The organism is Acidipropionibacterium jensenii DSM 20535, assembly GCF_000425285.1.
In the GTDB taxonomy this organism is placed as follows: Bacteria; Actinomycetota; Actinomycetes; order Propionibacteriales; family Propionibacteriaceae; genus Acidipropionibacterium; species Acidipropionibacterium jensenii.
The window spans coordinates 2094-57610 of the sequence record NZ_KE384345.1; the positions used below are offsets into that span (position 1 = coordinate 2094).

Below are 55517 nucleotides of genomic sequence, written 5' to 3' on the forward strand. Positions count from 1 at the left end.
CCACGTCGGCACCCGAGGGGCCTCCGTCAACGGCTGGACACCGGTCAACTACCAGGGCACCAACGCCTGGATCTCCAGCGACTACCTGTCGCGGACCAAACCCGCCACCAGCACCGGCAGCAACGGCTCCTCAGGCAGTGGCTCCTCGGGGTCGAGCACCCCGACCTCCTCCTGGGCCGCACTCACCGCCAACGGCTCCTCCGGCCTGTCCGGTCTGCGCCCCAGCGCCAAGGGAATCGTCAACCGGACCATCACGGCATTCCCGCAGATCAGGACGATCTACGGAATTCGCGCCGACTCGATGGCCGACCACCCCAGTGGCCACGCGGTTGACCTGATGCTCCCCCGCGGCAGCAGGGACGCCGCCCTGGGTCAGCAGATCGCGGCCTACTTCCGCGCCCACGCCCAGGAGCTAGGGGTGCAGTACATCATGTACAATAAGCAGATCTGGAACATCTCGCGCGACTCGGAGGGCTGGCGTGCGGTCGCCGACCGGGGCTCGGAGACCGCCAACCACATGGATCACGTGCACATCACCACCATCTGGGACTGAGCCGGTCGGTCTGGCGCGGGCCCCTCAGACCCGGAGTACCGTGCGGTGGCACGATGTCGGCCCCACCGGTAGCATGGTCGGGCCCGGTGCTGGCCCCGTCCCGATCGTCCAGCGGCCTAGGACATCGCCCTTTCAAGGCGGTAACGCGGGTTCGAATCCCGTTCGGGATACCAGAGCGAACGGCCTAGTCAGATGAACAATCGGCTAGGCCGTTCGTCACGTTCAGACAGCGGCGTGCAACGCTCGTGCAACGCTCAGGATCGCCGTATGCCCCGGCGCCGTCTCGTCGGCCTCATCGCCGCGGCCCTCATGGCCTCCATCCGATCGGCCACCTGGTCGAGGTCGGCATCGAACAGGTCGGAGTAGACATCGAGCGTCATTGCCGCGGACTTGTGGCCCAGCATGCCCTGAATGACCTTGACGTCAGCTCCGGCCGCCACCGCGAGGCTGGCCGCTGTGTGCCTCAGCTCGTGCGGGGTCAGCCCCTCGACGCCGGCAGCCTTCGCGGCCGCGTCGAACCATGACCCGCGGGCCGACGCGTTGCGCAGCGGCCCGCCGCGCTCCCCGGGGAACAACAGGTCCTCGGGCTTCTTGCCGGCCGTCCTGTCCCTCATCGCCCGGTCGAGGAACGACGGGTAGGCCACGGTGCGGCTCGTGCGGCCCTTCGGCAGCCCCCAGGCCATGCCCATCGAGACGTTCGTCACCGACTCATCAACGCGGAGCCTGCGCCGGCCCAGATCGATGTCCTCCACCTTGAGGGCCGCGAACTCGCCCCATCGCAGACCGCAGTAGGCCAGCACGTGGATGACATCCCCCCAGGGGCCGGCTGCCCGGGCCAAGTCCTCCACCTGGCCCACGCTGAGATAGCGACGCCTCCTCGGTTCGGCACGCGGATAGGAGACACCCTTCGCCGGGTTGACGACAAGACGATTCGCGATGACGGCATGGCCGAGGATCCCAGACAGGACATTCCCGATCTTGTGGACGGTGGCCGGCGCGAGCTCGTATCCGGAGATCCACTCCTGGATCGCCTCGGTGGTGACGTCGCCCAGGGCAACACTCCCCCACCGCGGAGCGATGTGGACTTTGACGATGTTCTCGTTGCGCTCGCGCGTCTTCTGCGACCAGTCGGGGTGAGCGTCGATCCATGCGGCCGCCTCCGCGGCGACGGTGCCGCGGGTCCGCTTCGGGTCGATCCAGACGCCGGTGACCTGGTCGGCGGTCTGCTGGTCGATCCAGCGTTGCGCGTCGATCTTCCGGGGGAAGTTCTGGTAGTGGGCGTGACGCTCGCGATCGAAATATCGGGCCTGCCATGTGACCGTGCCCGACTTCAGAGTCCGCTTGTAGATGCTGGCCATCACTCACCGTGGTTCATCTCACGTAGCAGTCTGAGGTACGCCTCCCGCGCGTCCGGATCGATCATCCCGGGGCTGTAGTCCCCCTGATCGATCCGCTCCGACGAGTCCTCGAGTTGGTGCATGAGTTCCATCAGTCGCTCTGCGGTGTTGCCTCGGGCGTGGACGTTGAGCTCCCTAACCACGGAACCATCGTGATCGGCAAGCACCCGTACGTCGTAGGTATCGAGCACCCACGCCAGCGCCCAGACTTCGACCCATCGCAATGGGCGCGAACCAGCCTCGACCTTCGCGACTGTCGTCTGCCGCCACGGGTCGGGCAAGAGCTCGCTGACCTGCTCGGCGACTTCGCGCTGAGACAGTCCGAGTCGCTCGCGTTGGGCACGGAGTTGCTGCCCGGTGGTGCTTGCCAGCTCTCCGAGGAGCTCTCTGTAGCGGTCCGGATCGCCCTTGTCATTCCCCATGGGCATACTTTAACGCCATCATCGGTTGCAACCCAGAAAACCCTGGCATAGTATGCAATCAACCCACACGGGAATATACCGATCCGATGAAAGGTTCACTCATGAACAAGGCGAGCAAGTCTCGAGGAGCCGCCAGCCGGGAAGCTACCGGGCTGCCCAACCACGAGGTTCTGAACACCGCCCAGGTGTCAGAGATGACTGGCGTCTCCCAGGTGACCCTCCGGAACTGGAGGCATCAGAGCACCGCCACGGGCAAGGGCGTCGGCCCGAAGTCCTTCAAGATGGCCGGCGTCGTCCGCTACCGCCGGTCCGATGTTGAGCAGTGGATCGATGACACCTACAACGCCACGGTGCGCGGCGAGGGTGTCGTGGTGTCCCGATGAACGCGATCCCGACCGCCGCGAATGGCGGCCTGCTGGCCTACCTGCTCGCCGCCCTGGTGCTCGTCGCCATGGCCGCGCTCAGCCGTCCCCGCTGCTCTGTCGCCCTCGACACCCCCGGCCCCCACAAGAACAACCCCGGCAACGTCTCGATCTTGGCGGAGAGCGACGTCACCGGGGCCAACCCAACCCCCAACAAGGAGAAGGACATGACCGAGACTACCCGCCTGTACCGCCTGGAGGTGGCCTACCCGGCCGCCGCGCTGACCACTGACGGGGCGCTTGACCCCGACTGGGTGCCCGACACGTTCACCCCGACCGAGCAGGTGCCGGCCTTCTACTGGCCGAAGACGGACCGGATCTACAAGTCACGATCCGCCGCGACCGACCGGGCCGCACTGCTCCGCCGCTACGGCTGCACCGTCACCATCCTGGAAGCCACCCCCGCGTGGGAGAACATCCCGACCGCGAACGCCCGCCGACACCGCGAGCGCACCGCGGCCACGATCCGCCACAGCATCGACAGCGTGTTCACCGACCGCGACCAGCTCGGGGAGGCCCAGGCATGAAGTGGAACGGTAAGGGCAAGACGATTGAGTACCTGCCCAACGATGTGATGGCGAGGATAAAGGCCCAGCGTCCCCGGTGGGCCGGCCGACTCCGGGCCTTCTACCAGAAGAACCCGAACGACCCCACGGCCTCAATGCACTGGATCCGAGAGTTCCCCATCACGTCGGGGCACAAGGACACTGAGGTTGACCTGGTGCGCTGGGGGGACTTCACCTGTGACGGGGCCGTCACCGAAGACTCCTTCGAGACCATCGAGCTGGTGGGCGTGGACGGCGGGACGTGCTTCTTCACCCGGGCCGAGCTTCCCGCGCTGATCGCCGCGCTCCAAGAGATCGCGGCCGACCTTGACGCCGACCACCTGCCCGAGCACTCCGACGAGGAGGCCAGCCATGCCTGACCGTGTCCTCACCGAGGCTGAGCATCAGCTGATCTGCAACGTCCTCGACAACGAGGTGCACCGACTCCAAGCCCTGGAGGCCGACGGGCTGCAACCGTCCACGCCGTCCGCCCAGCTGGAGCGACTCACCGACATGGTGTTCGCCGCCGACTCGATCATCCTGGAGGCCCACCATGGCTGACGGTCTGAAACTGCTTGGGATCGTCTCCCCGGAGAACTGGACTGTCGCCGTGATCGACGGGCAGCCCGAGGAGGTCGTGAACCTGGCCGGCATGGCGCAGATGGTCCGCTCTGCACCGATCGGGCAGCGCCGGGCACTACGCCGCCTCCGCCGCCTCCTGAACGACGACCACTACAGCCGCCTCCTGGCGGAGCTGGAGCGCACGAAGTGACCGCCACTGAGCACCACAGGGCCCCTGCCGACGATCCGCCGGCAGGGGCCACTGGCCGGCTACCGCCCAACGACCACGATGCTGAGCGAGCCGTCCTCGGAGCCGTCATGCAAGGGGTCGACCCGGCCGAGCTGAGTCTTCAAGCTGACCAGTTCGACGATCCAGACCACGAGGCAATCTGGGCCGCTGCCTGCCGGCTCCGGCTCGCAGACAAGCCAGTGACCGTGGTCACCATCGGCGACGCACTAGCCGCAGACAATGTGCACCTGAACGTCAAGGGCGGACGCCCCTACCTGGCCGGACTGTGGGAAGCCGGTCTCCCAGTCGACGCCCAGGCGCACGCCGACATCGTCCGGCGTCATGCACTGGATCGCGAGACCCTCAAGCTCAGCCGGCTCATCGCCCAGGACATCAGCGAGGGCCACGACCCAGGCCGTCACGTATCCGCCCTCGTCGAGATCCGCGAGGGCGGCAGCCCTGTCCACAACCGCGCCATCGCCGGAGGAGAGTTCATATTCACCGCCTCCGAAACACCGTCGGCATGGTGGGGCCGAGGGACGGAAGTACTTGGTGCCACCGGTGAGTCCCTGGTGATCGCGGGCCCCCAGGGCACAGGCAAGTCCACTATCGGCCAGCAGCTCGCACTCGGCCGAGTCGGCCTGACCGACTACTCCGAACTACTCGGGTACCCCATAGCGCCAGACCCTCGCGGCGTCCTCTACCTGGCGTGTGATCGCTCGATACAGGTCGCCCGCTCCATGCTCCGCATGGTTCCCAAGTCAGCCAGAGACATCGTCAACCGGCGCATGGATGTATGGCGGGGGCCGCTACCCAAGTCGCTGAACGATGACCCGCTGGCCCTCGTCAAGCTCGGCCGGACATTCCACCGGGGGACCATCGTGGTGGACTCCCTCAAGGACACCACCCGTGCCCTGAAAGAGGACGACGGTGGATCCGCCTACAACATCGCCAGACAGCACGCCCTCGCTGAAGGCTTCGAGATCATCGAGCTGCACCACACGAAGAAGCGCCCGACGGACGTCAGGGGCAGGCCATCGGTGGATGACGTGTACGGATCCACCTGGATCACCTCAGGCGCAGGTTCAGTGCTGCTGCTGGACGGCCAGCCCGGTGACCCAGTCGTGAAGCTCTTCCACGTCAAGCAGCCCATGGATGACGTCGGGCCCCTCACCATCGAGCATGACAACCGGACCGGGCGGACCCACGTACGGTTCGGCGTCGACCTGGTGCAGGCGGCACGCGGACGAAACGGGATCACCAACGCTGACGCTGCCCGGCTGCTCTTCGAGTCAGACTCTGCCAACGACCGGAAGAAGGCAGAACGGCGCCTCACCGTCCTGGTGAACAAGGGTCTGCTCGACAAGATCCCCGGCGACAGCGCCACTCAGACAGCCTCGCTGTGGGTCGCGAAGGACCTTCCCGGACACCTTCCCGCGGGGGGTCAGAACGGGAAGGCATCCCGGCACCTTCCCGACCTTCCCGGCAAACACCTGCAAGTTGTACCTGACAAGGGGAAATGACCTTCCCGGCAAGCTTCCCTACCTTCCCGGACGCCTACCTTCCCGTTTCCTCCCCCCCCTATAGGGGGAGGGAAGGGGGTAGGTCGGGCACCCCAACCAACCACCAAGAGGACACATCATGACCAGCTTCGCCCCCGCCACCTACCCGATGCACGGAGTGTTCCGCCAGCAGGACGGCCACTCCTACGAGCTACTCCTCGCCGGATACGAGACCGACGACGACGGATCCACCGAACCCGTGTTCATGGGAGACCGCGAGGAGACCGGATCCCTGCTCAACCTCGGAGACATCGGCAACGACCTGGCAGCCATCCGGCCCGGCTTCCCCCCGAACGCATCATGAGGCTCCGACGCTGCAACCAGTGCGGCAAGCCGACTGCACCCCGCATCAACCGCTGCCCCGACTGCGGAGGCGAGATCCGCGTCACCATCACCGAACCCGGACACGGATACATCGACTACGTGATCCGGCAACCGAGACCAGCGAACGGATCGTCAACCGATCGTCAACGAATCGTTCGACGATGACCGCCGCCCGTTTTTTTGGGAGGCCGGCCGGCTCAGACACCGCCGATGGCCCCCCCTGGTCTTTTTTTCCTCGAATCGATCGTCTCGACGTGGGGGGCCGGTCGTGGCTGACGATCAGCCGGTGAGGCGGCGGAGGGGCCGGCCTTCGACCACCGCGGCCACGGTGGAGGAGGTCGAGTGGCTGTTGTCGTTCGGGGAGTCCTTGGCGGGGGTCTGCTCGGCGTTGCGGCTGTCTGAGCACGGGCTGTATGTGGCGTTGCAGCGTGGTGGCCGGCTGGACCTGTGGCGGCGGTTGAGGCCGGTTGACCATCTCGATGGGGAGGCGGACCCGTGGCTTCGGTGATGCTGTTCGGGGTGCCGATCGATGCCCAGGAGCTCGCCGACGTGATGGATGCCGAGGGTCTGCGCCGGCAGTTGAGTGGGCGGGGCCGGGAGACCGGCCGGCTGGATCTGATCGCCCGTCGGGCCCGGGAGTTCGCCGTTTTCGGCGAATCTGATCCTGGCCGCTGGTCTGGGGGTGCCTGGGTGACGTTGACTGAGTGGGCAGGCAGTTGCGGGGTGCCTGTGCGGACGGCCCGGGACTGGGCTGCCGCGTCGAAGATCCGGGCCCGGAGGTCGGGCCGGACGTGGCTTGTGGTGGCGGACGAGGTGCCGCCGACGAGAAGGAGACGCTGATGGATGAGACGGCAGAGCTGGGGGCGGCCGAGCAGCTGCTCTCTGCGGTGCGGGACCTGGCCGCGAGTACCGGCGAGGCTGGAATCAGCCGCGCGGAGCGTGTGACCCGGTCGCGGCGGGCTGCTGAGGCTCTGCGGGACGTGCCCCAGGTGCTGAACGGGCTGGACCCGTACGCCGACGGGCAGCACAGCCGGGTGCGCGACCTGGTGCTGACCGCCGAGGGGCCGGTGGCGTTCAACCCGGACGGTCCCGGAGTCGATCATCAGGGCCGGAACATGCCGCAGGCGTTCGGCGGTGAGGCTGCGGTCCGTGCGGCCCAGGACAGGCTTCGGGTGGCCTCCCAGCTGGCCGACGTGCGAGCGCGGGCCGCCGGGCTCGGCTTCGCCGACGTTGGCGAGGTGTTCGTGGCGCCGCCGGCCGCGGAGCTGCCTGGTCTGGCCGCATGGCTGGACGGGTACGCCCAGCCGGTGACCGCCTCGTCGGCTGCGAAGCTGATGACGCCGGTCGCCTGGGACGCGTTCCCGGCCGGGGTGATCAACCCGGGCACCTCGAACCCGGCCGATGCTGGAACCGACCTCTCGCAGCTGGAGGGCGACGAGAAGCGGTACACGCTGGCCGGCTGGTCCACCAGCCGGTCCGCCCAGGTCGTGAACTGGGGGGTGAACGCCCTGGCCGAGCTGGACCGGCTCGGTACGGCGGTGGCTGACGTGGCACTGGAGGCCGAGCTGATCCGTCAGCTGGCCGATGGTGCGCCGGCTGCCGCCAACCTGGAGGCTGCGGAGGTCGCGTGCGGGCAGGCATGGCCGTCGGGTGCGGACCTGATTCTGTGCCATGCGGCCGACCGGCCGAAGATCGTCCGCTCCTATGCGGCCGCCCAGCTGGGGCCGGCCGATCGCCCCCTGGTGCTGGCCACCGGCGGGGTCCGCGAGCCGGGAACCGCCTACGTGGTCGCGATGGGCGGGGTGTGGCTGGAGGCCTCCCCGATCGAGGCGTTCTCCATGATCGATCCGAAGGTACTTGGGACCCAGCTCGGATGGCTGCGCTACGGGCAGGTGACCCGTCGGGCCGCCGGCGTCGTTCAGAAAGTGGAGGTGGCGGCATGAGCAGGAATCGTTGGGATGATGTGGTGCCGAGGCCGGCACGTCGGGCCCATGTGGCTCCCGGGGGGCATCGCTGGGACGACCTGACCGCACCGGTGATGTCGGCGATCCCGCCAGCGGCCAGGAGCAAGCGGGCGGTGATCCGGCTGGGGCCGGCGGCCCCGGTCGTGGATCTGGACCCGGAGATTGTCGGACGGGCTATGAGCCTGCCTCGTGATCGTCGGAACATGCTCAGGGCCGAGATTCAGCGTCGGGCGTCGGCGGGTGCGCAGAATCGCCGTCAGGTGGACTCTGACGGTTGGGTCGGCCTATTCCTCCTGGAGCAGGAGAAGCGATGAGCGGCTCTGAGAACCCCGGGGGCGGCCGGGAGGACGGCGGAACGGTGAACGGCCCTCAGATCGACGCTGGCGAGCCCTCGGAGGCACTGGAGCCCGGCTCGTTCGAGTACTACCGGGCCGAGCACCCCGAGGCCGGCCCGCGGCTGTGGCGGTTCCTCGCTGACGCGTACCGGGACAATGGCGGTCGTTCGGAGATGAGCCTGGATGAGGTGCAGGCCGCCTCCCCTGGTGGTGAGGTCAACCGGGCCCGCCGGCTGATCGCCGCCGAGCTGGGCCGGACGTTCCAGTTCGAGGAACGATGAACAACTGAATCCTCCGGTGGGGGGTCCGGCCTGACGGCTAACCCTTTCGAGACCCCCTGACCGGTTCCGCGCCGCGGAGTGGGCGGCGCAGCGGAGTGCCCCCGTCCTGGTGCTGGAGCGGGGGCACTCCCACGCCCAGGGGGGGTGGCTCACGATGGGCCACCTGGGCACGGTCGTTACGACCGTGGTTGGCCGACCAGCTGCGCTGCCATTACGGCAGTGGAGGGCAACTGTTCGGTTCATCCGAACGGCTGCCCGGGGGTGGGCATCTGGTGCCACCCCCTGGTGGAAGCTTTTCCCGGCGCCGGGAAGTTCTTCCCCGATCGGGGAAGAACTGTGTGTGCCGGGTGGCATCCTGGTGGTGCAGTCACACGGCTGCTCTGGCAGGGGTGTTCCGACCCTCTTCCAGTGGCCTCCGTCGCTTGGAAACCGGCGGGGGCCACACCTCTGTTCCGTGCAACTCTCGTGCAACTCCCAGCCCCGGAAACCGGGGTGCATGGACGACACGGACAACGCCACAAACCCGCCTATAGAGCCGTTCGGCCCTCTGGCTTCGGGTGTCCCATCGCCCTTTCAAGGCGGTAACGCGGGTTCGAATCCCGTTCGGGATACCAACGATCAGCCCCGTCGGACGTCGTCCGGCGGGGCTGACGGCCATCACCCCTCGTCAGCGCCACGGCCGTCGCATGGCCCCTCGACCGCCCGCCGACACCGCAGATTTCACATCACCGGCGATCCTTGCTATATTTCTCGAGCTGCCTGATGCAGGCAGCGGTCAGGATTCTCGGGGCAACCCGAAGATCAAGGCCCCGTAGCGCAGTTGGTTAGCGCGCCGCCCTGTCACGGCGGAGGTCGTGGGTTCAAGTCCCATCGGGGTCGCTCACGCGGCGTTCACGGCGTCGCGTTCGTGCTGTGGAGCGTAAGTTCCCAGACACGAGCCTTTGGCCGGGTAGCTCAGTCGGCAGCAGCGTTCGCCTGAAAAGTGAAAGGTCACCGGTTCGATCCCGGTCCCGGCCACACAGATGAGAAGGCCCCTCCACGGAGGGGCCTTCTCGTACCTCCGGCAGGTCACCGGACCGGATCCCTGCGTCCCCGCATCGGGGGTCCCTCTCCCCCCTCAGACCGCCGAATGTCACAGCTTGGTCACGACTCACATCCGGCCGTCGAGCGCTGACAAGGGGTGTAACACGGTGGAAACGCCTTCGTCGCCGATACGACGACAGGGGGCGGATAGCGTCTCGGGCAAGTAGTGATCAGCTCCCTCGAGAGGAACCCACATGCACCGCATTTCTTCGGGTCGTACTGCATCGTCAGAGGTGCCCGGCACCGCGTCGACCGTGATCTCGCGTCGGCGTCGTGTGGCCGCCAAGGCTGTCGCCGCATCCCTGTCCGTGATGGTGCTGGCGGCCTGCTCGTCCGGCTCGGGCGGAACCTCCTCGTCCTCCGCGGGCGGCAACGGTGCCTCCGGCGACCTCAAGATCGGCGCGATCTACCCGCAGACCGGGTCGCTGGCCCTGCTGGGACCCGCCGCCATCGCGGGCGCCAAGTTGGCCACCGCCGACATCAATGCCGCCAAGCCCACCTTCAAGACCAGCCTGACCGTCAAGGACTCCGGCGACACCACCACCGACATCGCCTCCTCCTCGGCCAAGTCCCTGCTGGCCTCGGGCACCTCGGCGATCCTCGCCCCGGAGTCCTCGGCCGTCGTCAAGACGGTGTTCAGCCAGATCACCAACGCCAAGGTGCCGTTCATCACCCCGGCCGCCACCGATCCGGGCATGACCAACCCGAACAAGAGCAACGGCATGTTCTTCCGCACCGTCCCCAGCGACCTCCTGCAGGGCCAGGCCCTGGCCCAGAAGATCGTCTCCGACGGCAAGAAGAACGTCGCGATCCTCTACATGAACGAGGCCTACGGCACCGGGCTCAACAACCAGATCGTCAACACCCTGAAGGCCAACAACGTCAAGGTCGGCGCTGATGTGTCCTTCACCCCGAACTCGACGAACTTCAACGCCGAGGTCGGCAAGGTGCTCGCCGCCAAGCCCGACGCCCTGGTGGTGATCTCCTTCGACGAGATCAAGTCGATCTCCGCCGCCCTGCAGCAGAACAAGTTCGACTTCAAGAACTTCTACGGCACTGACGGTAACAACGGCATCCTCGGCAAGGGCGATCCCGACATCACCGGCGCCCAGTTCTCGACCCCCGGTGTCAACCCGGCCTCGGGCCTCAAGGACAAGCTCAACACGGAGAACGGCAAGCCGCTGAACTCCTTCTCCTACGCTGCCGAGTCCTACGACGCGACGATCCTCATCGCGCTGGCCGCGGCCGAGGGCAAGAGCACCGCTCCCCAGACGATCGCCGACAACCTCATCAAGGTCTCCGACGGTGGCACCAAGTGCACGACCTTCAAGGCCTGCTACGACCTCATCCAGAAGGGCACCGACATCGACTACGACGGTCAGTCCGGCCCGATCGCCTGGAACAAGGCGGGCGACGTCACCAAGGCCAGCATCTCCTTCTACAAGACTGTCGGCCCGAACAACAAGACCGACTGGGTGAGCCAGCAGACCTCCTCGCTGTGATCCACGAGGTGGGCTGACGCCCAGGACATCAGGAAGGGCCCGGTTCTGTCGAACCGGGCCCTTCCTCGTAGCTTCTGGCCTGGTCGACTTCCAGGGGGGTACGCCGTCCGACGCATACGATCGGCTGGTGACAGATCTCCTCGCCGAGTACGACGCCCATCTCGGCAGCGAACCGCCGACCGGCGTGACGCTGCGCCGACTGACTGTGCCTGAGGAGATGCGCGCGGCCCTCGACGTGCAGGACGCCGTTTTCGGCGGCACCCCGCGCGCTCAACGGATGCTGCGCGAGATCCTGACCCGCCAGTCAAACGGGGAGAACGTCGAGTTGTGGGCGGCGGAGACCAACGGTCGCATCGTCAGCGCCGGTCGGATAGACCCGATCTCCGGCACCCCTTTCGCCGGGATCTGGGGCGGCGCAACGCTGCCCGCCTACCGGGGTCGCGGCATCTACCGTGCGCTCACCGCCGCTCGAGTCCGGTCCGCGATGTCGCACGGCGCGCGGTGGATCCATTCGGACTCCACCGAGTTCTCCCGCCCCATCCTCGAACGCGCGGGCCTGATGAGGATCACCGGGACCGTGCCGTGGACCTGGCAACGCCCGGCACGGTAGAGGATCCCCTCGCACGCGGTCAGGTCATGAGCGGGTCGACCAGTCCGTCGTGGCAGGTGGCTTGTCCGTGCCCACTCAGAGCTCATCCCCGGTCCCCCACCCCGAGTCGGGGTGGGGGACCGGGGATGAGCCGAGGAGAGCCGCTCAGCCCGCCTTGTGGTCGGCGGCGAGGGTACCGAGGTACAGCTGGATGACCTTCGGATCGTTGAGCAGGTCACGTCCGGTACCCATGTACGCATCCTTGCCCTGGTCGAGCACATAGCCGCGATCGCAGATCTGCAGGCACCGGGAGGCGTTCTGCTCCACGATCATGATGGACACCCCGGCCGCATTGATCCGTGCGACGTTGACGAAGGTCTCGTCCTGCCGGACCGGGGACAGTCCCGCGCTCGGCTCGTCGAGCAGCAGCACCTTCGGGTCCATCATGAGGGCCCGCGACATCGCCACCATCTGACGCTCGCCGCCCGACAGCGAACCGGCCCGCTGCTTGAGCCGCTTCTTGAGCTCGGGGAAGAGGTCCACCACGAAGGCCAGCCTCTTGGTGTACAGCTTGGGCTTCTGGTAGCAGCCCATCTGCAGGTTCTCCTCGATGGTGAGCGCCTGGAAGACGTTCTCGGTCTGAGGGACGAACCCGACTCCGTGGGTGACCAGCCGGTTGGCCGACAGGTTCGTGATCTTGGTGCCGTCCAGCACCACCGATCCCGAGTACACCCGCACCAGCCCGAAGACGGCCTTCAGCAGGGTGGACTTGCCGGCCCCGTTGGGGCCGATGATGCCCACCAGCTCGCCGTCCTCGACGTAGGTGTTGGTCCCGTTGAGGATGTTGACTCCAGGCAGGTACCCGGCGACCAGATCCTTGGTCTCAAGAACGTGGCTCATGCCTTGTCCTTCCCTTTGTCATCGGTTGCCACGGCGTCGGCGGCATCGTCCACCACGGCCTGGGAGTCGCCGCTCTCGCCCAGTTCCTGAGCCGCCTCGACGGCCTCCTGCTGGGCGTCCAGCACCTCCTCGTCGCGCTGGATGTCGATATCGGAGACGTCGACCTTCCTCTTGCGCGAGGACCGGATGCCGTTGATGACGTCGCCGAGATCCCGGTCCTTGTTGGAGCCGAGGTAGGCGTCGACCACCGCGGGATCCTCCATCACGACATCGGGAGTGCCCTCGGCCACCACCCTGCCCTCGGCCATCACGATCACCCAGTCGGCGATGGTGTGCACCATGTGCATGTCGTGCTCGACGAACAGCACGGTGACGCCGCTGTCCTTGAGCCCGACGATGTGGCCGAGCAGGGACTGCTTGAGGGCCGGGTTGACGCCGGCCATCGGCTCGTCGAGCATCACCAGCTGCGGGTTGCACATCAGGGCGCGCGCCATCTCCAACAGCTTGCGCTGGCCACCGGACATCGATCCGGCGAAGTCGTCCTTCTTGGCCAGCAGCCCGAAGCGGTCCAACAGCTCCAGGGCGCGCTTCTCGTTGGCCTTCTCCTGGCTCCGCCAGATGAAGGGGAACAGCGCGGCCCAGAAGTGCTCGCCGGTCTGGTGGCGGGCGCCCAGCTTCATCGACTCCAGGACGGTCATCCGCCCCAGCACCTTGGTGAGCTGGAAGGTTCTCACCTCCCCCAGCCGGGAGACCTTGTGGGCCGGGACGCCGGCCAGGTCGGTCCCGTCGAACTCCCACGCACCGGTGTTCGGGTTGTCGAACCCGGTGAGCAGGTTGAACAGGGTCGTCTTGCCGGCACCGTTGGGCCCGATGAGGGCGGTGATCGCCCCTCGCGGGATCTCGACGTGCTCGACGTCGACGGCCTTGAGGCCGCCGAACTCGCGGGTCACATTGCTGGCGACCAGGATCGGGTGAACCTTGTGGCAACCGGGTGCGGCCTTCTCGGCAGCAATCGCCTCCGTGCCGGAGTCTGGTGCAGTCTGTGAGGTCTCAGCCATTGAAGTAGGTCTCCGCCTTGTTGCCGAATATGCCCTGCGGCCGGAAGATCACCAGCGCCATCAGTCCGAGGCCGACCAGGATGAACCGGATCTGGCCGCCCTGGATGCCGCTGATCGGAAGGATGTTCGAGGTGGTGAGCAGGCTCACCACTCCGTCGGTGACGATGAGGGTGAACCAGAAGATCATCGAACCGATGATCGGCCCGAAGACCGTGGCCGCACCGCCCAGGAAGAGGATCGTCCACAGGAAGAAGGTGGTCTGGGTGCCGCCGATGTCGGGGTTCAGGCCCTTCGGCATGATGTACAGCATGCCGGCCACACCGGCCAGCACGCCGCCCAGGACCAGGGCCTGCATCTTGTAGCTGAAGACGTTCTTGCCCAGCGCCCGCACCGCGTCCTCATCCTCACGGATGCCGCGGACGACTCGTCCCCACGGGCTGCGCATCAGGGCCCAGACGAGCACCGCAGCCACGATCACCACCGCCCAGCAGACGATGAGGTTGAACAGGTCGTCGCGCGAGTAGGACAACGGACCGAAGGTGTAGAACCCTCCGGAGGCCGGCGCCGGTATCGGATTGAGCGCGGCCCACGCGTTGCCGTAGTCGAAGCTGGTGAGTCCGCCCTGGCCGCCGGTCAGCGGGGTCAGTTCCGGGGTGATCGCGACGTATCGCACGATCTCGGCCGCCGCGATGGTGACCATCGACAGGTAGTCGGCCCTCAGCCGCAGGGTCGGTATGCCGAGCAGCAGGGCGAAGACGACCGCGCCGAGGACCCCGAACAGCAGGCACAGCGGCAGAGGCATGTTGAGGGTGCGGGCGCCGATCGCGAAGAAGTAGGCGCCGACGGCCATGAAGGCCGACTGGCCGAAGTTCATCAGGCCGGTGTACCCGAAGTGCACCGCCAGGCCGATGGTGGCCAGGGCGTAGGCCGCGGTGTCCGGGGCGAACAGCTGCGAGAGAGCCTGGGAGATGAAGCTGAAATCCATGAGAGTTCCCTTCTCAGCCGATCCGCTGTTTCCTGCCGAGCAGACCCTGGGGCCTGACCAGCAGAACAACAATCATGATGAGCATGGCGACGACATACTTGAGTGAGGTCGGGACCCACATCGTCGAGACGTCCATCGCGAGTCCGATGATGATGGCGCCGACCAGGGCCCCCCAGGTCGTTCCCAGGCCACCGAGGGTGACCGAGGCGAAGAGCAGCAGGAGGATCAGCGCGCCGGCGTTCCACTGGAGCGTCTGGTAGTAGCCGATGAGGGCTCCGGCCACACCGGCCAGGGCACCGCCGCCCACCCACACGATGCGGATGATGAGTTCCACGTTGATACCGGTGGCCGCGGCCAGGGCCTTGTTGTCGGCCACCGCGCGGGTCGCCTTCCCGATCCTGGTGAAGGAGAAGAACAGCGCCACCAGCACCAGCAGGACGATCGCGATGATCGATCCGACGACGTCCCAGTACCGCAGGTTCACCGGCCCGAAGGAGACCACCGGGTCGTTGTCGGCGGGGATGGACAGCCGGTCGGGGCCCCAGATGAAGGCGAAGATGTAGCGCAGCGCCAGGGACAGCCCGATGCTGACGATCATGATCTGCATCATGCCGAGCCGCCGCTTGCGCAGCGGTCGCCACAGCGAGATGTCCTGGAGGTAGCCGAAGCAGCCGCCGAGGATCAGGGCGCCGAGGATGGCGATCCACCCGTTGAGCCCCCACTGTCCGGCGATCATGTAGGCCATGAAGGCGCCGAAGGTGACGAGCTCGCCATGGGCGAAGTTGTTCAGTCGGGTGGTGCTGTAGATCAGCGACAGCCCGATCGAGGCCAGCCCCAGCAACAGGCCGAAGGTGAGGCCGGTGGCGATCTTGGGGGTCAGCTGGTCGATGAAGCTGGTGCCGCCCGAGGACCCTCCGGAGGATCCGGACCCGGAGCCGCCGACTGTCGCGCCGGGGGTCGACGCCGAGGAGGGCGCCGTGGCCAGCGGGGTCGGAGTCAACGCGGTGCGCACTCCGGAGGCCGACAGCGAGATCGCTGTGAACTGTGGCGAGATGTTGCCGGTGGTGGCGCGCACCGTCGGATTGGCCGCCGGGCCGACTCCCTTCGGCAGGGTGGCGACGTCGAAGTAGACGCCGTACCTGCCCGAGGCGGTGAGGTCGACGGTGGCCTTGCCCTGGGCATCGGTGGTGCCCTTGATGAGCTTGCCGGCGGCGTCGGCGACGGTGAGGCCGACCTTGGCGACCGGCTTTCCGGAGTCGTCAGCGACCGTCACGATGAGCTGAACGCCCGCCGCGTGGGCTCCTGGCGCGTTCTGAGCCTGAAGGGTTCCGAACAGTGCCAGGAAGGCCAGGAGAGCTAACCCCAGACGCCACAGGCGTCCTCCGTAGCTGGTCCGAATGATCGCCGGATGTGCTGGTCTCACGCGTTTTCCTCCCGTGTCCCCGGCCCTCTGAGGGGTGCCGGGTGAGCCTCGTCTCCTGCCCGGACGCAGTGCCTGGGCAGTGGCTCAACCTGTGGGAACTGTAGAAGCGGTTCACCGGCCTACCGCCCGACGACCTCAAGAAGTAACAGATCATCGCGAATCTGTAACATTGCGAAATCGCGCCTGCACAGCAGTGGCGGAGGCCGCGGACGCAGTGCCGCGAACCCCCGCCACGCGGGTCTCTCACAGACGTGTTGTTACTTCACCGAACCGCTCATCAGACCGGCCACGAAGTACTTTCCGAGGACGATGTAGACGATCAGGGTGGGCAGTGAGGCCACCAGCACTCCCGCCATGATCTGCGGGTAGTTCGGGTTCTGCCCGGAGGCCAGGGCATTGAGGCCGAAGGTCACCGGGCCGTTGTTCTGGTTGGTGAGGAACAGTGCGAACAGGAAGTCGTTCCAAGCACTGGTGAACTGCCAGATGAGGGTCACCACGAATCCGGGAGGGGACACCGGCAGGACCACCCGTGTGTAGGTGGACCAGGTGGTGGCGCCGTCGACCCGGGCCGCCTCGATCATCTCGTTGGGTACCGAGGTGGCGTAGTAGTTCCGGAAGATCAGGGTGCAGATCGGGATGCCGTAGACGATGTGGCACAGGATCAGGGTCGGGACCCCTGCGAACCAGGGCGCACTGTCCTGGATGTTCAGCATCATCCCGGACAGCGGGATCATGATCGCCTGGTAAGGGATGAACATCCCGAACAGGAAGAGCACGAAGATGACGTGGGAGCCGGGGAAGTGCCACTTGGCGAAGATGTAGCCGTTGAGCGATCCGAGCACCGAGGAGAGCACGGCCGCCAGGATCGCCATCACCAGGGACCGGCCGACCGCCGGGGCCAGGGTGTTCCAGGCCGCCACCCAGCCCTCCACCGACCAGGTGGTGGGGATCTGCCAGGCGGTCGACTGGTCATAGTCGCCCTGGCGCTTGAAACTGGTCACCAGCAGCACATAGGCCGGCATCAGCACGATGATGGAGAAGACGAACAGCAGGGCGTACTGAACGGTCCCGAAGGCCTTCTGCCCCCTGGTGCTTCTGCGGTGGCGGTGCGGAACGGCTGCGAGCCGGTCGGCCTCAAGAGTCGCCGAGGACATCAGCGGGCCCCCTTCTCGGTGCGGTTGGTGTAGATGAGGTACGGAATGACCGCGACCGCCACGATGAGCAGCAGCAGGGTGGCGTTGACGGCGGCCGCTGTGGGGTCGTTGAGCTGGAACATCTGGGTCCACATCAGGGTGGCGGGCACCTCGGCGGTGTAGGAGCTCTGCCCGGCGATCGAGTAGATGAGGTCGAACATCTTCATCGACATGTGTCCGACGATGATGAGGGCGCTCAACGCGATCGGCGACAGCTGGGGGAACAGCACGTGCCGGTACAGCTTGAACTCGGTGGCGCCGTCCACCCGGGCGGCCTCCCGCTGGTCCTCGGAGATGCCGCGGAAACCGGCCAGGAAGAGCGCCATGATGTACCCCGACAGCTGCCAGATGGCGGGAATGGCCATCGCGGCCATGTTGAATCTGCCCGCCGAGTACCAACTCGACTGGAGACCGTCCAGGCCCATCATCTGGAACAGCTGGTTCAGACCCACCGCATCGGAGCCCTGGGCCGGCGAGAGCAGCCAGCGCCAGACCACACCGGCGGCGATGAAGGAGATCGCCATCGGGAACAGCAGGACCGAGCGGAAGACTCCCTCGGCGCGCACCCCCCGCTCCAGCAGCAGGGCCCACAGCAGCCCGAAGAACATCGTGCCGGCGATGAACACCACGGTCAGCACGAGCAGATTCCACAGCGCGTGCTGGTAGCGCGGATCACCGATCAGCGTCGAGTAGTTCTGGAACCCTCCCGGGGCCTTGAGCCGTCCCGATCTCGTCCGCACCGTGGCGAAGGATGCCACGATGTTCTTCCCGATGAAGCCGTAGACGAAGATCCCGATGAGGATGATCGACGGCAGCACGAACAGGAAGCTCGGCAACCAGCGTCGCAATTTCACCATGTCTTCTGCACCTCTGTGTCTGCACCTGCGTGTGTGCACCAGCGGTGCACCTGAGCTGAGCCGGCCGGGGGCGGCCAGCAGGTGGGCCCGGCCGCCTTGGCCGGGCCCACCGATACCGCTAACTCACTGCGCGTACTTGCCGTGCGAGGCCACCAGGGCGCTCACCAGGTTCGCGGAGTTCTTGTCCTGGTAGTACTTGCTCATCGCGGTGTTGATCTCCGAGCTCCAGGCCAGCGAGACTGCGGCACCGTGTGCGATCGAGGAGACGATCTTGGTGTCGGGGGACTTGAAGTCCTTCATCGCGGACTGCTGGTAGGGGCTGAAGCCCTCGGGCGAGATGTCGGTGCGGGGAGGGATGGACCCCTTGACCTTGTTGAAGGTGGTCTGGGCGTCCTTGGAACCGACGAACCGCAGCCAGTCCTTGGTGCCCTCGGGGTTCTTGGTGCCGGTCGGCAGGGTGAACGAGTCGGCCAGGAAGTCGAAGATGTTCTCCTTGCCGGGCATCGGGAAGGCATCCCAGTCGGTCTTGTAGGTCTTGTTGCGCATCTCGAACTGCGCGACCGCCCAGTCGCCCATCACGTTGTAGGCGGCCTTGCCGTTGGCCACCATGTCGGTGGCGTTGGGCCAGTCGTCTCCGTCGGAGGCGGTGTTGGCGAAGCTGAGAGCCTTCTTGTACTGCTCGATGGAGGCCTTGACGCCGTCGGAGTCCCACTTGCCGTCCTTGGTGAACAGCTTGTTGTACTCATCGGCTCCCAGGTTGGAGGCCAGGATCGACTCGAAGAGCTCGGTCTGGGTCCAGGTGCCGCCGATCGACAGCGGGGTGGAGACGCCGGAGGCCTTGACCTTGGCCATGTCGGCCAACCACTCGTCGACGCTCTTCGGGGTGCTGGTGACGCCGGCCTTCTTCAGCACGGCGGTGTTCGACCACACCACATTGGCGCGGTGGACGTTGACCGGCACCGAGTAGATGTGGCCGTCGACGGTGAGTCGGTCGAGCAGGGTCTTGGGGAAGACCGACTCGCCGCCGACCTCCTTGATGATGCTGTCGACGGGCTCGACCTGGTCGTTGTCGATGTAGTCCATCAGCTCGGCACCGGCGTGACCCTGGAAGGATCCGGGCGGGTTGCCGTTCTTCAGGTCGGAGGCCAGCTTGGCCTTCGCGTTGGAACCAGATCCACCGGCCACCGCCAGGTTCTGGAAGGTGTCGTTGGGGTACTTCTCCTTGAACATCTTCTCGAGGGCGTCCAGGCCCTTCTTCTCGGAGCCGTCCGCCCACCACGTGAAGACGCCGACCGTGCCTCCGGCGCCACCCGCCTTGGGGGTCGAGGCCGAGGTCTCATCGGAACCAGCCTTCGTGCTGCTCGATGATCCGCACGCCACGGTGCCGGACAGCACCAGAAGCGACGCAGTCGCGAGCGCCGCCAGTCTCTTGCCACGCATCAGAAATAACCTCCCGGTCACATCGAGACATCCATGTCTCGTTCCGGACTGCCTTGTCCGGCCACGCCGATTCTGACAGACCCCAGACAGCTCGGCAACCAAAATGGTGACGTTATCATGACATCGTGACCGCCCCGTGATCTTTGGCACCCCGGGGGCCCGGAGAACCGGTGCGACGCGGAGCCGACGACTACTGGTAGGCCTGCACCCAGCGGCGCATCTCGGCGAAGACGCCGGCGCGCACCGAGGGGGCCGACAGCACCAGGTCGTGGAGCCCGCCGGTGACCCTCACCAGGGTGAGATGACGGCCCAGGTGCACCGAGGCGGCCGCCAGCCGGGAGACGTCCAGCACCGTGTCGGCGCCGCGCATCGTCTCGCTCCAGGTGGCCGACAGGTCGCTGCGGGCCGACAGCAGGGTGAGGATCGGCACCTCGATGCCCAGCCCCTGCTCGACCATCGCATGGCCGGCCAGGACGGCATTGAGCCATCCGGCGCGCACCACGAAGGCGTCACCGTGGGACTTTTGGAAGGGGATGGCCCACTCCCCGCCGAACTCCCGGCGCACCGACCGCGAGTAGTTGTCGTGGCTGGGCAGCGGCAGCACAGTCGTCGCGGAGGCCTGGCTGACGGCCCGGGTGACCGGGCCGGCCATCAGTCGGGTCATCGTCGAGCCCTGCAGGTCGATCCACGGCGAGTTGAGGATGATGCCGCTCGCCCGGTGGGGATGACGGGCCATCCACAGCGGGAGGATCAGGCCGCCGGTGGAGTGGCCCATCAGGGTCACCTCGTCGTGGTCGGCGCCGATCAACGACATCGCGGCGTTGATCTCCTGGTCGTAGTCGGCCAGATCGGGGATCCAGCCCGCCATCTGACCGTCGACCAGGTTGCGGCCGTAGCGCCGCAGCTCCAGTGCGTGGAAGTCCATCCCCCAGGACTCCACCTCGTCGGAGAGGTGCGCCTGGTAGAAGCAGTCCGACCAGCCGTGCAGGTACAGCAGGGCCCGTCGTCGTCTGGGCGGATGGGGGCGGATCAGGCTTGCGGTCAGCAGTCCCTCGGGATCACCGGGAACCTTCGCTGCGCGTGGCAGAGCGATGCGTGCCCACTCGAAGCCGGGCACCACCGGATCTGCGATCCACCTCATCGGGACTCGGGGGACCCCTGTGACCAGATCACCGGAGGGTGACCGGAGTCACTGATCGTCCTCGCCGTAGTGGGAGTACTTCTCAGCCAGATCGGCGTACTTGTCGGAGAGCTCGTCTTCCTTGCCCGGGTCCTCACGCTCACGGACCTTGTCGCCCCTCAGCTCGCGCTCCAAGGACTCAAGATCCATATCAACCGAACGATACTTCAGATCTCGAGCAACCTTGGTCTGCTTCGCCTTTGCACGGCCGCGCCCCATATGGGTCGACCCCCTCGCCTCGTTGGCCGCGGCATTGCCGCGCGCATGTCATCTACTGTCGTGACAGACAGGCTACCCGAGCCAGCGCGAGGACACCAAAGCACCCGGTCTCACAGACTCCGGTAGTCCCCCACAAGCTGAACGGCGCCGGCGTCATCGTGGCCGCGGGAGGACATCGAGCCGCACTGCCAGGCCGTCAACCCTCGTCCGGCCAGGAACGTCACCGCGGTCTCGACCCGGTCGGCGGGAAGCACCACGATCATCCCGACGCCCATGTTGAGAGTCTCCTCGATGTCGGGTCGGGAGATCCGGCCGACCTCCTGGACGAGCCGGAAGATCGGCGCCGGCGCCCAGGTCGAACGGTCCACGGTGGCCTCGAGCCCGTCGGGGATCACCCGGGCCAGGTTGTTGGCCAGCCCTCCCCCGGTGATGTGGCTCATCGCGTGCACCTCGACCGCTCCGATCAGCGCCAGCAGGTCTGCGGCGTAGACGGTGGTCGGGGTGAGCAGCTCCTCGCCCAGCGACCTGCCCAGATCGGGCACCACCTTCTCCAGTTTCCAGCCGGCCTGGCCGAGCAGCACGCTGCGAACCAAGGAGTAGCCGTTGGAGTGCAGTCCCGAGGAGGCCACCGCGAGCAGGGCGTCCCCCTCGACGATCCGGTCGGGACCGAGCACGGCGTCCTTCTCGACGGCCCCGGTGGTGGCCCCTGCGACGTCGTACTCGTCGGCGGCCAGCAGCCCCGGGTGCTCGGCGGTCTCCCCGCCCAGCAGCGCGCAGCCGGCCTTCTCACAGGCCTGGGCGATGCCCTTGACGACATTGGCGATCCGTTCGGGACGGACCCGCCCACAGGCGATGTAGTCGGTGACGAACCACGGTTCGGCGCCCACCACCACGAGATCGTCGACGAGCATCCCGACCAGGTCGAAGCCGATCGTGTCGTGGACGTCCATCGCCTGGGCGATGGCCACCTTGGTGCCCACCCCGTCGGTCGAGGTGGCCAGCAGCGGATGGCGGAAGTGGGCCAGGGCGGAGGCGTCGAAGAACCCGGCGAAGCCGCCGAGGCCGCCGATCACCTCGGGGCGGGCGGTCTGGGCGACGTGGGCCTTCATGAGTTCGACGGCCCGCTCCCCCGCCTCGATGTCGACCCCGGCACGGGCGTATGCCGAGGGCGTACCGGAACCGGCCTGTGCTGATTCGGGAGATGTCGGCCCGGGAGATGAGGGCTGGGTGGATGACGACTGGGAGGGTGGGGTCATGACGGGTCCTCCTGAGGAGCTTCGGGAAGCGTGGCCTGGTGGTCACGTCCGGTGGCCGAGGGCGAGTCGGCGAGCAGGTGGTCGGCCTCGGGAGGCACCTGCACGGGGTAGACGCCGTCGAAGCAGGCCCGGCACAGATCGTCCTTGGGCACGTGGGTGGCCTGGATGAGTCCCTCGAGGCTGACATAGGCCAGCGAGTCGGCGCCGATGGAGGCGGCGATCTCCTCGACCGACAGGCCGGCGGCGATCAACTGGGCCCTGGTCGCGAAGTCGATACCGTAGAAGCAGGGCCACTTGACCGGCGGTGAGGAGATCCTCACATGGACCTCCTTGGCGCCGGCCTGACGCAGCATGGCGACAAGCTGGCGCTGGGTGTTGCCGCGCACGATCGAGTCGTCGACGACGACCAGTCGCTTGCCCTCGATGACGTCCCTCAGCGGATTGAGCTTGAGCCGGATGCCGAGGTTGCGCAGCGTCTGGGAGGGCTGGATGAAGGTGCGTCCGACGTAGGAGTTCTTGACCAGTCCCATGCCGTACTTGATGCCGGACTCGTCGGCGTAACCGATCGCCGCCGGGGTCCCGGACTCGGGGACCGGGATCACCAGATCGGCGTCGACGGGGGCCTGCTGGGCGAGGATCTTGCCGACCTTGACCCGGACATTGTGAATCCGCCGGTTGGCGATGATGGTGTCGGGACGGGCCAGGTAGACGTACTCGAAGATGCAGCCCTTGGGACGGGCGGTGGCGAACCGTGCGCTACGCAGCCCGGCGGCGCTGATGGTGATGAGTTCGCCCGGCTCGACCTCGCGGACGAAGGTGCCCCCGACGATGTCGATGGCCGCCGTCTCGGAGGCCACCACCCAGCCGGTCTCCAGTCGTCCGAGCACCAGCGGACGGATCCCCTGGGGGTCCCGGGCGGCGCACAGCATGGTGTCGTCCATGAAGACGATGCTGAAGGCGCCCTTGAGGATCGGCAGCACCTTCATCGCGATCTCGTCGATCGGACCCTCGTAGGTGGCCATCAGGGCGCTCATCAGGGCGGTGTCGGAGGTGGAGTCCATCCGTTCCTTGTGCGGGACCGAGGCCTCGGGGTCGCGAGCCCGGATCAGCTCCTCCAGCTCCTCGGAGTTGGTGAGGTTGCCGTTGTGCGCCAGGGCCAGTCCACCGCCCCCGGGCCGGGAGCGGAAGGTCGGCTGAGCGTTGTCCCAGACACTGGACCCGGTCGTGGAGTATCGGGTGTGGCCGATCGCCAGACTGCCCTTGAGGGTGTCGAGGGTGGGTCCGTCGAAGACCTGGGAGACCAGTCCCATGTCCTTGAAGACCATCGTGCGCCGGCCGTCGGAGACGGCCATCCCGGCCGACTCCTGACCGCGGTGCTGGAGGGCGTACATCCCGAAGTAGACGAGGGTGGCGACCTCCTCGCCGGGGGCGTACACCCCGATGACGCCACAGGCGTCCTGGGGTCCATGGTCCTGGGGGTCGAGATCTGCAGTGAGATGTCCGTCAGCGCGGGTCACAGGTACAAGCTATCTCAGCCGGAGCACCCGGTCAGTCGGTGACCACCGTCGGCCGGCCCGGGTGCTTCCTCGGATCGTGGACGCGGGGCGCGGGGGTGACCCGCCGGGCGACCAGCCAGCCCAACAGGCAGGCGATGGCTCCGGCGCAGACGGTCACCGCGTAGGCGGGGGTGTGTCCACCCCAGTCGGCCAGCTGTCCGGCGATCGAGGCGCCCAGCGAGTAGCCCAGGCTGGTGGTGGCGGCCAGCACGGTCATCGCCGCGCCGATCCGGGAGGGCCGGGCAGCCCTCTCGGCCACCGAGTAGAGAGTGATGAGGTAGGGGGCCACCGCCAGTCCCAGAACCAGCAGCTCCGGGAGCAGGCCGCCCAGGGTGTTGACCGCCAGTAGCGGCAGGGTGAGGACCGCCAGGGCGGTGGCGAAGACCCGCCAGCGTCCGACCAGTCCCACCCGGTGGGCGAGCCTGGGCAGCAGCAGCCCGGCCGTCGCACTGCCGATCGACAGCACGGCGTGCAGCAGACCGGCCAGGCCGGGCCGGCCGGCCGCGGTGGCCAGGGTGGTGGTGCCGGTCTGCACCGACCCGAAGATCACGCCGATCATCAGCAGCCCGAGGGTGGCGGCCAGCACACCGGGGGTGAACAGCCTCTCCCGGGTCGGGCCCGAGGAGCTCCCGGCCGCCGCCGAGCGGGCTGAAGCAGCTCTCGCGGTGGCCTTGACGAGTCTCACGGTGGGGTGGACGGCGAACCAGGTGCCGAAGACCAGCAGCATGACTCCCGCCACGACGATCGCCCAGACCGGTCCGAGGGCCACCGCCAGCACTCCGGTGAGGGCCGGCCCGAGGGCGAAGGAGGCCTCGTCACCCGATCCCTCCCAGGCGAAGGAGGTCTCCAGGATGCCGGCCCGCTGAGCCGGCCGAGCGGCGGCGATCTGACGCCACCGGACACGGGCCATCGTGCCGATCTGGGGCATGAAGAAGCCGGCCACCGCGCCGATGGCGGCTACCACCGGCCAGGGTGCGCCGATCACCGCCACCACCGCCTCGACGATCAGCGCAATCCCACCGGCCATCGCCTGCAGAATCATCAACCCCCGCTGGCCGCGACGGTCGGTGAGCCCGCCGAACAGGGGCGAGCCGATGGCATTGGCCAGGGCGACCGCCCCGGCCGCGATGCCGCCGGGTCCCATCCGGCCGGCCACCATCGGGCTGGAGACCAGCAGCATGGTGCCGAGCTGGCTCATCGCCAGGGGCAGACGGGCGGCGAATCCGACGGCCACGAAGGTGGCGCCGGAGTACGAGAACAGGGTGCGGTAGCGGATCGCTGCCATGGAACTCCTCAGGGTGCGCTGCAGTTCACGTCCCCCCACCCTTCTGAGACGCGGTACCACCCCTGCCTGACGGCGTGACACCTACAGTACGCCGGCCCGCCGCCTCCGGCCTCCCCCAGCTCCCCGCGCGGCCCCGGAGTGCCCCAACCAATTACGTGCGGAACATGTACGGGCTCGCAGCTCCCCGCGCGGCCCCGGAGTGCCCTCAGACGCGTCTCTTGCGGGGACACCCCCGGCCAGCAGCCTTCCGGTCGGGGATGTCAGGAGCGTCCCGGAAGGTCCGCCAGACCGGTCAGCAGCAGCACCTCGGTGAGGATCGCCCGGCGGAAGTCGCCCAGGTGCAGGGACTCGTCGATGCCGTGCATCCGCGAGTCCGGGTCGGTCACCGCGGTGACCAGCACGGTGGCCTCCGGGAAGGTCTGCTGGAGATCGGTGATGAGCGGGATCGCCCCTCCGCAGCCCATCTCGACCGGCTCGTGACCCCACGCGATCCGGAAGGCCTCCTCGGCCACCTGGCCGGCGGGTCCGCTGATGCCGATGAGTCCGGGAGCACCGATCTGTCCGGCGCTGATGCTCACGTGTGCGCCGAAGCCGACGTGGCTCTCCAGGTGACGGGTGAGGGCCTCCAGGGCCCTGCCGGCGTCATCCCCGGGGGCGACCCGCAGGCTGACCTTGGCCCGGGCCGCGGCGGGCAGGATGTTCACCGCCTGGGCCACCGGGGTGGCGTCGATGGCCAGCACCGAGATCGAGGGTCTGGTCCACATCCGCTCGACGAGGGATCCGGTCCCGGTCCACTCGACCCCGTCGAGAATGGCGGTCTCGGCGCGCAGCCGGTCCTCCGGGTACTCCAGGTCCGGGGCCGGGTAGGACCCGAGGCCCTCCACCGCGACGTCCCCGTTCTCGTCGTGGAGGGTGGCCAGCAGTCGGCACAGGGTGGTGAGGGCGTCGGGCACCACCCCGCCGAACTGTCCGGAGTGCAGCGGGTGGTCGAGGGTGCGCACCTCCACGGTGCAGTCGGCGACCCCGCGCAGGCTGGTGGTCAGCGAGGGGACGCCCTGCTCCCAGTTCACCGCGTCGGCGATGACGATGACGTCGGCGGCAAGCTCGCTGCGGTGCGCCGCGATGATGGCGGCCATCGACGGGGAGCCGATCTCCTCCTCCCCCTCGATGAGCAGGGTGATCCCCACCGGCGGGCGGTCGCCCAGGGCGCGGATCGCCGCCAGATGAGCGGCGACCCCGCCCTTGTCGTCGGCGGTGCCGCGACCGTAGAGCCGGTCTCCCCTTCGGGTTGCGGTGAACGGCTCGGATCCCCAGGCCGACAGGTCCCCGGTGGGCTGGACGTCGCCGTGGGAGTAGAGCAGCACGGTGGGCGCACCCTCGGGGGCCGGCCAGTGGGCGATGACGACGGGCAGCCCCTGCCCCTCGGTGACCACGGCGACGTCGGCGGCCCCTGCCCGGGAGGCAAGGTCGGCGATGTGCTCGGCATTGGCGACCACCTGGTCGGGGTTCAGGGAGCTGACGGAGGGGATCGCGACCAGCCGGGTCAGCTCCTCGACGGCAGACTCCATCACGGCGTCGACCCTGGCCTCCAGCTCACTGCTGTGCTCGGCAAGATTCATGGCCACAGCCTAGAAGTCCGGCCTCGGCCGCGGCCACCGGAGAGACTCCCCGGTGGCCGGGGCCGACCGCCGTCCGGTCGGGGCCGAAGCCCGCCGGGGCCGGCCGGAAGCGACTGCTCAGTGAGCCTGGTCGCCGGTGGGCTCTGCGGACCTGCGATCTCCTCCCATCGCGTTCAGCAGCGGAGTGATGATGTCCATCGGCAGCGGGAAGACCACCGTGGAGTTCTGGTCCGCCCCGAGTTCCAGCAGGGTTTGGAGATAGCGCAACTGCAGCGAGGCCGGGCTCTGGGAGAGCACATCGGCAGCCTGCTTGAGCTCCCCGGAGGCCTGGAGCTCACCGCGGGCATTGATGACCTTGGCGCGCCTCTCGCGCTCGGCCTCGGCCTGGCGGGCCATTGCTCGCTGCATCGCCTCGGGGATCTCGACATCCTTGATCTCCACCACCGAGACGTCGACCCCCCAGGGCCTGGTCTGGACCTCGATGATCTCGCGGAGATCGTGGTTGAGCTGCTCGCGATGGGCCAGGAGAGTGTCCAGGTCAGCCCGTCCGAGCACGCTCCGCAGGGTGGTCTGAGCGATCTGACTGGTCGCCACCGCATAGTTCTCGACATTCATCACGGCGTCCCGGGAATCGGTGACGTTGAACAGGACCACCGCATTCACCCTGGCCGGGACATTGTCCTGGGTGATGATCTCCTGGGGCGGGATGGTCAGGGTGACGGTCCGGGTGTCGACCCGGACCAGCTTGTCCAGGCCGGGGACGATGAAGACCAGCCCTGCCCCGTGCAGAGGCCGCAGTCTGCCGAGCCGGAACACCACGGCACGCTCGTACTCGGGGATGATCTTCAGGCAGGTCACCAGTATCCCGACCACCAGCATCACCAGGGCGATGGTGGTGAACAGCCATTCCGTGTGATTCATCGCGGGCCTCCGGTCCGTGTCCGGGTGGCCCGGGAGCCACCCTGTCGAGTACTCCCGGTGGACCACCGCGAGCTGTACCGCCTGATCAACTGCTCGGCCTCGTCGGAGGCACGGTCGGTGAGCGGCTGCCCGTGCACCCCTCGGGTCACCGCCCGCGAGCGCGGCCCGGGAATCTCGTCGAAGCCGGCGTCCAACGGCACCGAGGACTCGATCGGGATCTCATCGGGGATGTCGACGGGACGGGTCCGCAGCGATCTGACCATCGGCAAGGCGGCCAACCCCACCACCGCGATGGTGGCCAGCAGGGCCACGTACTCGGCGGTGGTGCGGGCCATCAGGAGCATCCCGGCCGGCAGCGCGAGCCCGGCGATCAGGATGCACAGGCTCATGCCGCGGTGGAAGGTGCCGGCCTCCGAGTAGGGCCAGGGATCCACCGGAGCGGTGATCTCCCTGGCGCTGACCCCCGGTGCACAAGAGTCCTTGACCGGGCAGCGTCCACAGATCTCGTGCTGACCGCGGTATCGGATCACTCGTTTGACCGGGTCGAAACTGGCCGGCCACAGCCAGTGGTCCTCGTGGCACTTCCAGGCGCCGTGGGAGTCGTGGAAGACGAAGTTGGCCGTCTTCCACTCCCGGGAGCGCCTGGCGCTGCGCCGTCCGAACAGATCGAGCAGCCAGGCCACCGCGATGAGCAGGACGGCGTAGCCGCACACCAGGAAGATCTGGACCGGAGCGGTCATGACTGCGCCCCGCCGGGACCGGTCGGAGCCGGATCGGCCACCGGTCCGGCCTGCCCGCCCTCGGGCTTGTCGACGGTGAACAGGCTCTCCACCGGCAGCTCGTCGACGGTCTTGCCGTGCTTGCGGTGCCGCCAGCCTTGGAAGGCCATCCACAGGAACGGCAGGACGCCGCCCACGATGAAGATGATGTCCCCGGGCATCCGCATCCACTCCAGGACCGAGTTGCGGTGATCGGTGATGTAGTTGAGGGAACGGGCCTCGAAGTACCCGGCACCGACTGCGTGGTAGAGCTGCAGCAGGCCGAGCGGCAGCAGGGTCACGAAGACCATCCAGACCAGGCCGATGTTGGTCGACCAGAAGGAGATCTTGGCGAGCCGGTCGTTCCATTTCTCCTCGGGGATCAGGTACCTCAGCGCGAACATCCCCAGCGCCAGGGCGAGCATCCCGTAGACACCCATCATGGCGCCGTGGGCGTGGTTGGCGGTGAGAGCGGTGCCGATCTCGTAGTAGGACACGATCGGCAGGTTGATGATGAACCCGAAGACGCCGGCCCCGACGAAGTTCCAGAAACCGACCGCGACCAGGAACATCACGCACCAGCGGTGCGGGAAGGGGGTCCTCGACCGGGACTCCTGTCGTGCTCCCAGCTGCATGAAGGCCCAGGCCTCCACGGTGAGGAAGGTCAGCGGGATCACCTCGGCCGCCGAGAAGAAGGCGCCGACCGCCATGCTCGAGCTGGGCGTGCCCGAGAAGTACAGGTGGTGCATGGTGCCCAGCACCCCGCCGGCCGAGTACAGGATGACGTCCATGTAGATGATGGCCAGGGCCACCTTCTCCCGGACCACGCCGAGCATCACGAAGATGTAGGCGACCAGGACGGTAGTGAACAGCTCGAGGAAGTCCTCCACCCACAGGTGGACCACCCAGAACCGCCAGAACTCCGCCACCGACAGGTGGGTGCCGGAGCTGGCGAGCTGACCGACCGCGTAGAACATCGGGATCGACAGCGCCGAGAAGAAGAAGACCCAGGGCATGTTGCCGCGCGACTCCCCCTTGAGGCGGCCGCGGATCGACCTCCAGATGATGAACACCCACAGGAACATCCCGACCGTCAGCAGGGTCTGGAACACTCTGGGCAGGTCGAGGTACTCCCACTGCTGGCCGAAGAGCGGGCCGCGCGCCCAGGACACCCCGTAGATGGACAGCATCTCGGCCGCCAGGGAGCCGAAGACGACGATGGCCACTGCGCCGAGCAGTACCCCGGCCCACCGGCCCTGGTGCCTGGGCTCGCGACCGGAGATGAACGGTGCCAGGAAGATGCCACCGGCCAGGAAGGCCGCCGCCGTCCAGAACAGGGAGAGCTGGACGTGCCAGGTGCGGGCCAGGTTGTAGGGGAACCAGCTGGCCAGGTCGAAACCGAAGAAGCTGGTGAGATCGGAGCGGTAGTGCTCAGCGGCGGCCCCGCAGATCGTCTGCATCAGGAAGAGCGCGGCGATCACCAGGAAGAACCAGGAGCAGACCCGCTGGGACTTCGTCAGGCCGACATCGCGCGGTCGGATGAAGGACAGCGTCGGCACCTCGGACTCATGCCAGCCGATCTTCCGGCTCCATCGGCCGTAGATCGCGAACATGATGCCGGTGCCGCCGATCAGGACGATGAGAGACAGTGCCGACCACAGCACCATGTCGGCTGTCGGCCCGTTGTCCACCCGCGACTCGGAGGGCCAGTTGTTGGTGTAGGAGTAGTCGTGGCCGGGCCGGTTGGCGGCCGCCGCCCAGGCGGTCCAGGCGAAGAAGCTGGTGAGCTGCTTGGCCTGCACCGGGTCGGTGATGTTGTCGGCGAGCAGGCCCAGGTTGTGGGAGTTCTTGCCGAAGTAGTCGGTGTAGTAGCCGACCAGGTAGGAGTAGGCGGAGGCCTGTTCCGGGGAGAACACGAGGACCCCGGTCTTCTCGTCGTACCGGTTGGTCCGCCAGTCGGCCTTGTTGGCCTCGGTCGGGTCGTGGACGCCGGACTTCTGGCGCAGCTGGAGGGTGTGGTCGGCCGCCCGCCGCAGGTAGTCGGCGGTGAAGTCGGGGCCGAGGTAGCCGCCGTGACCGACGATCGAGCCATACTCCATCAGGCCGCGGTTCTGGAAGATCACCTGTCCAGCGGTGATGTCGGCCTGGCTGAACAACTCCTGGCCGGACGTGGTGGTGACTTTCTGGGGAATCGGCATCGAGTCGGTGTAGGTGCTCCAGGTGACGGCCCCCATGATGGTGAAGCCGAAGAGCATCACCAGGACCACGCCCTGCACCCAACCCTTGCCCACCACCATCGGCCGGCGCTGCGGCGTTGACTGCGAGCGCGCCTTCGAAGTTCTGGTCATGGGCAGGACTCTATATTATTGAGGACTCAATCCTGATAACTGTCCATGAGCAGTTCCCGACGAGTACCGGAACCGTCGACTCAGATCTCCATGGCTGCCGGGATCGGGGCCTGCCAGGTCTTGCCCAGGGTGGCCAGGTCGAGGCTGAGCAGGTCCTGAATCTCGATCTCCCCGGAGTCGACCACCTCGCCCAGCCGGGCCACCGGCACCCCGTGCTCGGCGCACAGGTCGGTGAACCGCTGGTAGTCGGCCCCCGACAGGGACACCAGGGCGCGGGCCGGGCTCTCGGAGAACAGCGTCACCGCGGGCTCCCCCTCGGGAAGGGTGAGGCTGACCCCGATGCCGTGATCGAGGCAGGCCTCCACCAGAGCCTGGGACAGTCCTCCCTCGGACAGGTCGTGGGCGGAGCTGAGCAGGCCGTCGGCCGCCGCGGCGGCCAGCACCTGCCCGAGCGCCTTCTCGGCGGGCAGGTTGGGCATCGGGGGCATCCCGCCGAGGTGGCCGTCGTGGATGACGTCCTCCCAGGCCGATCCGCCCATCTCGACCTTCGTCTCGCCGAGCAGCAGGACGGCGTCGCCGCAGTGGCAGAAGCCCGCCGGGATGCGGTTGGCGACGTCGTCGATGATGCCGAGCATCCCGACCAGCGGGGTCGGCCGGATGGACTGGTCGCCGGTGCGGTTGTGCAGGCTGACGTTGCCGCCGGTGACCGGCACGCCGAGCTCCCGGCATCCGTCGACCAGGCCGAGGATGGTCTCGGAGAACTGCCACATCACGTGGGGGTCGTAGGGGGAGCCGTAGTTGAGGCAGTCGGTGATCGCCACCGGGGTGGCGCCGGTGACGGCCACATTGCGGTAGGACTCGGCCAGTGCGAGCTGGGCGCCGAGGTAGGGGTTGAGCATCCCGTAGCGGGGGTTGGCGTCCAGGGACAGGGCGATGCCCAGGCCACTGGTCTCGTCGACCCGGATCATCCCGGCGTCGGAGGGCTGGGCGAGCACCGTGTTGCCGCGCACGAAGCGGTCGTACTGGTCGGTGATCCAGGACCGGTCGCACAGGTTCGAGGAGCCGACCAGGGCCAGGATCTGGGCCGCCAGGTCGGCGCCGTCGTTGCTGCGCGGCAGGTTGTTGGCGTGGTCGGCGTTGAGCGGGTCGATCCAGTCGGGACGGGCCACCGGCATGTGCAGTTCCAGGGAGTCATGGGCGACGGTGTGGGGGTCGACGTCGACGATCTTCTCGCCGCGCCAGTCGACGATCAGCCGGTCCCCGTCGGTGACCTCGCCGATGACGGTCGCCTGGACCTGCCAGTGGGCGCAGATCTCCATGAACCGCTCGAGGTTCTCGGGGGTCACGACGGCCGCCATCCGCTCCTGGGACTCGCTCATCAGGATCTCCTCGGGAGCGAGGTTCGGGTCGCGCAGCGGCACCCGGTCGAGCTCGACGTGCATGCCGCCGTCGCCGGCACTGGCCAGCTCCGAGGTGGCGCACGAGATGCCGGCGGCGCCGAAGTCCTGGAGGGCCTCGCAGACACCGGCGTAGAACAGTTCGAGGGTGCACTCGATGAGGAGCTTCTCCATGAACGGGTCGCCGACCTGGACGCTGGGCCGCTTGGACTCGCCCTCGGCCTCGAAGGACTCGGAGGCCAGGATGGAGGCCCCGCCGATCCCGTCCCCGCCGGTGGCCGCACCGAACAGCACGACGAGGTTGCCGGCTCCCGAGGCCTTGGCGAACTGAAGGTCCTCGTGGCGCAGCACGCCGACGCACAGCGCGTTGACCAGCGGGTTCCCGTAGTAGGTGGGGTCGAAGACGGTCTGGCCGCCGATCGTGGGCAGTCCCAGGCAATTGCCGTAGTCGCCGATGCCCGAGACCACCCCGGGCAGCACCCGGGCGGTGTCGGGGGCATCCAGGGGGCCGAATCCCAGGGCGTTCATGACCCCGATCGGCCGGGCGCCCATCGCCATGATGTCGCGCACGATGCCGCCGACCCCGGTCGCCGCGCCCTGGTGCGGCTCCACGTAGGAGGGGTGGTTGTGGGACTCCGCCTTGAAGGTCACCGCCAGCCCGTTGCCGATGTCGACCACCCCGGCGTTGTCGCCGATGCCGGCCAGCAGGGGGCCGCGGGGAGTGGTCTGGGGCAGCGCCGCGAACTTCTTGAGGTAGATCTTCGACGACTTGTAGGAGCAGTGCTCCGACCACATCACCGAGTACATGGCGAGCTCCCCGCCGGTGGGACGTCGTCCCAGGATCTCGCGGATCGAGCGGTACTCATCCTCGGCGAGCCCCAGGTCGGCCCAGGGCTGCGCCAGATCCGGTGTGTTGCGGGCATTCTCTACGGTGTCGGCCACGGGAACAATCTAGCGGTTCGCGCCGTGACAGTGGTATGGGGCGGCCCCCACCACTGCTGGGCGGCTACTTCCGGGGGTCGGCGGGCTCGGACCAGCCGAACTCCGGGACCCGCGAGGCGAAGATCCTCAGCACCTGCTCGGAGGCGTCCAGGGCGTCGGACTCGCCGGCGTCCAGGGCGGCGCAGGCCTGCTGAGCGCGCTGCTGGACCTCGGGATCGCCGTCCAGGGAGTCCATGATCCGGTTGCGCACGATGCTCCACATCCACTCGTGCTGCTGAAGGGTTCGGCGGGACTCCAGGGATCCGTTGTCCACCAGCCAGGAGCGATGGTCCTGGACGGCCTTCCAGACGTCGTCCAGCCCCTCCCCGCTCACCGCCGAGCAGGTGAGCACCGGAATCTTGCGGCTGTCCTCCTCCGTCGAGGAGGACATCATCCGCATCGCCTGACGCAGGTTGCGGGCGGCCTCCCGGGCGTTGGGGGCGTTGTCCCCGTCGGCCTTGTTCACCGCGACGATGTCGGCGAGTTCCAGGACGCCCTTCTTGATCCCCTGGAGCTGGTCTCCGGTACCGGCCACCGACAGCAGCAGGAAGGTGTCGACCATCCCGGCCACCGCCACCTCGGACTGTCCGACGCCGACCGTCTCCACCAGCACGACGTCGTAGCCGGCCGCCTCCATCACGACGATGGCCTCGCGGGTGGCTCGCGCCACACCGCCCAGGGAGCCGCCCGAGGGAGAGGGGCGGACGAAGGCGTCCTCGCGTTCGGCGAGGGCCCCCATCCGGGTGCGGTCGCCCAGGATCGAGCCGCCGGTGTTGGCCGAGGAGGGATCGATGGCCAGCACGGCCACCTTGTGGTGGTACTCGTCGACCAGCCGGCAGCCCATCGCGTCGATGAAGGTCGACTTGCCGGCGCCGGGAACCCCCGAGATGCCGACCCTGACCGCCTTTCCGGTGTGCGGGGCGAGCAGCCTCAGCATCGTGCGGGTCCGCTCACGGTCCACCGGTCGGCTGGACTCCACCAGGGTCAGGGCCCTGGCGATGTGCGGCCTGCTGCCCGCCACCACATGCTCGACGAGATCGTTGACGTCCACTGGTCCCACTGTTCTGCTCCTCCGTCTCGAGACCGGTCCTGGCCCGGCCAGCCGCCCGTTCGTCGAGCCTATGATGTCGCTCCGACATCCTCGCACCGGGGCGGACGCAACCGGGAGCGGCCGGCTCCGGGCCGGGGTCTGCGCGAACCGGGCAGCGGGGTGAGCAGGGCGGGTGAGCAACAGGGCGAGCGCCCCGTGCCCCAGCTCAGTGGCGGGCCTCCTCCGCCAGCGCGTCGGCGAGGATCTCGATGCCACGGGTGGCCTGCTCGGCGGTGATGACGCAGGGCGGGACGACGTGAATGCGGTTGTCGTGGACCGGAAGGATCAGGCCCCGCTGGTGGCAGCGCCTCGAGACGGCTGCCAACCGTGACCCCTCCAGCCTCTCCCTCGTCGCCTTGTCAGCGACCAGTTCGACGGCCCAGAAGACACCCTGGCCGCGCACCTCCCCGACCAGCGGGTTGTCGCCGAGAGCACGCAGCCCGGGGCCAAGGACCGTCTCGCCGATCTGGTCGGCGTTCTCGACGATCCCCTCGTCCTCCATCGCGGTGATGGCCGCCACGATCGCCGCCATCGCCAGCGGGTGGCCGGAGTAGGTCAGGCCGCCGGGGAACACCCGTTCGTCGAAGAAGTGCGCGATCTCGGAGCTGATGACCACACCGCCGGCCGGGACATAGCCGGAGTTCACCCCCTTGGCGAAGGTGATGAGGTCGGGGACGACGTCCTGCCGCTGGAAGGCGAACCAGGCACCGGTGCGCCCGAACCCGGCCATCACCTCGTCGCAGATCATCACGATGCCGTACCGGTCGGCGATCCTGCGAACCCCTGCCAGGTATCCGGGCGGGGGAACCATGATCCCGGCGGTGCCGGGAACCGACTCGAGCAGGATCCCGGCTATCGTCTCGGGTCCCTCGGCGAGGATGGTGTGCTCGAGGTGCTCAAGAGCCCTGGCGCACTCCTGCTCGGCTGTGGTGGCCCAGAACTCGGACCGGTACAGGTAGGGGCCGAAGACGTGAACGTGTCCCCTGGCGTACTCGTTGGGGATGCGTCGCCAGTCACCGGTCGCCACGATCGACGCACCGGTGTTGCCGTGGTAGGAGCGGTACCGGGAGATGATCTTGTCCCGGCCGGTGACCAACCGCGCCATCCGCATCGCGTTCTCGTTGGCATCGGCCCCGGCGTTGGTGAAGAAGACCTTCTCGAAACCGGCCGGTGCGTGCTCCAGAATCTTGCCGGCCGCCTCGGCCCGCTGCTTGTTGGAGGTTGACGGGGCGACCATCGTCATCACCTCCGCCTGCCTGCGGATCGCGGCGACGACTCGCGGGTGCTGGTAGCCGATGTTGACGTTGATCAGCTGGCTGGAGAAGTCGATCCAGGTGTTGCCGGCGTAGTCCCACAGACTGGCTCCGGACCCGCCGGCGATCGACGAGGAGGGCAGATGGGCCTGGGCGCTCCAGGAGTGGAGGACCCGGGAGTGGTCGGCCTCGATGACGGCGGCGTCGAGATCGGCGCCGGTCAGGTCGTGCCCGACCCCCGCCGCTCCGCAGTCCTCCTCCCACCCGACGACGGGGCGGATCCCGGCCTCACGTTGATTCCCGGTGCTGCTGTGCGAGGAGGTGGACATCGGTGCCTTCTTCCGACTCGGACCTGCTTGGGGTGTTCGCGGTGCCGACCCTGACCGGGCCCACCGCCGGTGGCCCCACTGTCCGGCTCCCGTGTTTCCGGGTCGTTTCCGCACCCGATCACCTGTGTGACGGCCCGGGCACATCCCCCGCCTGGATTGCCGGACCGGGCCGGGCATAGCATGACCGGTCGTGCCAGCAGGAGTGCGGATGACGGGGCGACCGCAGGCCAGAGCCTGGATCGTCTGGGGGGCCGCCGTACTGGCCTACACACTGGCGGTGCTCCAGCGCAGCTCACTCGGTGTGATGGGCCTGACCGCCGCCGCGCACTTCCACGCCACCGCAGGCATCGTCGCCACCTTCATGATGCTTCAGCTGGCGGTCTACGCGCTCGCACAGCTTCCCGCCGGGCTGCTCCTCGACCGGTTGGGACCTCGGGTCGTCATCACCCTCGGCGCGGTGCTGATGACCGCGGGCCAGCTGATCATCGCCCTCACCAGCGATCCCGGTCTGGCGATCCTGGCCCGCATCCTGGTCGGCGCCGGGGACGCCTGCACCTTCAGCTCGGCGATCCGGGTCATCCCGGCCTGGTTCCCGGCCCGACAGGTCCCGATGCTCACCCAGCTCACCGGGCTCATCGGCCAGATCGGCCAGATCGGCTCGACGGTGGGGCTGGTGACCCTGGTCGGCACCCGAGGATGGCGCACCACCTACCTGGTGGCGGCCGCGGCCGGCGTCGTCGGGATCCTCACCAGTGCCCTGCTGCTGAGGGACGCGCCCGCCGGGTCCAGGGATCAGCGCGCCTCCGCATCGGTGCGCCAGCTGCCCCGGGAGGTCCTGGCGGTGATCCGCAACCCGGCCACCGGGGTGGGGTTCTGGGCCCACTGGTCGACGAATCTGGGCGGGGTCGTCTACTCGATGATGTGGGGAATGCCCTATCTCACCCGGGCCGAGGGGAGATCCACCGCCACGGCCTCGGGGCTGATGACCTTCTACATCATCGCCTCGGCCGTGTCGGGGCCGGTCGCGGCCCGACTCACCCAGCGCCACCCGTTGCGCCGCACCACCCTGGTGGTCGGCATGGTGGGGCTGGCCGTGGTCCCGTGGATCGCGGTCCTGGGATGGCCGGGCAGGGCCCCGCTGTGGCTGCTGGCGACCCTGTCGGCAGGTCTTGGACTGTGCCTGCCGGGCGGGGCGATCGGTTTCGACGTGCTGCGCACCAGCCATCCGGCCCGGCGGCTGGGCACCGCGACCGGGATCGCCATCATGGGCGGGTTCACGGCCTCCCTGATCCTCATCCAGGTCATCGGGCTGGTCCTGGACCGGCTGTGCCCCGGTGGCGCCTACACCCTGTCGGCGTTCCGGTGGGCGATGAGCATCCAGTTGATCTTCTTCGCCGTGGGAGTCTGGGGGCTCCTCGACTCGGGACGCCGGATGCGGGCGATGATGGCGGCCTCCGGGACAGTCGTCCCGCCCTGGCGCGAGGCGATCGCCCGACACCGAGGAGGCCGTGACGGCTGAGCGGTGCAGGCGGTGACGGCTGAGCCGTGGAGCTCGGCCGCCGCTCAGCTGCGGACGGTGAGCTCCCCGGCGATGCTGGTGCCCATCCAGTGGGCCACCTCCTCTGCCCCCAGACCCTGGGAGAGCAGGAAGACCAGCTTGGCGTAGACGGCCTCCAGAGTCATGTCCTCCGATCCGATCGCCCCCGCCCGGGCCAGCTCCCAGCCGGCCTCGTAGTGGCCCAGCAGGACATCGGCCTGGTGGCACTGGGAGGTGACCACCACCGGCACCCCGTCGGCGATCGTCGCGGCGATGACGTCGACCAGTCCGGGTTCGTCGCTGGGAGCGTTTCCCACCCCGAAGGCCCTCAGCACCACGGCCTCGGGACGCGGATCGATCATCGCGGCCAGCCGGTCGGCGGTGATTCCGGGCGCCAGGTCCAGCACCGCGATGTCGCAGCGCCGGTAGGGCCGGGGGCTGTCCCAGCCGCACCCGCGCGGACCGGGAGCGGTCCACTGCCAGGGCGCCCCGGTCCGCGCCAGCTCGGGGACGCTGGGCGAACCGAATCCCTGGAAGGCCCACGACGAGGTCTTGGTCACCCGGGTGCCGCGCAGCAGCTTGTGGCCGAAGAAGATCGCCACCCCGAAGGACTGCCCGGCCATCGCGGCACGCAGCGCCCCGGTGACATTCGGGGCGGCGTCGGTGCCCACCACCCCCAGCGGGTACTGGGCCCCGGTGAGCACCACAGGCTTGTCGAAGCCGGTGAGCGCGTAGGACAGTGCGGCGGCGGCGTAGGCCATCGTGTCGGTCCCGTGCAGGACGACGAAGGCGTCGGCGTCATCGTGCCGCGCCCACAGCTCGTCGACGATGTGCTGCCAGTCCTCGGAGGTCGCGTTGGCCGAGTCGATCAGGTGGTCGAAGGTGACCAGACCGACCCCCCGATCCAGCTCGGTGCCGCTGAGCAGTCTGTGCAGCCAACCCTCCAGGTCGGCCCCGGGGGCCAGCCCCTGAGGGGTGTCGACCATACCCAGGGTGCCACCGGTGTACAGGATCTCGACCCTCATGCGGCTCTCCTCCTCGGTTCTACTTCTGTGACGTCTGGGACGTGGTGTCGGCCGACTCGGCCGAGTCGGCGTCCAGGATGTTGTCGAGCAGGTCCCCCTTGATGCGGTTGCGCACCGCGAACCAGCCGATCACCAGCAGCACGACGACCCCCAGGAACATGTAGATGGTGGGACGCCCGACACCCGGGTCGAACCACATCGACACGATCACCACGACCAGGAAGACGATGGCCACGATATTGGTCACCGGCGCCCCGCGCAGCCGGAAGTCGGGACGCTCGACGTCTCCCCTCCTGGCGCGGCGGACGAAGATCACATGGGAGGCGAGGATCGAGATCCAGGTGCCGGCGATGCCGATACCGGCCAGGTTCATGACGATGTCGAAGGCGCCACTGGGGTAGATGTAGTTGATGAGCACGCCGATCAGGCCCAGCGAGGCGGTGATGGTGATGCCGCCGGCCGGCACCTGGTGCCTGTTCAGCTTGGAGGCCATCCGCGGGGCCTCCCCGGCCACCGCCATCGACCGCAGGGTGCGACCGGTGGCGTAGAGACCGGCATTGAGGGAGGACAGTGCCGCGGTGAGCACCACCACCTGCATGATGTCTCCGGCGTAGGGCACCCCGATCCGGGCGAAGAAGGTGACGAACGGGGACTCGTCCCCGGAGTACGCGGTCCACGGCAGCACCAGGGTCATGAGGATCACCGAGCCGACGTAGAACACGAAGATTCGCAGAATCATCGAGTTCACCGCCTTGGGCAGGATCTTCTTGGCCTCGGCGGCCTCTCCGGCGGCCACGCCGACCATCTCGGTGCCGCCGAAGGCGAAGATGACGCCGAGCGACAGGGTGAGCAGCGGGGCCACTCCCAGCGGGAAGAACCCGCCGTGCTGGGTGAGGTTGGCCAGTCCGGCATGGTCCTTGCCGACCGCGTGGCCGGTGACGATGGCCCAGATCGCGACCGCCATGAAGGCCACGATGGCCGTCACCTTGATCGCGGCGAACCAGAACTCCGCCTCGCCGAAGTACTTCACCGAGAACATGTTCAGGGTGAAGACCACCGCCAGGGCGATCATCGCCAGCACCCACTGGGGGACCGGCTGGAAGAAGGTCCAGAAGTGCAGGTAGAGCGCGACGGCCGTGATGTCGGCCATCACCGAGGTCGCCCAGTCGAGGAAGAACAGCCATCCGGTGATGTAGGCGCCCTTCTCCCCCATGAACTCACGGGCGTAGGAGACGAAGGCTCCCGAGGAGGGCCGGTGGATGGACAGCTCGCCCAGCGCTCGAACCATGATGAAGGCGAACAGTCCGCAGATCGCGTAGGCGATGGCCAGCGCCGGGCCGCCCTTCGCCAGCCGGCCGCCGGCACCCAGGAACAGCCCGGTGCCGATCGATCCGCCGATCGCGATCATTCTGATGTGTCGGGTCTTCAGACCCTTCTGGTAACCCTCGTCGGCCTTGTCAACGACCCGGGTGTCTGCGTCCGAACTCACCGGGTAAGTATGGACCCGGCGAGTCGGGCGTCCGTCCAACCGCTCAGACGTGGACGCTGAGGAATCGACGCACCGACGAGATGAATCCCAGTCCGTCGGTCCCACCGCTGGTGAGGTCCTCGACGGCGTGCTCGGGATGGGGCATCAGGCCCACCACATTGCCGGTCTCGTTGGTCACCCCGGCGATGTCGTGCTCGGACCCGTTGGGATTGCGCACGTACCGGAAGACCACCTGGTTGTTGGCCTCCAGGGCCGCCAGCTCATCGGTGGAGGCGACGTAGTTGCCCTCGCCGTGCTTGGCCGGGATCAGGATCCGCTGATCGGGCTTGAAGTCGCAGGTCCACACCGTGTCGATGCTCTCCACGACGAGTTCCTGGACCGAGCAGTGGAACCGCCGCTGCTCGTTGCGCATCAGGGTTCCGGGCAGCAGGTGAGCCTCGCACAGCACCTGGAAGCCGTTGCAGATTCCCAGCACGGGCAGGCCCCTGTCGGCCGCCTCGCGCACCGCGGTCATCACCGGCGACAGCGCCGCGAGGGCACCGGCCCTCAGGTAGTCGCCGTAGGAGAAGCCACCGGGCAGGATGACCCCGTCAACACTCTTGAGGTCGGCGGAGGCGTGCCACAGGTGCACCGGCTCGGCGCCGCCCAGGCACACCGCTCGGGCGGCGTCCTGGTCGTCGAGGGTTCCCGGGAAGGTGACCACACCGATCCGAGGGGCCATCTCAGCGCTCCACGTGAATGTCGTAGGACTCGATGACGGTGTTGGCCAGCATCGTCTCGGCGATCTCGCGGATCTCGTCGAGCCGGTCCTCGACCCCCTCGCCGGTGATCTCGAACCGCTTGCCCTGTCGGACCGTCAGGCCCTCGTGGGCCCGCCTCCCGAGGACGCCGGTGATGGCCTTGCCCTGCGGGTCGAGGATCTCGGGCTTGGGCATGACGTCCACCACAACACGTGCCATGGCGCCGATCCTATCGGTACCGGCCGACGTCTGGTCGTCGGTCCCGGGGCGGACCGTCCCGGCATCGGCGGACCCCAGCGGATCGCTCACTCCGGTGAGCATCGTCCATGCCTCGAGGTACCGGTCGCGGGTGGCGCTGACGATGTTGTCGGGCAGGGTCGGGGGTTCCTCGTCCGAGTGTCGGTCCCACCCCGATCCGAAGGTCAGCCAGTCGCGGACGAACTGCTTGTCGAAGGAGGGGTTGGACCCTCCCGGGGCCCACTGGGAGGCGTCCCAGAACCGCGAGGAGTCGGGGGTGAGCACCTCGTCGCCCAGCACGATGGTGCCGTCGGCACGGTGGCCGAACTCGACCTTGGTGTCGGCCAGGATGATGCCGCGGTCGCGGGCGATCTGCTCGGCGCGGGCGTAGATGGCCAGGGACAGTCGGCGCAGCTCCTCGGCGACCGGGGCCCCCACGATGGAGACCAGGGTGTCGAAGTCGATGTTCTCGTCGTGCTCGCCGTAGTCGGCCTTGGTGGCCGGGGTGAAGATCGGCTCGGGCAGTCGTGAGCCGTCCTGGAGCCCCTCGGGAAGGGCGATGCCGCAGACCTTGCCGCTCTGCTGGTACTCGGCCCAGCCCGATCCGGTGAGGTAGCCGCGCACCACGCACTCGACCGGGTACATCTGGAGCTCCTCGACCACCATCGCCCGGCCCTGCACGGCCTCGGGGACGTCGGTGGAGACGAGATGGTTGGCGACCACGTCGCGCAGCTGGTCGAACCACCACAGGGAGATGCCGGTGAGCACCTTCCCCTTGTCTGGGATGTCCGGGGACAGGATGTGGTCGTAGGCGCTGATCCGGTCGGTGGCGACCATCAGCAGTCGACCCGGCTGATCGGGCAGTCGGTACATGCGCCGAACCTTGCCCTCGCTGAGCAGTGGAAGCCCGAGATCATCGGTGGAGCTGGCCATGCAGGCATCATCTCACGCACTCCGCCCCCGTGCGCAGCACGTCCAGACGGCCCGTGCGCAGCACGTCCAGACGGCCCGTGCTCAGCGCGTCCCGATCACATCGTGATCACTGGAATCTATTGGTCGGACCAAAAGTGATAGCTTGTCTCTATCAGCAAGCGAGACAACCAAGAAGGTCACTGATGAGTCTGATCAACACGAAGATCCTTCCTTTCCAGGCGCACGCCTACCACCAAGGCGAGTTCGTCGACGTCTCCGATGCCGACGTGGCCGGCAAGTGGGCCATCTTCTTCTTCTACCCGGGCGACTTCACCTTCGTCTGCCCCACCGAGCTCGGCGACCTGGCCGACCACTACACCGAACTGCAGAAGATGGGCGTCGAGGTCTTCTCGGTCTCCACCGACTCGCACTTCGTCCACAAGGCATGGCACTCCGAGTCGGAGACCGTCGCCAAGGTCCAGTACGCGATGATCGGCGACCCGAGCCTCCAGCTCACCCGCAACTTCGACGTCGAGCGCCTGGGCGCCGGACAGGCCGACCGGGCCACCTTCCTGGTCGACCCGCAGGGAGTCATCCAGTTCTACGAGCTCACCGCCGAGGGAATCGGCCGCAACGCCGAGGAGCTGGTCCGCAAGGTCAAGGCGGCCCAGTACATCGCTGCCCATCCCGGTGAGGTCTGCCCCGCCAAGTGGGAGGAGGGCGATGACACCCTCGCCCCGTCCATCGACCTCGTCGGCATGATCTGATCCTCATCCCCGAACCATCGCGAGCCCCCGGCGGGGACCCGACCCGCCGGGGGCTCGCGATATCTCGTCACCCTTCTCGGACAGCTTTGCAAGGCCGCCCGTCACAGCCTCGAAGGAGAAACACCATGCTCGATCCCGCCCTCACCCAACAGCTCAAGACCTACCTGGCGATGACCACCGAACCGGTCGTCCTGGTGCCCTCCCCCGGCACCGACAAGAGGTCCGAGCAGATGATGGAGCTCCTCGGTGAGATCGAGGCCGCCGGCGAGCGGGTCACCGTCGCCGACCCAATCGCCGACGACCGCACCCCCTCCTTCGCCATCACCCGCCCCGGCACCGACATCTCGGTGCGCTTCGCGGGCCTGCCGATGGGCCACGAGTTCAACTCCCTGGTGCTGGCCCTGCTCCAGGTCGGAGGGGTTCCGGTCAAGGCCGACGCCGCCCTGCTGGACGCCGTCCGCGGCCTGTCCGGCCACCACGAGTTCACCACCTACATGTCGCTGACCTGCCAGAACTGCCCGACGGTGGTCCAGGCCCTCAACGCGATGAGCATCACCAACCCGAACATCCGGCACACCGCGGTGGAGGGCGGGGCCTTCGCCGCCGAGGTCAAGGCCAAGGGCATCCAGTCGGTGCCGGCCATCTACCTGGACGGTCAGGAGTGGGGTTCGGGCCGGATGACGATGGCCGACATCCTGGCCAAGCTGGACTCCGCGGCCGCCGAGCAGGCCGCCGAGGACCTCTCGCAGCGCGAGCCCTACGACGTCCTGGTGGTGGGTGCCGGCCCGGCCGGAGCCTCCGCCGCCGTGTACGCCGCCCGCAAGGGGATCCGCACCGCGATGGCCGGTGAGCGGATCGGCGGACAGGTGCTCGACACCGACGCCATCGAGAACCTCATCTCGGTGCCGCACACCACCGGCCCGAAGCTGGCCGCCTCGCTCAGCGCCCACATCAGCGACTACCAGATCGACGCCATCGAGCGTCAGCACGCCACCGAGCTCATCCCGGCCGGGGAGGACGGTCTGACCGGCGTCCGGTTCTCCGACGGGGTGCTGCGCGCCAAGGCCGTGGTGCTGGCCACCGGCGCCCGCTGGCGTCAGCTGGGGGTGCCCGGCGAGCAGGAGTACAAGACCAAGGGTGTCACCTACTGCCCGCACTGCGACGGCCCGCTGTTCAAGGGTCAGGACGTCGCGGTGGTCGGCGGCGGCAACTCCGGTATCGAGGCGGCCATCGACCTGGCCGGTGTCACCGGTCATGTCACCGTCCTCGAGTTCATGGACTCCCTCAAGGCCGACGCCGTGCTGCTGTCGACCCTGGAGTCGCTGCCCAATGTCGACGTCATCACCTCGGCCCAGTCGACCCAGGTGGTCGGCGACGGCTCGCACGTCACCGGTCTGGAGTACCGCGACCGCGGCACCGGCGAGCTGCACACCGTCCCGGTGCGCGGAATCTTCGTCCAGATCGGCCTGCTGCCCAACACCGAGTGGCTCGAGGATGCGGTCAACCTCACCAAGCGCGGCGAGATCGTCGTCAACACCCGCGGCGCCACCTCGGTGCCCGGTGTCTTCGCCGCCGGTGACTGCACCACCCAGCCCTTCAAGCAGATCATCATCTCGATGGGATCGGGTGCCACCGCGGCACTGGGCGCCTTCGATCACATCATCCGCTCCGCCGGAGCCGCCAAGACCTTGGCCAAGGCGTCCTGAGGGCGGTTGCAGGAGTCATGAATCTGCGGTGGGTGGAGTACCTGGTCGCACTGGCCGATGAGCGTCATTTCGGCCGGGCCGCGGCCAGGTGCGGGGTGAGCCAGCCGACCCTGTCGGCCCAGCTGCGCCGTTTCGAGGAGGAGCTCGGCGGGCCCCTGGTGGTGCGTGAACCGCGGGTCGAGCTCACAGAGCTGGGGCGCCGGGTGGTCGGTCCGGCCCGCCAGATGCTCTCCCTGGCCGAGGACATCTCCTGGGCGGGTCGTGACCAGGAGGGATCGGTCACCGGGACCGTGCGGGTCGGGATCTTCCCGACCCTGGCGGCCTACCTGCTGCCGCACCTGTTGGCCGGGTTGGACCATGATGCGCCGGGGGTGGACCTGTCGGTGGTCGAGGAGAAGTCGGCCACCCTGCTGGGGCTGCTGGACTCTGGTGAGATCGACGTCGCCCTGCTGGCCTCCGCGGTGCCCGCCAAGCTGAGTTCGGTGCCGGTCTTCCGCGAGGAGTTCCTGCTGGCCACCCCGGCCGATGACCCGCTGGGAACCGACCCGGGCCCGGTGGACCCGGCTGCTCTGCGCGGCACCGATCTGATCCTCATGTCGGAGGGTCACTGCCTGCGCGACCAGGTCCTCGAGGTGTGCGCGGACTCGGGTTCCGGTGTCCGCAAGGACATCCAACCCGGGTCGGTGGCGACCCTGTCCCAGCTGGTGGCGGCCGGTTCCGGGCGGACCCTGATGCCCCGGATGGCAGTGAGCCCCCCGATGGCCCCCGATCCCCGGATCGCACTGCGCGAGTTCACCGAGCCCCGGCCCCATCGCGACGTGGTGGTGTGCGGGCGGGCCGCCGTGCTGGAGCGGCGCGCCGTGCGGGCGCTGGTCGCGGTGCTGCGCGACCTGCCCGGCGGCCTGGTCGAACCCCTCGAGAGCCTCTGCTACAGCACCTGACCGGGCAGATACCGGGCCGCCTCGGGATGATCGGCGACAATCGCCTCCACCTGCCCCACCAGGGCGGCGACCTGGGAGCGGGCGGCCCCGGTCAGCTCGATCGGCGAGGTCACCAGGTCGGCCAGCTCGGAGGAACTCAGCGGGATCCGGTCGTCGGCGGCCAGCCGGTCGAACAGATCGTTGTGGGTGCTGCCGGTCTCTCGCATCTGGAGGGCCAGCGAGACGGCGTTCTCCTTGATCGCCTCGTGGGCATCCTCCCGGCCCACTCCGGCGCGCACGCACGCCATCAGCACCTTGGTGGTGGTGAGGAAGGGCAGGTAGCGCTGGAGCTCGGCCTCGATGACGGCGGGGAAGGCGCCGAAGTCGGTGAGAATGGTGAGGAAGGTCTCGAACATCCCGTCGACGGCGTAGAAGGCGTCCGGCAGCGCGACCCGGCGCACCACCGAGCAGGAGACGTCCCCCTCGTTCCACTGCACCCCGGCCAGCCCGGTGGTCATCGTGAGGTAGCCGCGCAGCACCATGAGGAAGCCGTTGACCCGCTCGCAGGAGCGCGCGTTCATCTTGTGCGGCATCGCCGAGGAGCCCACCTGGCCGGGCTTGAATCCCTCGGTGACCAGCTCGTTGCCGGCCATCAGGCGGATCGCGGTGGCCAGATCGGAGGGCCCGCAGGCCACCTGGACCAGAGCCGAGACTACCTCGAAGTCCAGCGAGCGCGGGTAGATCTGGCCGGTGGAGGTGAGCACGTGGTGGAAGCCGAGGTGCTCGACGATGGTGCGCTCCAGGGTGGCCAGCTTGGCGGCGTCGCCCCCGAGCAGGTCGAGCATGTCCTGAGCGGTGCCCATCGGCCCCTTGATGCCGCGGGCCGGGTAGCGCTCAATGAGCTCCTCGACGCGCCGGTAGGCCACCAGCATCTCGTCGATGATGGTGGCGAACCGCTTGCCGAGGGTGGTGACCTGGGCCGCGACGTTGTGGGAGCGGCCGGCGATCGGCTGGTCGGAGTACTGCGCGGCGAGCCGGGCCAGCTGGGACAGCGCGGCGACCATCCGGTCGCGAATGAGGGTGAGAGAGACCAGCACCTGGTGCTGCTCGATGTTCTCGGTGAGGTCCCGACTGGTCATCCCCTTGTGGATCTGCTCGTGGCCGGCCAGCGCGTTGAACTCCTCGATACGGGCCTTGACGTCGTGGCGGGTGATCCGCTCACGGGCCGCGATGGAGTCCAGATCGATGACGTCGACGACCCGCCGGTAGTCGGCGAGCACCTGCTCGGGATCCTCTCCCCCGAGCGGGACGCCCAGTGCGATCTGCTCGGCCAGCACCGCGATCCACAGCCGGCGCTCGGCCTTGATCTTGTTCTCCGGCGACCAGATCTCGCGCATCTGGACCGAGGCGTAACGGTTGGCGAGGACATTGGGCACACTCACGGACGCTCTCCTGACAGGGTTGAGGGACAGATTCGAGGGACGGCTGCCGACGGCGGCGGGAGCAGGGCTCGGCGGACGGCCGTCAGCCCTGGTTCCCGCCGTCCTCCGGGGACTCCCGGGAGTCCTTGGCGGAGGGACCGTTGGGCTCCGACATCGCGTTGAAGGCCTCCTCCTCGGCGGCGGTCAGGGCGATGTCGTCGCGGTGGAACCCTCCGGGCAGGTCGATCCGCGCGAGACGTGCGTAGGCGGCCTGGCGGGCCCCGGTCAGCGTCTCGCCGTGGCCCAGGGCGACCAGCACCCGGCCGCCGGCCGAGACCAGCCGGCCATCGGCGGCCAGTGCCGTCCCGGCATGGATGACGTCGGGGTCGGGGCCTCCGTCGGGGGCCTGGGCCCCGGTGATCGGTCCCCCGGTGGTCGGGGTGCCCGGGTATCCCTGAGAGGCCAGGACGACGCCGACGGCGAATCCGCGACGGAACTCCAGGCCGCCGAACCCCGACAGGTCTCCCCTGGCGGCGGCCCGCATCACCTGGGCCAGCGGGGAGGTCAGCAGGGACAGCAGCGGCTCGGTCTCCGGGTCGCCGAACCGGACGTTGAACTCGACCACCTTGGGACCCTCGGCGGTCAGTGCCAGGCCGACGTAGAGCAGCCCCTGGAAGGGCGTCCCGCGACGCCTCATCTCGGCCAGGGTCGGGCGGATCACCTCGCGGCCGACCTGCTCGACCAGGTCGTCGGGAGCCCATGGCAGCGGGGTGTAGGCGCCCATCCCACCGGTGTTGGGCCCGGTGCCGCCGTTGCCGACCCGTTTGAAGTCCTGGGCCGGTTGGAGGGGCAGTGCCAGCTGGCCGTCGCAGATCGCGAAGAGGCTCACCTCGGGCCCCTTGAGGAACTCCTCGACAACGACCCGGTGACCGGCGTCCAGGCAGTGCGCCGCATGGTCCAGCGCGGCCTGCTGGTCGCTGGTCACCACGACCCCCTTGCCGGCGGCCAGCCCGTCGTCCTTGACCACGTGCGGGGCGCCGAACCGGTCCAGGGCGGCGGCCACCTCGTCGAGGTTGACGCAGCTGACGGCGGTGGCGGTCGGCACCCCGGCGGCCGCCATCACCTCCTTGGCGAAGGCCTTGGATCCCTCCAGGCGTGCCGCCTCGAGGCCGGGGCCGAAGCAGTCGATGCCGGCCTGGCGCACGGCGTCCGCCACCCCGGCGACCAGCGGCACCTCCGGTCCGATGACGACCAGGTCCGCGCCGATCCGGCGGCTCAGCTCCACGACCGCCTCGGCATCGTTGATGTCGACCGGATGATTGGTGGCGAAGGACGCCGTCCCGGGATTGCCCGGGGCCACGTGCACCGCCGCAACCGCGGGATCGCGGGAGATGGCCAGGGCGATCGCGTGCTCGCGTCCACCCTGGCCGAGGACGAGGACAGTCATCTCGGTCACGGGTCAAGACTAGAGGACGGCGCTCCCGGCACCAGACCTGACGGGTCGGGCGGCCGGCGTCCCGGCTGATGTCCGGCAGCCCGGCAGCCGGCCCGGGTACCGTACGCTGCCCGGGTGCAGAGCTCCCTGAGCCACGTCGCGGCGGTCCTGGTGGCGGGCATGCTGTGGGGCACCACCGGAACCGTGGCCCACCACGCCCCGCCGGGATCCGACCCGATGCTGATCGGACTGTCGACCTTCGGGTTCGGCGGTCTGATCCTGATGTCGACCCGACCGCGTCGCACCCTCGCCCTGCTGCGCGAACGCCGGGCACTGCCGCTACTGGCGGTCGGTGCCGTCGGGGTGCTGGGGTACGCCTGCTTCTACTACTGGCCCCTGGACCTCATCGGGGTCGCGGCCGGGGACGCCCTGGCGCTGGCCTCGGGACCGGTGTGGGCCGGAGTCCTCGAGATGGTGGTGGACCGGCGTCCGCCCGGGTGGGTCTGGCTGGGTGTCGTCTCGGTTCCGGTGGCGGGGATCTGTCTGCTGGTGTCCTCGGGCGGCTCGGCGCCGGCCAGCCGGCCGGTGGCCGGTGCCGTTCTGGGTCTGGCAGCGGGATTCGGCTGGGCGCTCTACTCCTGGGCGGGGTCGCGACTGATCGTCGATCCTGGAGCTGGGGGAAATGGCACCGGCGGCCGCGACTCCGGCACCGTGATGGCGGCGATGTTCACGCTGGCCTCGGTGGTCCTGGTGCCCTGGTTCCTGCTGGCCGGGCCGGGGCCGTTGATCGGGGCGGGCGGGCTGCCCGTGCTGGCATACCTGGCGGTGGTGCCGATGGCGCTGGGGTACACGCTGTTCGGTTTCGGGCTGCGGCGCGTGCCGGCCTCGGCCGCCACCACCCTCGCCCTCACCGAGCCGCTGACGGCGACCCTGCTGGCGACCTCGATCCTGGGTGAGAAGCCCACCGGGACCGGCTGGATCGGTCTGTCCCTGGTCGGTGCCGGGATCGTGCTGAGCGCGATCTCCCAGGGCAGGTCGGTGGCCCGCCGCCGGTCCGCGTCGGGCCGGCGGCGGACCCGGGACCTCAGTCGATCAGGTCGTTGATCATCACCGACTGGTCGCGGTCCGCGCCCACCCCGATGCCCGAGATTCGGCAGCCGATGAGCTCCTCGAGGCGCTTGACGTAGGCCTGGCAGGTGGCCGGCAGGTCGCTGAAGTCCCGCACCCCGGTGATGTCCTCGGTCCAGCCGGGCAGGTACTCGTAGACCGGCTTGGCGTGGTGCAGCTGGGACTGGGTCATGGGCATCGTCTCGAACCGCTCGCCGTCGATCTCGTAGGCCACGCAGACCGGGATCTTGTCCCAGCCGGTGAGGACGTCGAGCTTGGTGAGGAAGATGTCGGTCATCGCGTTGACGACCACCGCCTGCTCGACGACCAGCGCGTCGAACCAGCCGCAGCGGCGCGGCCGCCCGGTGGTGACGCCGTACTCGCCGCCCTCGGTCCGCAGCCGCTCACCGGTCTCGTCGAGCAGCTCGGTGGGGAAGGGGCCCTCGCCGACACGGGTGGTGTAGGCCTTGGCGATGCCGATCACCCGGTCGATCCGGGAGGGGCCGACCCCCGATCCGGTGCAGGCTCCCGCCGCGATCGGGTTGGAGGAGGTGACGTAGGGGTAGGTGCCGAAGTCGACGTCCAGGTGGTGGGCCTGGGCCCCCTCGAAGAGGACCACCTTCTTCTCGTCGAGGGCCTTGTTGAGCAGCCGCGCGGTGTCGACGACGTGCGGACGGATCCGGTCGGCGTGGGCGAGCAGCATGTCGGAGACCTGCTCGGGGTCGATCTCGCGGTGGTTGTAGATCTTGACCAGCTGCTGGTTCTTGCGCTCCAGGGCCGCCTCGACCTTCTGGCGCAGGATCGACTCGTCGAAGAGATCCTGGATCCTGATCCCGATCCGGTTGATCTTGTCGGAGTAGGCCGGCCCGATTCCCCGGCCGGTGGTGCCGATCTTGCGCTTGCCGAGGAAGCGCTCGGTGACCCTGTCCATCACCTGGTGGTACGGGGTGATGATGTGGGCGTTGGCGCTGATCAGCGGGTGCGGGATCGTCACGCCGCGGGCGGCGAGCTCGTCGAGCTCCTGGTGCAGCACCTCGAGGTCGATGACGACGCCGTTGCCGATCACGGCGGTGGAGTTGGGGTTGAGAATGCCGGAGGGCAGCAGGTGCATGGTGAACTTGTCACCATTGACGACCACGGTGTGGCCCGCATTGTTGCCGCCGGAGTAGCGGACGCAGTAGTCCACCCTCTCGGAGAGCTGGTCGGTGGCCTTGCCCTTCCCCTCGTCCCCCCACTGGGATCCGACAACGACGATTCCAGGCATGTTCACTCGCTTCCTCGGCCGTCCAGAGCGGTGGAGGCCGATCCCTGCGGTCCGTGGCCGACGACCGGCCAACGGCACAACATGGGCATTGTAGGGGATCGTCCACCCCACATTCCCGCGATGGACGGCTGCGACCGCAGGCCCCCGGCGGCTCTGCCCGGTGCCGCGGAGCGGCTCCCCACAACCTCGGTTCAGATCTCCAGCAGAAGCAGCCGGGAGCCCTCCAGCGGCAGGCGATGGGCCAGCGGGCCGAAGTGCGGATCGGCCTCGTGGCCGTCGAACTGCAGCCTTCGGCAGCCGCGGTCTCGGGCGTCGGCCACCACCCGACCCACCGCTGCGGCCAGTGCCTGATCCCCGTCGGGCGCGTCCGGGGTAACGGTCTCGGCGCACACCGTCGGCGCCCCCTCGTCGTCGAAGACGAAGGCCACCGCGGCGGGCTGGCCGTCCACCAGCGCGATCGCGGTGTGGTCCAGGTCCAGCTCGGAGGCCTCCGAGCGAAGCACTTCGCGCGCCTTCTCGGAGTCGTCGACCGGTGACCAGTCCTGGTGGACCCACCGGTAGATCTGCGCCCACAGGTGCTCGGCCTCCCCGGGGGACAGGGTCGATACGGGCACGACGTCGCGATGGCCGCCGAGCATCGCGACAACCCGTCCGAACTGACGCCGGGGAAGCTCCAGCGGCGGGCAGATGGCGTAGGGGACGCCGCCGAGACTGCGGATGAATCCCTCGGCGTCCGATCCCTCGACTGTCTTGGTGGCCAGTGGACGGTCGGACCTCTCCTTGACCCTCTCGACCAGCCGGCTCCCGATCCGTCGTCCGCGGGACTCCGGAGCCACCTCGACGTCGATGAACCGGCGGGTGCGGTGAACGGCCGCCAGCCAGCTGACGGCGTATCCGACGACGCGGCCGCGCCAGGTGGCCACCATGACGTTGGCGCTCGGATCGTCGAGCCATCCGGCCAGGCTGCCGGGCTCCCCGAACTCGATCCCGGTGATGTCGTCGATCTTAAGATCCCGGAACCCCACGTGCTCGACCATGGCTCCTCCTGAGGCCTGTGGCACCGGCTCAGCCCTGAGCCGTGCTGCCGACCGTCTGTTCAGCGGCGGGCTGACCCCCATCATCCCGCGACTCGCGCGCCTTGTCAGAGGTATCGGCATTGTCGGAGCCGTCGGCAGTGTCCGGGGTATCAGCATGGTCGGGGGCATCGGCGGTGTCGGAGGTGTCTGCCACCACGAGTGTGGTGTGGAGAACCTCCCATGCGGACTCGCTGAACCGACGGAGGAACTCCACGCAGCGATGGGCCTCCTCGGTCTGGCCGATCCGGTCTGCGGCCACGGACCTCGCCCACACGCACCGGAGGAGACCCTGGTTGGTGAGGTGGCCCCAGGGGACCGTGCCCTCGTCCTGCCACCCCTCGGCCCGCAGTGCCGCCATGCCGTGGTGGCAACCGGTCAGCGCATACGCGTATCCGGCGATGTCGGCCTCCTCGGTGCCGGCCATCAGGGCGCCCTCGGCGAGCAGCGCCCAGCACAGCGCCGAGGTGGGGTAGTCCCGCACCACGGAGAGGAAGTCGTTGCGGCCGTGGTCTGCCAGTTCGGCGATCGCCGGATCCGGGGGAAGCCGCGTCGCCGGCTCCGTCTCGGCCGACAGACTCTGATGCGTCTGGTCTTCTGCCATGGTGCAACCCTAGGGCTCCGGCCCGCCCGCCGTCGTGCTGGCCCGCGGGCCCGACCTCTGGCCGGAGTCATCAAAACACCCCCCGGGGTATCATCATCCCGATTCCGGCCGGCCCCATTGATGACGAGGGCGCCCGGCCATCGCAGCTGACGAGGAGATCCGATGAAACTCGACCCCGAGGAACTCAAGCCCGTGATCACCCGGCTGCGCCGCGCCCAGGGCCAGATCGGCGGGGTGATCGCGATGATCGAGGACGGCCGGGAGTGCCGCGACATCGTCACCCAGCTCGCCGCGATCGGCAAGGCGGTGAACCGGGCCGGCTTCACCCTGGTGTCCACCGGTGTGCGCAGCTGCATCGCGAACGGCGGCGAGGGCTGCGAGGAGGACCTCGCCGGGCTGGAGAAACTCTTCCTGTCCCTGGCGTGAGCGCACCCAGTCTGCGACGAGCACCCGACGGCTACCGTCCCGCCGTCCCGTCGGCCCAGGTGGCGAAGCCGCCGTCCAGGCTGCGGGCCCGCCGTCCGTGCTGGGTGAGGATCCGGGCGGCGACGTAGCTGCGCAACCCGGCCGCGCAGTGGACGATGAGGTCGCCGTCAGGCAGGTCGCCGAGGCGCTCGCGCAGCTCGTCGAGAGGGATGAGCGTCGAACCGGGGATGGCCCCCTTCTCGTGCTCTGCGGGGGTTCTCACGTCGATCACACGGGCGCCGCCTGCCATCGCACTGGCCAGTTCGTGCCACTGGATGGTGTCGACCAGGCCGTCGGCGAGGTTCTGGTCGGCCCAGCCGAGGAAGTTCACCGGATCCTTGGCCGAGCCGAACTGCGGCGCGTAGCACAGCTCCAGATCGGCGAGCTGCGACGCCTTCAGCCCGCCTGCCATGGCCGTGGCGATGACGTCGATCCGTTTGTCCGCCCCCTGATCGGCGACCGCCTGGGCGCCGAGGATGCGGTCGGTCCCGGGGTCGACAAGGAGTTTGAGACGCATTCCGACGGCGCCGGGGTAGTAGCCGGCGTGGTGCACCGGATGGGTGTGGATGACGCGCACGGGCCGCCCGGCGGCCCGAAGCCGGGTCTCGCTCCAGCCGGTGACCGCGACCTGGAGCCCGAACACCCCGACGATGGCGCTACCGAGGGTCGGGCGCACGACCCCGGGGCGCCCGGAGATGACATCGGCGACCAGCCGTCCGTCACGGTTGGCGGTGTTGGCCAGGGGCACGAGAACGTCGTCGCCGGTGATGGCATCGATCTTGGCCACAGCGTCTCCTGCGGCGTGGATGTGCGGGTCGGAGGTCGCCCAGCGATCGTCGACCGCAATGGCACCGGATCCGGTGATCTCCAGGCCCGCCCCGGCAGCCAGACGCGACTCCGGCCGCACCCCGATGGCCGCGAGCACGAGGGCGCCGGGCAGCTTCTCGCCGGTATCGAGGGTGACGCCGTCGTCACCGATCTCGACCACCGTCGAGCGCAGCCTCAGGTCCACGCCGTTGGCGCGCAACCGGGAGTGGACGGGCTCGGCCATCTCGGGATCCAGGGGTGCGATGACATGGCCGGCGGCCTCGACCAGATGGACCGAGATGCCGCGGGCGACCAGATTCTCGGCCACCTCGACACCGATGAACCCGGCTCCGATGACGACGGCCTCCGCGGCGTCCTCTGCGGCGTCGATGATCTGGTCGAGGTCGGTGACGTCGCGCAGCGTCAGGGCATGCTCGATGCCGGGGATGGGCGGGCGGACGGGCGCGGCACCGGGGGTGAGGACGAGCTCGTCATATTCCAGGGACTCGACCGCCCCGTCAGGGTGTCGCAGCTCGACGGTGCGCTCGGCGGGGTGGATGGCCAGGGCCTCGGTGCGAACGCGCACATCGATACGGAATCTGGCGGCGAGGGACTCCGGAGTCTGGAGCAGCAGCGCCGAGCGATTCTCAATGACTCCACCCAGGTGATAGGGCAACCCGCAGTTGGCGAAGGAGACGTGCTCGCCGCGCTCGACGACGATGATCTCGGCGTCCTCCTGGAGACGGCGCAGACGGGTGGCGGCGGACATGCCGGCGGCGACTCCGCCGATGATGACGATCCTCATGACGAGAAATGATACCCCCCGGGGTATATGCTGTCCATCGTCAACGGCTCCCCGGAACGGGAGTACGAGAGCCACTGAGCACCAGGGCCACGAGCACGAGGAGCGACATCATGTGTAGAGCAGTCACCTGCAAGGTCTGCGGAAAGACCACCTGGGCCGGATGCGGCCAACACATCGATCAGGTGAAGGCGGGCGTTCCCGCTTCGCAGTGGTGCGGCGGGAAGCACACCGAGGCCGAGATCCGGGCGGCGCGCAGGGCCCGGCCCTCAAACCCCTTCGCGCGACTCTTCGGGCGCTGATCCCGGGATCGAGGTCGCTGGGGGTGCGGACAGAGTCTGACCAATTGCGGTGCGAGTTCACACGACAGACCACCACAGTTGATCGACTGAACTCATGCTGGATCACGCGGACCGGCCCTCTGGATGATGAGCGTCTACTCGTCGACGAAATCAGTGATCCACCTGCGGATCTCGGCCAGCGTCGCCGGATCGACCCGGCCCGCACGGCCGACCACGTGCTCCCGCGAGATGGTGCGCAGCTGCTCATTCATGGCCCATGACCGGCATTGCAGGGCATCGGGCCGCAGCGGGATGTGATTCGACCATCCGCGGTCCACGGATGTGACCGGCACCACGATCACGAGCGTGTCGGCGATCAGGAGATGTCCGCGCGAGGAGACGACCACCGCGGGGCGCCGTCCGCTCTGCTCCCGCCCGACGACCGGATCGAGGAAGACCCAGACGATGTCACCGGGGCTGAGGTCAGGCATCCTGGGCCGACTCCCACCAGGCAGTCTCCTGCCGGTATGAGGCGAGATCCTTGGCCGGCGTCGCGTCGATCTCGGCCCTCAGCCGCTCGAACCGCTTCTGCTTGTCGGCCAGTGAGGCGAGATACCGGAGATGCTCACCCAAGGTGCGGTGCTCCGCGGCGGCCTGCTCCTTGAGCAGGTCGCGAACCTCGGGACTGACCTTGATCGTGGTGAGTGTCATACCACGAGGATACCCGCGGTCATACCCCCCGTGAGCCGGCCCGGCTCGTCGCGGCCCGACGGTCGAGAGCCACAGCAGCCCCACCGTGATGGGATGCAGCCCAGCTTCGCGGATCGTGGCGTACACATCAACCCCCAGAGAGCGCGAGCACAGAACTGAGGAAGTTATTCATCAGTGGCTACCAGCCGATTCTGCAGAGTTCAGGGGCTCTTCACGAACGAGGGTGTAGCGCGGGTCTGAATCCGCCGGCTTCGAGCAGCGACCGAGCGATGTAGTGGCTGAGGTTGCGGAAGCCGAGGGCTGTGCCGCGGAGGTGTTCGAGTCGGCCGTTGAATCTCCTATGTCTGTCAAGCAGAGCTTGGGGTGCAGTTGGCTGCGGCCGTGTTGAGTTTTCGGT

Annotated in this window: 52 protein-coding genes and 3 tRNA genes; 22 read left to right on the forward strand and 33 right to left on the reverse strand. The window is 68.3% G+C overall.

The window, feature by feature from the left end; all coding sequences use genetic code 11:
* Together H590_RS18730 and H590_RS0113665 are read left to right on the forward strand one after the other, a co-directional pair.
* Positions 1-553: VldE C-terminal domain-containing protein (locus tag H590_RS18730; RefSeq protein ID WP_483756917.1), on the forward strand; the 553-nt coding region annotated here is incomplete at its 5' end.
* Between the two features lie 97 nt (positions 554-650).
* Positions 651-726, forward strand: a tRNA-Glu gene (locus H590_RS0113665).
* Between the two features lie 81 nt (positions 727-807).
* On the opposite strand, the gene H590_RS16990 is transcribed toward H590_RS0113665, so the two are convergent.
* Positions 808-1911 carry a tyrosine-type recombinase/integrase gene (locus tag H590_RS16990; protein WP_051238652.1) on the reverse strand — a complete coding sequence of 368 codons (1104 nt, stop codon included), beginning with the start codon at positions 1909-1911 and terminating at the stop codon, positions 808-810.
* Complete coding sequence (locus tag H590_RS0113675; protein ID WP_161626041.1) at positions 1911-2372, reverse strand: helix-turn-helix domain-containing protein; 462 nt, start codon at positions 2370-2372, stop codon at positions 1911-1913. The genes H590_RS16990 and H590_RS0113675 overlap by 1 nt, the downstream gene beginning before the upstream one ends.
* A 101-nt stretch (positions 2373-2473) precedes the next feature.
* On the opposite strand from H590_RS0113675, the gene H590_RS0113680 reads away from it, so the two are divergent.
* From H590_RS0113680 to H590_RS17000, 13 genes are all read left to right on the forward strand, one after another.
* Positions 2474-2755: a helix-turn-helix transcriptional regulator gene (locus H590_RS0113680; protein WP_051238653.1), complete on the forward strand. Its 282-nt coding sequence runs from the start codon at positions 2474-2476 to the stop codon at positions 2753-2755.
* Entirely contained in the window at positions 2752-3321 is a 570-nt protein-coding gene (locus H590_RS0113685; protein WP_028703947.1) for a hypothetical protein, read from the forward strand. Before H590_RS0113680 ends, H590_RS0113685 begins: the two co-directional genes overlap by 4 nt.
* Positions 3318-3719, forward strand: a complete 402-nt coding sequence (locus tag H590_RS0113690; RefSeq protein ID WP_028703948.1) for a hypothetical protein — start codon at positions 3318-3320, stop codon at positions 3717-3719. The genes H590_RS0113685 and H590_RS0113690 overlap by 4 nt, the downstream gene beginning before the upstream one ends.
* Positions 3712-3900 carry a hypothetical protein gene (locus H590_RS0113695; RefSeq protein ID WP_028703949.1) on the forward strand — a complete coding sequence of 63 codons (189 nt, stop codon included), beginning with the start codon at positions 3712-3714 and terminating at the stop codon, positions 3898-3900. Before H590_RS0113690 ends, H590_RS0113695 begins: the two co-directional genes overlap by 8 nt.
* Positions 3893-4111 carry a hypothetical protein gene (locus H590_RS0113700; protein ID WP_028703950.1) on the forward strand — a complete coding sequence of 73 codons (219 nt, stop codon included), beginning with the start codon at positions 3893-3895 and terminating at the stop codon, positions 4109-4111. The genes H590_RS0113695 and H590_RS0113700 overlap by 8 nt, the downstream gene beginning before the upstream one ends.
* Positions 4108-5652: a DnaB-like helicase N-terminal domain-containing protein gene (locus tag H590_RS18165; RefSeq protein ID WP_161626042.1), complete on the forward strand. Its 1545-nt coding sequence runs from the start codon at positions 4108-4110 to the stop codon at positions 5650-5652. Before H590_RS0113700 ends, H590_RS18165 begins: the two co-directional genes overlap by 4 nt.
* A gap of 118 nt (positions 5653-5770) precedes the next feature.
* Positions 5771-5995 (forward strand): hypothetical protein, encoded by a 225-nt coding sequence (locus H590_RS0113715; RefSeq protein ID WP_028703951.1) that lies wholly within the window; start codon positions 5771-5773, stop codon positions 5993-5995.
* Positions 5996-6854: 859 nt separating this feature from the next.
* On the forward strand, positions 6855-7958 hold the full coding sequence (locus tag H590_RS0113730) for a hypothetical protein (protein WP_028703954.1): 1104 nt from the start codon (positions 6855-6857) through the stop codon (positions 7956-7958).
* 331 nt (positions 7959-8289) lie between these two features.
* A complete protein-coding gene (locus H590_RS0113740; protein ID WP_028703956.1) occupies positions 8290-8595 on the forward strand; it encodes a hypothetical protein in 306 nt (101 codons plus the stop codon).
* Between the two features lie 805 nt (positions 8596-9400).
* Positions 9401-9474, forward strand: a tRNA-Asp gene (locus H590_RS0113745).
* A gap of 64 nt (positions 9475-9538) precedes the next feature.
* A tRNA-Phe gene (locus tag H590_RS0113750) sits at positions 9539-9612 on the forward strand.
* Positions 9613-9872: 260 nt separating this feature from the next.
* Positions 9873-11180 (forward strand): ABC transporter substrate-binding protein, encoded by a 1308-nt coding sequence (locus H590_RS0113755; protein ID WP_051238656.1) that lies wholly within the window; start codon positions 9873-9875, stop codon positions 11178-11180.
* A gap of 127 nt (positions 11181-11307) precedes the next feature.
* Positions 11308-11790, forward strand: a complete 483-nt coding sequence (locus tag H590_RS17000; protein WP_051238657.1) for a GNAT family N-acetyltransferase — start codon at positions 11308-11310, stop codon at positions 11788-11790.
* 144 nt (positions 11791-11934) lie between these two features.
* Here H590_RS17000 and H590_RS0113765 read toward each other — a convergent pair whose 3' ends face one another.
* From H590_RS0113765 to H590_RS17020, 19 genes are all read right to left on the reverse strand, one after another.
* Complete coding sequence (locus H590_RS0113765) at positions 11935-12669, reverse strand: ABC transporter ATP-binding protein (protein WP_028703958.1); 735 nt, start codon at positions 12667-12669, stop codon at positions 11935-11937.
* Positions 12666-13727, reverse strand: a complete 1062-nt coding sequence (locus tag H590_RS0113770; protein WP_036982708.1) for an ABC transporter ATP-binding protein — start codon at positions 13725-13727, stop codon at positions 12666-12668. The genes H590_RS0113765 and H590_RS0113770 overlap by 4 nt, the downstream gene beginning before the upstream one ends.
* Positions 13720-14712: a branched-chain amino acid ABC transporter permease gene (locus H590_RS0113775; protein WP_028703960.1), complete on the reverse strand. Its 993-nt coding sequence runs from the start codon at positions 14710-14712 to the stop codon at positions 13720-13722. Before H590_RS0113775 ends, H590_RS0113770 begins: the two co-directional genes overlap by 8 nt.
* A 13-nt stretch (positions 14713-14725) precedes the next feature.
* Positions 14726-16135 carry an ABC transporter permease subunit gene (locus H590_RS0113780; RefSeq protein WP_161626043.1) on the reverse strand — a complete coding sequence of 470 codons (1410 nt, stop codon included), beginning with the start codon at positions 16133-16135 and terminating at the stop codon, positions 14726-14728.
* Between the two features lie 257 nt (positions 16136-16392).
* Positions 16393-17289: a carbohydrate ABC transporter permease gene (locus H590_RS0113785; protein WP_028703962.1), complete on the reverse strand. Its 897-nt coding sequence runs from the start codon at positions 17287-17289 to the stop codon at positions 16393-16395.
* Positions 17289-18185, reverse strand: a complete 897-nt coding sequence (locus H590_RS0113790) for a carbohydrate ABC transporter permease (protein ID WP_028703963.1) — start codon at positions 18183-18185, stop codon at positions 17289-17291. The genes H590_RS0113785 and H590_RS0113790 overlap by 1 nt, the downstream gene beginning before the upstream one ends.
* A gap of 123 nt (positions 18186-18308) precedes the next feature.
* Positions 18309-19625: an ABC transporter substrate-binding protein gene (locus H590_RS0113795; protein ID WP_028703964.1), complete on the reverse strand. Its 1317-nt coding sequence runs from the start codon at positions 19623-19625 to the stop codon at positions 18309-18311.
* 190 nt (positions 19626-19815) lie between these two features.
* Complete coding sequence (locus H590_RS0113800; protein WP_028703965.1) at positions 19816-20766, reverse strand: alpha/beta hydrolase; 951 nt, start codon at positions 20764-20766, stop codon at positions 19816-19818.
* A 48-nt stretch (positions 20767-20814) separates the two neighbouring features.
* Positions 20815-21024 carry a DUF3073 domain-containing protein gene (locus H590_RS0113805; RefSeq protein ID WP_028703966.1) on the reverse strand — a complete coding sequence of 70 codons (210 nt, stop codon included), beginning with the start codon at positions 21022-21024 and terminating at the stop codon, positions 20815-20817.
* Positions 21025-21134: 110 nt separating this feature from the next.
* Positions 21135-22280 (reverse strand): phosphoribosylformylglycinamidine cyclo-ligase, encoded by a 1146-nt coding sequence (gene purM / locus H590_RS17005; protein ID WP_084149557.1) that lies wholly within the window; start codon positions 22278-22280, stop codon positions 21135-21137.
* Entirely contained in the window at positions 22277-23797 is a 1521-nt protein-coding gene (purF, locus tag H590_RS0113815) for an amidophosphoribosyltransferase (protein ID WP_028703967.1), read from the reverse strand. Before purF ends, purM begins: the two co-directional genes overlap by 4 nt.
* A 31-nt stretch (positions 23798-23828) precedes the next feature.
* Positions 23829-25121: an MFS transporter gene (locus H590_RS0113820; RefSeq protein ID WP_028703968.1), complete on the reverse strand. Its 1293-nt coding sequence runs from the start codon at positions 25119-25121 to the stop codon at positions 23829-23831.
* A gap of 260 nt (positions 25122-25381) precedes the next feature.
* Positions 25382-26740 (reverse strand): dipeptidase, encoded by a 1359-nt coding sequence (locus H590_RS0113825; protein WP_028703969.1) that lies wholly within the window; start codon positions 26738-26740, stop codon positions 25382-25384.
* A gap of 117 nt (positions 26741-26857) precedes the next feature.
* Entirely contained in the window at positions 26858-27661 is an 804-nt protein-coding gene (locus H590_RS17010) for a slipin family protein (RefSeq protein WP_051238659.1), read from the reverse strand.
* Positions 27658-28401, reverse strand: coding sequence for a hypothetical protein (locus H590_RS0113835; RefSeq protein WP_028703970.1), 744 nt, complete (start codon positions 28399-28401; stop codon positions 27658-27660). Before H590_RS0113835 ends, H590_RS17010 begins: the two co-directional genes overlap by 4 nt.
* Positions 28398-30767, reverse strand: coding sequence for a nitric-oxide reductase large subunit (locus H590_RS0113840; RefSeq protein ID WP_028703971.1), 2370 nt, complete (start codon positions 30765-30767; stop codon positions 28398-28400). Before H590_RS0113840 ends, H590_RS0113835 begins: the two co-directional genes overlap by 4 nt.
* An 80-nt stretch (positions 30768-30847) precedes the next feature.
* Positions 30848-33106 carry a phosphoribosylformylglycinamidine synthase subunit PurL gene (purL, locus tag H590_RS17015; RefSeq protein WP_036982713.1) on the reverse strand — a complete coding sequence of 753 codons (2259 nt, stop codon included), beginning with the start codon at positions 33104-33106 and terminating at the stop codon, positions 30848-30850.
* A gap of 64 nt (positions 33107-33170) precedes the next feature.
* Entirely contained in the window at positions 33171-34247 is a 1077-nt protein-coding gene (meaB, locus tag H590_RS0113850; protein WP_414973662.1) for a methylmalonyl Co-A mutase-associated GTPase MeaB, read from the reverse strand.
* A gap of 154 nt (positions 34248-34401) precedes the next feature.
* Entirely contained in the window at positions 34402-35817 is a 1416-nt protein-coding gene (locus H590_RS17020; RefSeq protein WP_084149558.1) for an aspartate aminotransferase family protein, read from the reverse strand.
* Positions 35818-36025: 208 nt separating this feature from the next.
* Between H590_RS17020 and H590_RS0113860 the strand changes: the two genes are divergently transcribed.
* Positions 36026-37336: an MFS transporter gene (locus H590_RS0113860; protein ID WP_036982717.1), complete on the forward strand. Its 1311-nt coding sequence runs from the start codon at positions 36026-36028 to the stop codon at positions 37334-37336.
* A 44-nt stretch (positions 37337-37380) separates the two neighbouring features.
* On the opposite strand, the gene H590_RS0113865 is transcribed toward H590_RS0113860, so the two are convergent.
* From H590_RS0113865 to H590_RS0113880, 4 genes are read right to left on the reverse strand one after another with little or no spacing between them, the layout of a single operon-like run.
* Positions 37381-38379, reverse strand: coding sequence for an asparaginase (locus H590_RS0113865; RefSeq protein ID WP_028703974.1), 999 nt, complete (start codon positions 38377-38379; stop codon positions 37381-37383).
* Between the two features lie 19 nt (positions 38380-38398).
* Complete coding sequence (locus tag H590_RS17025) at positions 38399-39868, reverse strand: amino acid permease (RefSeq protein WP_036982721.1); 1470 nt, start codon at positions 39866-39868, stop codon at positions 38399-38401.
* A 43-nt stretch (positions 39869-39911) separates the two neighbouring features.
* Complete coding sequence (purQ, locus tag H590_RS0113875) at positions 39912-40589, reverse strand: phosphoribosylformylglycinamidine synthase subunit PurQ (RefSeq protein ID WP_028703975.1); 678 nt, start codon at positions 40587-40589, stop codon at positions 39912-39914.
* Position 40590: 1 nt separating this feature from the next.
* Complete coding sequence (locus H590_RS0113880) at positions 40591-41778, reverse strand: phosphoribosylaminoimidazolesuccinocarboxamide synthase (RefSeq protein ID WP_028703976.1); 1188 nt, start codon at positions 41776-41778, stop codon at positions 40591-40593.
* Between the two features lie 182 nt (positions 41779-41960).
* On the opposite strand from H590_RS0113880, the gene ahpC reads away from it, so the two are divergent.
* The 3 genes from ahpC to H590_RS0113895 all read left to right on the forward strand — a co-directional run bounded on the left by ahpC (position 41961) and on the right by H590_RS0113895 (position 45171).
* Positions 41961-42524 (forward strand): alkyl hydroperoxide reductase subunit C, encoded by a 564-nt coding sequence (gene ahpC, locus H590_RS0113885; protein WP_028703977.1) that lies wholly within the window; start codon positions 41961-41963, stop codon positions 42522-42524.
* A gap of 125 nt (positions 42525-42649) precedes the next feature.
* Positions 42650-44230: an alkyl hydroperoxide reductase subunit F gene (gene ahpF / locus H590_RS17030; protein ID WP_036982725.1), complete on the forward strand. Its 1581-nt coding sequence runs from the start codon at positions 42650-42652 to the stop codon at positions 44228-44230.
* 17 nt (positions 44231-44247) lie between these two features.
* Positions 44248-45171: a hydrogen peroxide-inducible genes activator gene (locus H590_RS0113895; RefSeq protein WP_028703978.1), complete on the forward strand. Its 924-nt coding sequence runs from the start codon at positions 44248-44250 to the stop codon at positions 45169-45171.
* Here H590_RS0113895 and purB read toward each other — a convergent pair.
* Positions 45159-46592 (reverse strand): adenylosuccinate lyase, encoded by a 1434-nt coding sequence (purB, locus tag H590_RS0113900; protein ID WP_028703979.1) that lies wholly within the window; start codon positions 46590-46592, stop codon positions 45159-45161. The two genes, H590_RS0113895 and purB, sit on opposite strands and share 13 nt — an antisense overlap.
* An 82-nt stretch (positions 46593-46674) precedes the next feature.
* Positions 46675-48018: a phosphoribosylamine--glycine ligase gene (purD, locus tag H590_RS0113905; RefSeq protein WP_028703980.1), complete on the reverse strand. Its 1344-nt coding sequence runs from the start codon at positions 48016-48018 to the stop codon at positions 46675-46677.
* Between the two features lie 123 nt (positions 48019-48141).
* Here purD and H590_RS17035 point away from each other — a divergent pair, with 123 nt between their 5' ends.
* The gene (locus H590_RS17035) at positions 48142-49110 is read left to right on the forward strand and encodes a DMT family transporter (RefSeq protein ID WP_051238661.1); all 969 of its coding nucleotides are present in this window, start codon (positions 48142-48144) and stop codon (positions 49108-49110) included.
* Here the strand turns inward: H590_RS17035 and H590_RS0113915 are convergent.
* The 3 genes from H590_RS0113915 to H590_RS17045 form a co-directional block, all read right to left on the reverse strand.
* Complete coding sequence (locus H590_RS0113915) at positions 49091-50377, reverse strand: adenylosuccinate synthase (protein ID WP_028703981.1); 1287 nt, start codon at positions 50375-50377, stop codon at positions 49091-49093. The genes H590_RS17035 and H590_RS0113915 overlap by 20 nt on opposite strands.
* Positions 50378-50568: 191 nt before the next feature.
* Positions 50569-51414 carry a GNAT family N-acetyltransferase gene (locus H590_RS17040; RefSeq protein ID WP_036982728.1) on the reverse strand — a complete coding sequence of 282 codons (846 nt, stop codon included), beginning with the start codon at positions 51412-51414 and terminating at the stop codon, positions 50569-50571.
* Positions 51415-51442: 28 nt separating this feature from the next.
* Positions 51443-52054, reverse strand: a complete 612-nt coding sequence (locus H590_RS17045; protein ID WP_071161776.1) for a DUF3151 family protein — start codon at positions 52052-52054, stop codon at positions 51443-51445.
* Between the two features lie 162 nt (positions 52055-52216).
* Here H590_RS17045 and H590_RS0113930 point away from each other — a divergent pair, with 162 nt between their 5' ends.
* On the forward strand, positions 52217-52480 hold the full coding sequence (locus H590_RS0113930) for a metal-sensitive transcriptional regulator (protein ID WP_028703982.1): 264 nt from the start codon (positions 52217-52219) through the stop codon (positions 52478-52480).
* Between the two features lie 31 nt (positions 52481-52511).
* Here H590_RS0113930 and H590_RS0113935 read toward each other — a convergent pair whose 3' ends face one another.
* Positions 52512-54131 (reverse strand): FAD-dependent oxidoreductase, encoded by a 1620-nt coding sequence (locus H590_RS0113935; RefSeq protein ID WP_028703983.1) that lies wholly within the window; start codon positions 54129-54131, stop codon positions 52512-52514.
* A 110-nt stretch (positions 54132-54241) separates the two neighbouring features.
* Between H590_RS0113935 and H590_RS18170 the strand changes: the two genes are divergently transcribed.
* Positions 54242-54430, forward strand: coding sequence for a hypothetical protein (locus H590_RS18170; RefSeq protein WP_084149559.1), 189 nt, complete (start codon positions 54242-54244; stop codon positions 54428-54430).
* Positions 54431-54564: 134 nt separating this feature from the next.
* On the opposite strand, the gene H590_RS0113940 is transcribed toward H590_RS18170, so the two are convergent.
* Both H590_RS0113940 and H590_RS0113945 read right to left on the reverse strand, forming a co-directional pair.
* Positions 54565-54900 (reverse strand): type II toxin-antitoxin system PemK/MazF family toxin, encoded by a 336-nt coding sequence (locus H590_RS0113940; protein ID WP_028703984.1) that lies wholly within the window; start codon positions 54898-54900, stop codon positions 54565-54567.
* The gene (locus H590_RS0113945; RefSeq protein WP_028703985.1) at positions 54893-55120 is read right to left on the reverse strand and encodes a hypothetical protein; all 228 of its coding nucleotides are present in this window, start codon (positions 55118-55120) and stop codon (positions 54893-54895) included. Before H590_RS0113945 ends, H590_RS0113940 begins: the two co-directional genes overlap by 8 nt.
* Between the last annotated feature and the right edge of the window lie 397 nt (positions 55121-55517).

Bases quoted from the DNA above. Each gene is read 5' to 3' on its own strand.
- H590_RS0113820 (WP_028703968.1), bottom strand. From the start codon at position 25,121: ATGGCAGCGATCCGCTACCGCACCCTGTTCTCGTACTCCGGCGCCACC.
- H590_RS0113945 (WP_028703985.1), bottom strand. From the start codon at position 55,120: ATGACACTCACCACGATCAAGGTCAGTCCCGAGGTTCGCGACCTGCTC.
- H590_RS0113680 (WP_051238653.1), top strand. From the start codon at position 2,474: ATGAACAAGGCGAGCAAGTCTCGAGGAGCCGCCAGCCGGGAAGCTACC.
- H590_RS0113895 (WP_028703978.1), top strand. From the start codon at position 44,248: ATGAATCTGCGGTGGGTGGAGTACCTGGTCGCACTGGCCGATGAGCGT.
- H590_RS17040 (WP_036982728.1), bottom strand. From the start codon at position 51,414: ATGGTCGAGCACGTGGGGTTCCGGGATCTTAAGATCGACGACATCACC.
- H590_RS0113835 (WP_028703970.1), bottom strand. From the start codon at position 28,401: ATGACCGCTCCGGTCCAGATCTTCCTGGTGTGCGGCTACGCCGTCCTG.
- H590_RS0113860 (WP_036982717.1), top strand. From the start codon at position 36,026: ATGACGGGGCGACCGCAGGCCAGAGCCTGGATCGTCTGGGGGGCCGCC.
- H590_RS0113730 (WP_028703954.1), top strand. From the start codon at position 6,855: ATGGATGAGACGGCAGAGCTGGGGGCGGCCGAGCAGCTGCTCTCTGCG.
- H590_RS16990 (WP_051238652.1), bottom strand. From the start codon at position 1,911: ATGGCCAGCATCTACAAGCGGACTCTGAAGTCGGGCACGGTCACATGG.
- H590_RS18170 (WP_084149559.1), top strand. From the start codon at position 54,242: ATGTGTAGAGCAGTCACCTGCAAGGTCTGCGGAAAGACCACCTGGGCC.
- H590_RS0113935 (WP_028703983.1), bottom strand. From the start codon at position 54,131: ATGAGGATCGTCATCATCGGCGGAGTCGCCGCCGGCATGTCCGCCGCC.
- H590_RS0113685 (WP_028703947.1), top strand. From the start codon at position 2,752: ATGAACGCGATCCCGACCGCCGCGAATGGCGGCCTGCTGGCCTACCTG.
- H590_RS0113840 (WP_028703971.1), bottom strand. From the start codon at position 30,767: ATGACCAGAACTTCGAAGGCGCGCTCGCAGTCAACGCCGCAGCGCCGG.
- H590_RS0113865 (WP_028703974.1), bottom strand. From the start codon at position 38,379: ATGAGGGTCGAGATCCTGTACACCGGTGGCACCCTGGGTATGGTCGAC.
- H590_RS0113755 (WP_051238656.1), top strand. From the start codon at position 9,873: ATGCACCGCATTTCTTCGGGTCGTACTGCATCGTCAGAGGTGCCCGGC.
- H590_RS0113770 (WP_036982708.1), bottom strand. From the start codon at position 13,727: ATGGCTGAGACCTCACAGACTGCACCAGACTCCGGCACGGAGGCGATT.
- H590_RS0113775 (WP_028703960.1), bottom strand. From the start codon at position 14,712: ATGGATTTCAGCTTCATCTCCCAGGCTCTCTCGCAGCTGTTCGCCCCG.
- H590_RS17045 (WP_071161776.1), bottom strand. From the start codon at position 52,054: ATGGCAGAAGACCAGACGCATCAGAGTCTGTCGGCCGAGACGGAGCCG.
- H590_RS0113700 (WP_028703950.1), top strand. From the start codon at position 3,893: ATGGCTGACGGTCTGAAACTGCTTGGGATCGTCTCCCCGGAGAACTGG.
- purD (WP_028703980.1), bottom strand. From the start codon at position 48,018: ATGACTGTCCTCGTCCTCGGCCAGGGTGGACGCGAGCACGCGATCGCC.
- H590_RS0113805 (WP_028703966.1), bottom strand. From the start codon at position 21,024: ATGGGGCGCGGCCGTGCAAAGGCGAAGCAGACCAAGGTTGCTCGAGAT.
- H590_RS17020 (WP_084149558.1), bottom strand. From the start codon at position 35,817: ATGTCCACCTCCTCGCACAGCAGCACCGGGAATCAACGTGAGGCCGGG.
- H590_RS0113785 (WP_028703962.1), bottom strand. From the start codon at position 17,289: ATGTCCTCGGCGACTCTTGAGGCCGACCGGCTCGCAGCCGTTCCGCAC.
- ahpF (WP_036982725.1), top strand. From the start codon at position 42,650: ATGCTCGATCCCGCCCTCACCCAACAGCTCAAGACCTACCTGGCGATG.
- H590_RS0113765 (WP_028703958.1), bottom strand. From the start codon at position 12,669: ATGAGCCACGTTCTTGAGACCAAGGATCTGGTCGCCGGGTACCTGCCT.
- H590_RS0113915 (WP_028703981.1), bottom strand. From the start codon at position 50,377: ATGCCTGGAATCGTCGTTGTCGGATCCCAGTGGGGGGACGAGGGGAAG.
- H590_RS0113675 (WP_161626041.1), bottom strand. From the start codon at position 2,372: ATGGGGAATGACAAGGGCGATCCGGACCGCTACAGAGAGCTCCTCGGA.
- H590_RS0113715 (WP_028703951.1), top strand. From the start codon at position 5,771: ATGACCAGCTTCGCCCCCGCCACCTACCCGATGCACGGAGTGTTCCGC.
- H590_RS0113940 (WP_028703984.1), bottom strand. From the start codon at position 54,900: ATGCCTGACCTCAGCCCCGGTGACATCGTCTGGGTCTTCCTCGATCCG.
- H590_RS0113740 (WP_028703956.1), top strand. From the start codon at position 8,290: ATGAGCGGCTCTGAGAACCCCGGGGGCGGCCGGGAGGACGGCGGAACG.
- H590_RS0113690 (WP_028703948.1), top strand. From the start codon at position 3,318: ATGAAGTGGAACGGTAAGGGCAAGACGATTGAGTACCTGCCCAACGAT.
- H590_RS0113800 (WP_028703965.1), bottom strand. From the start codon at position 20,766: ATGAGGTGGATCGCAGATCCGGTGGTGCCCGGCTTCGAGTGGGCACGC.
- H590_RS17010 (WP_051238659.1), bottom strand. From the start codon at position 27,661: ATGAATCACACGGAATGGCTGTTCACCACCATCGCCCTGGTGATGCTG.
- H590_RS0113695 (WP_028703949.1), top strand. From the start codon at position 3,712: ATGCCTGACCGTGTCCTCACCGAGGCTGAGCATCAGCTGATCTGCAAC.
- H590_RS0113790 (WP_028703963.1), bottom strand. From the start codon at position 18,185: ATGGTGAAATTGCGACGCTGGTTGCCGAGCTTCCTGTTCGTGCTGCCG.
- ahpC (WP_028703977.1), top strand. From the start codon at position 41,961: ATGAGTCTGATCAACACGAAGATCCTTCCTTTCCAGGCGCACGCCTAC.
- H590_RS0113825 (WP_028703969.1), bottom strand. From the start codon at position 26,740: ATGAATCTTGCCGAGCACAGCAGTGAGCTGGAGGCCAGGGTCGACGCC.
- H590_RS0113795 (WP_028703964.1), bottom strand. From the start codon at position 19,625: ATGCGTGGCAAGAGACTGGCGGCGCTCGCGACTGCGTCGCTTCTGGTG.
- H590_RS0113930 (WP_028703982.1), top strand. From the start codon at position 52,217: ATGAAACTCGACCCCGAGGAACTCAAGCCCGTGATCACCCGGCTGCGC.
- purQ (WP_028703975.1), bottom strand. From the start codon at position 40,589: ATGGCCCCTCGGATCGGTGTGGTCACCTTCCCGGGAACCCTCGACGAC.
- purM (WP_084149557.1), bottom strand. From the start codon at position 22,280: ATGACCCCACCCTCCCAGTCGTCATCCACCCAGCCCTCATCTCCCGGG.
- H590_RS0113880 (WP_028703976.1), bottom strand. From the start codon at position 41,778: ATGGCCAGCTCCACCGATGATCTCGGGCTTCCACTGCTCAGCGAGGGC.